The following is a 57,671-nucleotide window of genomic DNA, read 5'->3' on the forward strand; positions in this document are numbered from 1 at the left end:
GATTTTCCGTTGAGCAGAATGTCCGTTCCTTTGGTTTCGATACTTCGGAAACCGATAGGTTCTGAAACGCTTTGACCTGCATTCGAAACCGTAACTGTATAGAGTTTTGGATTCTTCGGTGACCAGAGCTCAGCTTTCTTCAATTGAAAATCAACAGCAGCTTTCCCGTTTTCGTCCGTCGTAAAGGTTTTATTGATTTTCAGTTCGGGAATGCTGACCTGAACCGTTTGGTTGGCTGCATTCGGGCCGTTTAATTGTACATAGCCAGCGACTTCGTTTTGCGAACCTTTCTCGAGCTGAATATTGTAATCGGAAATGAAGGTTTGCGGTACTTCCACCACGTCCACATTGCGGGTGATGCCGCCGTAATTCCACCAATCGGTATTCAATGTGGGAACGCCTTCTTTGTGGCGCTTATTGTCGACCTTAACCACCAGCGAATTCTTCCCGTTTTCTTTCAGCAAGTCGGTGATTTCGTAGTTAAAAGGAGTGAAACCACCAATGTGTTTGCCCAGTTTCTTCCCGTTCAGGTAAACATCGGATTCGTAATTGATTGCTCCGAAATGAATAAAAACGCGGTCATTCGGATTGCTTTTGGTGTACGTGAACAGACGTCGATACCAGATGGTGCCTTCGTAGTAAAGCAACTTCTCATCCTGCGAGTTCCAGTCGCCGGGAACCATCAGTGTCGGACTTTTGTCAAAATTGTACTCAATGAGCTGCGTTTTATCCGTTTGGTGTTGGTCAAGGAAGAAACCTCCGGTGGGATGTGGATTGGCATCGTACGGTTTGTAGCGGTAATCATAATAACCGACTTCATAAGGATCGATAATGTAATGCCATTTCCCGTTAAGGGTAAGCGTATTACGACCTGGAATATTGGTGATGACGGTTTGAGCCTGTGCCTGTGCGACCCAAATCAGGCAAAGCAGTAGTGTTAACTTTTTCATTGTATGGGTATTATTGGTTTATTTCGGTTTTTATCCGGGGCTTTCTGAAAAAAAGACGCACACCCGTTGGCGTTACCGGTAAAGCTAATCGTTTTTTCAGAAAGAACATAAAAAACGCTAGGTAGAGGGTAACGGATTTATGCTTTGGCAGGAAAGGTTTTCCTTTTATTGTTTCGTTAATATTTTATGATAGAGTAAACTGAAAGGCCCTTTAGTGGGTTTACATGTGGAAATTCTTTAGAATAATTCTATAAAAAGTATATTTGCTTTTTCGAAATTAAAACTGATTCAATATGTCATTAATAGCCCCCGGAGATCATCTGGTTTTGTTTTCCCTTATAACCGGGGCTGCAGCCTTAGGGATGTGGTCGGAACATAAAAAGTGGTTTGGTAAAGTATCCGGAATTCTGGTTACTGTTTTGCTGATGTCTCTCTTGTCGATGTTAAATATCGTTCCGCCGGCATCAAGTACGAGAGTACAGGTGCCTGTTTATGACCTGATTTTTAAGTATTTTGTTCCGATCTCCATTCCGATGATGTTGATGGGGTCGAATATTATGCGTACCATCCGCGAAGGCGGAAAATTGCTGATTGCCTACATTATTGGAGCCATTGGTGTCGTGCTGGGGAGCTTTTTAGCTTTTTCTCTGATTCACCTTGGGCCGGACTCTGGCAAAATGGCCGGTGTAATTGCCTCGACACTGATTGGGGGAAGCATGAACTTCGTTGCGACCGGAGAAGCGTTGCAAATCACTACCCATCCGCTGTTTTCGGCTACCATTGCGGTTGACAACTTTGCAGCCAGCCTGTTCATCCTGTTGCTTTTTATGCTACCGGGGATTAAGTTCCTGGCGCGCTTTTTTGCCAAGCCCAAAGCCGAAAACAAGGTAGAAGCAGTAGTACAGGAACACGAAAAATCGCAGCCCATTACCATGGAGCGCATGGGACTGACGCTGGTTATCGCAGTAGCCATTGCGGCATCAGGTGCCTGGTTAGGTGATTGGTTGCAGTCGGTTTTTCACACGCAAATGGATTTGAGCATTCTTATCATTACGCTCGTTTCGGTGCTGGTGGCCAATCTCTTTCCCAAACGTCTCAAACCGCTTGAAGACACTGCTTTTTCGGTGGGACTATGGATGATGTACATCTTTTTGGCGGCCATTGGTGCGGCAACCAACATGGCTGATATTTTGCATATCGGTCCGGCGATACTTGGATTCTACCTCGTCATTCTGTTCTTCCACCTCATCTTTTTAATCGCGTTGGCAAAGATTTTCAAACTGGATATCTACGAAGTCATGATATCATCGGCGGCCAACGTAATGGGGCCTTCGGTGGCAGCACCGATGGCGGCTTCGCTCGGGCAGAAGAAATTGATTACCCCGGGGATTCTCGTTGGAATTCTGGGTTATGTTATCGGAACCTTCATCGGAGTTTCCATCGCGTTAGCGCTGAGCTAAAGTGGAAGCACCTAAATTGTTTGTATGAAACTCAATTGAGAGAAGATTTTTCAGTATTCACCCCGCCCCTAAAGGGTGAATACTGAAAAATCAAGTTTTCCCTTTAGGGAAGACAGGGGAAAGGAACTTGATTTTTTTTGGGGGGGATAGTTTCATACAACCGGCCTTAATAGATCTCGGGTACGAAAGTCTGGTCGGTAATCGGGGGGCGTACGTAGTTATCCTTCTCGATGCGTGGCGGCAGTTCGATGGGCTCAGGCGTTAAATCCTTGTAAGGGATTTTGGATAACAAGTGATTGATACAGTTGAGCCGTGCTCTTCGTTTGTTGTCAGCCGGAACCACGTACCACGGTGCCTGTTTGATGTCGGTGTATCCAAACATTTCGTCTTTGGCGCGGGAGTATTCTACCCATTTTTCTCGTGAAGCCAAATCCATGGGGCTGAGTTTCCATCGCTTGGTCGGATCGTCGAGGCGGGCCTGGAAACGTAGTTCCTGTTCTTCGTCGGAAACGGAAAACCAGTATTTGATGAGAATGATGCCGGAGCGAACCAGCATGCGCTCGAATTCCGGACAACTCCGCATGAACTCGTCGTATTCTTCATCACTACAGAAACCCATTACACGCTCTACACCGGCACGGTTGTACCAGCTGCGGTCGAACAGCACCATCTCACCTCCGGCCGGCAATTCGGTAACATAACGCTGGAAATACCATTGCGTTCGTTGGCGCTCGGTTGGAGTGCCTAAAGCAACAACCCGACAGATACGGGGATTGAGTGGCTCCATGATGCGCTTGATGACGCCGCCTTTCCCGGCAGCATCGCGGCCTTCGAAGATGACCACGACTTTTAACTGCTCCTTTTTCACCCACTCCTGCAACTTCACCAGCTCGATTTGCATTTTACGCAGCTCCTTGTTGTATAGCTTCTTTCCTAAACGGCGTTTGTCTTTCTTTTCGGGTTCGATATGATCCGGTGATTTGTGGTGTTTCTTGGTTTTGTTTTTACTCATCGTAATGGAGTTTTAGAATTTACGGCAGGAATGGATGGTTTGAATCTCTTTAAAATTAAGTGATTCCATTTGGTTTTGCAACAAGAGAGCTTCCCGGTAACGGTTGGTCTAAGACCGAAAAAACCTGACTGCTTTGGGGATAGCAGTCAGGTAGTGTTTTATTATTGGTTGTCAATCATGTCTTCGAGTACCTTTTCCAGGTAACTGTAGCTTGGTCGGTCGATGGTATTTTGACTGACGTATTTGAATTGAACGACACCGTTTTTATCGATGATGAAGACACACGGAATGGCTTGCGGTGCGTTTCCTCCGTCCCATTTGGGATCGTATAAGCCCAATTCATCCGTGAGTTTGTGATTGGCATCGGCGATAATGGTAATAGGCGTTTTCAGGTTTTCGGGTTTGATGGTGTGGTCCTTCGGAAACATCTTGCGTGCTGTTTGCATCCACCGTTTCCGTCCTTCCGATAGCTTGGTTGTGTCGGCAGGGTATTTCCATTGTTCCACTACTTTCATTTGTTGCGGGATGGTGGCCACCCATTGGGCGACGGTATCTTTTCCGTAAGGAAGCACAAAAGCTACTTTTAAATTGTGCTTTTCTTCCAGCTGGTTGAGCTTGTCGAAATCAATCATCTCCATGTAGTTGTACTGACAGATGTTACACCAGTGGTTGGGCGCAACCAGACCGCGGTTAAAAATCAGCATCACATTTTTGCCTTTGTACTTGCTGAGGTCGAACTCGCCTCCCTGGTATACCTGGGCTTTGAATTCGGGCATTTCCTGTCCAACAGTTACCCCTTTCATTTGTCCGAAAGTCAGGAGGGTGCTGCCCAGCAGCAGGGCAATCAGTAAAACGGATGTTTTTGTTTTCATATCGTATATAGGTTTGATGTTTCGATATCAGTGTTTGCAGCTAATGGTGCCGATTAAAGTTAAGAGGTTTTTTTTAATGAATAATTAGTAATGAGAAAATAGGGAAGAGAGGTTGGGCTAAAGCCCATTGTGTGGGCGAGAATTTCAATCCCATGGCTTCAGCCATGGGCAATTTGAAACAAAAAAAGCCCCATCACTGAGGCATGTTTTATTCTATTTCTTTTCTGGTGTTAACCTAAGCATCAACACGCCATGTGCGGGGATGTCGGCGGTGAGATTTTTGCTCGTGTTGCCAATATCCTTGTGTTGCCACAGGTCGCGCAAGTCATATTTTGTGTTGTGAAATGTAACGTGGTGGTCTTTGTGGCTGATCCCGACCTTTTTCCAATCGTAATTGAGTTTCCATGGTTCATCGGCACGGTTGAGGAAACAAACGGCCAGTTCATCGTTTTCGAGGAATTTCACCCAAATCTCCTGGTCGCCATAGTCGATGAAACGGAAACCTTGTTCGCCCAGCTCATCCTGGTCAACCTGAATCACATCTTCGTTGGTCAGTATTTTTTGTGTTTCGTCGTCCATGGTGCGGAGGTCGTTACCGGCCATCAGCGGGGCGGCCATCATACACCACATGCTGAAGTGGGTTTTGTATTCGGTGTCGGTCATACCACCGTTGCCTACTTCCAGCATGTCGGGATCGTTCCAGTGTCCCGGTCCGGCATACGACCAGAGGTTGGCATTCAGGTCGATGATGTCGAGCACGCCTTTTCCGCCCCAGTTAATGGCGCCTTTGAAGGAGTCGAAAATGTCGCCGGTGGTTCGCCACAGGTTCCCAATACCTTTTCCCCATTCCCATGGTTTATTGGAACCCCATTCGCATATGCTGAACACGATGGGACGTCCGCTGGCTTTTAGTGCGTCGCTCATAGTTTTGTAGGCGGCTTTTGCATTTTGTCCTTCGTTGTAACACCAGTCATACTTCAGGTAATCGACCCCCCAGGCAGCATACTGGCGGGCATCCTGGAACTGGTATCCACGGCTTCCGGGACGTTGCTGACAGGTCATGGAGCCAGCGCAGGAGTAAATCCCGAATTTTAAGCCTTTGGAATGAATGTAATCGGCCAGCGCCTTTATTCCGGAAGGAAAACGTGTGGGGTCGGGGATGATATTACCGGCACTGTCGCGGCTTACCTGCCAACAGTCGTCAATCACAATATATTGGTAACCTGCATCAGCCATGCCACTATTAACCATGGCGTCAGCCATTTCCTTGATGAGTTTTTCGCTGACGTTGCAGCCAAACTTGTTCCAGCTGTTCCAACCCATTGGTGGCGTAGGTGCCAGTATTTCCGTTTTTTGTGCAAACAGTTGAGTGCTGAATAGTACGAGTAAAAAGAGTGTTGTTAGTTTTTTCATCACTTATGCGTGTTAGGTTGATATTGTGTTATAGACTTTCGACTGAAAGTAAGCGTTCGGGATTTTTCCAGTGGTCGGTTTTTATGTGATTTGATTTGGCTTTCCGAAAATAATGATAATGTAGTTAAATCGGTTGAGTTAGAGTGGAAATTGTCGGATTGACACTAAGCTTTTTTGACTTTCGTTAGGGCGATAATGGCGGATTTCCTGTACTTGTTCACTAAAATTAACCGTATCTTCGAGGTGTGCTTTTGTATCAATGGGGAAAAATGAACTTGAGAATTACTTGCTTTTTTTTCGCTTTTCTTTTTCTGAATCTCTTAGGCCGTACCATGGCTGACGAGCGGCAGTTTGAAATCCGGCCGTTGACCAATTCAAACGGGTTATCGAACAGCTCGGTAAATGCCATTTTTCAGGATTCGGATCATGTGCTATGGATTGGTACCTGGGACGGACTGAACCGGTATGACGGGCATGCTATTCAGATTTTCAGGCCCGAGCCGGATAATCCCAATAGCCTGAGTAACCAGGTAATCCTGAAAATAGAGGAAGGTAAAGATGGGGATCTCTGGATACTTACGATGCATGGCATTAACCGGCTGAATCCTTATACAAAACAGATTAAACGTTATTTTTTCGGCCGCGAAGAGAAGGCTCCGTTAACCGAATCGGAGTTTCACCTGGCCGTGGATCAGCAGCGCAACGTATTTTTTGAGGCAAAGGATTGGGGATTGGGGTATTATGCTAATGATTCTGTCCAGCGGTTTCCTTCCGGCGATTTGCCTTCCCTTGCGGTGAAGAAAATCAGTTTTTCTCCATTGAATACACTCCTGATCCAATATGCCAATGGCGATTTAGCGGACGTTAGTCTGCAACATGGCGCTGACGGTACAATAACCATTGTAGGATATAAAAAGATTGGGCAAAATGTCCGGGATTTCATTAATGAATCGGATGATAAACTTCTGATTCTGACGAATGACGGCCGTCTGGCTTTTTACCAGTTTAGCACCGGGAAGACGGAGACCACCCGGTTTACGGGTATCCAAAAACTCATTGGGAGAACCAGCCTCGGGGTGTTGCTTGCAGGGGAAAAAGAGCATTTTATTTTGACCCCCAACGGACAGATTGAGCGGAATTCGTGGCTCGGGCACATCAACAGCCGGAAATTATCAACCGTTTTCGAAGGCAACGAAGGGGTTGTTTGGATAGGAACTGATGGTGATGGCATTTATAAACTATTTCCAAGGCACAAGTTGTTCCATTCGGTTACCCAGACACAGATTGAAGCTCTTCGTGGTGGTAATGTCCGCGCATTTAGCCTGGCGCCCGACAGCGCTTTGTGGGTCGGGACGAAAGGACAGGGGCTGTTCCGCTTTTCACCTCATTTCTATTTGAACGGCCCGGAGGAGAATATTCCGGTAGATAACTTTTATTCGGCTAATTCGTCGCTGAATAATTCAGTCTTTTCGCTCTTTTGCGGGAAGGACAGTCTGATGTTTATCGGGACCGATGGCGAAGGACTTTCGGTTTACGATCTTCGGTATCATCGGGTGGTGGACTGGCAGAGTATTGAAGGAACAGCGAATTATGCGCCGTTTCGTTCGGTGTATGCAATATACCAGGATGCACAAGGTTTCATCTGGTTGGGAACAAACGGATACGGGATGTTCCGGTTACGGATGGAACGGGACGGGCGGAAACTGAAACTGACTAACTTTAAACAATACGAAGCCAACGAGAATCTTGCCGGAAAGCTGAGTAGTAATATCATCTTTTCCATCATCCCGGAAAACGATCATGAATTATGGATTGGTACCCGCCTGGGCGGACTGAATTTGTTTGATAAAGGGTCGGAAACGTTTCGTGTTTTTCGGAAAGAACCGGCGGACTCACTGAGTTTGAGCAGCGATGATATTCTTTGCCTGTACAAGGATACATTGAAACGTTTGTGGATTGGGACCAGCCTTGGACTGAATTACCTGGAGACCAATAAGCTTTCTGACCATCCCGCTTTTCATAGTTTTACCACAAACGATGGGTTGCCCAACAACACCATTCACGGTATGGTCTGCGATCATGCCGGAAATCTATGGGTGAGCACCAATCTGGGACTTTCTCAGTTTAACGTAGAGAACCACCGCTTCCGTAATTTTACCGAGGAGGACGGTCTGCAAAATAATGAGTTTGCCGATGGCGCTTTCTTTCGCGATAACCAGACCGGGTATATTTTTATGGGCGGTAACAGCGGGTTTAACTATTTCCGTTCGTCCGATATCGGCGAGTACACTTACATCCCGAACATTGCTGTTAGTGCCATTAAAGGACAGAACGACGATCAGCCTTATTATCCTTCATTCGTGGTAACGCCTGAGTTACGGAATCCTCCCCATGTCAAGTTGAAATATGATCAAAACTTCTTCGATATTACGCTGGCCGCGCTAAGCTTCATTAACAGCGAGAAATGCCAGTATGCATACTATTTGGAGAATTTCGATAAGCAATGGAATAATATCCAAACCCGGCGGGTGATTTCGTTTACGAACGTGCCTCCGGGAAAATATACCCTGTGGCTGAAGTGGTCGAATAGCGATGGTATCTGGAGTCCACCGGTTCATGCCATCGATTTTCAAATCAAACCGATCTTTTGGGAGTCGGCGTGGGCCATTGGTATCTATGTATTGCTGACCTTGTTTTTCCTGCTGTTTGTGCAGAATTACTGGAAGAAGCAGCAACTGCTAAAACAGAATATCGAACTTCGGAAGCGGGAAGAGGCACTGCACCAGAACAAGCTGACCTTTTTTACCAATATCGCTCATGAGTTACAAACGCCTTTGACCCTGATTGTCGGGCCATCGCAAAAGCTGGCCGACGATCCGGGTATCGATCAGGAGAGGCAGAAGTTTGTCCGGATGATACAGCGAAACACGAACCGTTTGTTGTTCCTCATTCAGCAATTGATGGAGTTTCGCAAAGCGGAATACGGGCATCTGGAAATGGAAAAGATGTATTTCAATCTGGTGAACCTGGTGGAGCAAATCGCCGAGCTATTCGACGACTGGGCTATTCAGAACCAAATTGATTACACGATCGATTCTCCTTCGGAAATTCCCGGTTGGTTCGATCAGGATAAGATTGAGAAAATCATTTTCAACTTGTTGTCGAACGCCTTTAAATATACACCTAAAGGCGGTAATATCAAGTTGAAGATGCAGGTTGACGAGGCGAAATCGCAGGTTCGCATTGAGGTGATGAATTCTGGAAAAGGGATACCAAAGGAGAAAATTCCCCGCCTGTTTGAGCGCTTTTTCATTACCGATGAAGGTAGCAATTCCGAACCGGATAAATTCCGAACAGGTATCGGTCTGGCTTACGCCCGCAGCCTGGTAACTGCCCTTGGCGGTACCATTGATGTGGAAAGCGTAGAAAACGAACTGACCACTTTTGCTGTGGTTTTACCCTGTTCCCAGGAAAACGCTGAAGCTGTTGATGCACAGGAACCAGTGGATGAAGTAATTCTTTCGCGACAATTGCAGCATATTCTGGTTGAGCCCAAGTTATCGGCTGAGGAAAATGGACAGGAAAAGATCAGGACATTGGAAGCGCTGGAGAACAAACTGAAAACGGTTTTGATTGTAGAGGATGAGCCGGATATTCATTTGTTGCTGGACGGAATACTGAAGGATAAATACCGTTTGCTCACCGCTTTCAACGGTGTGGAGGCACTTAAGGTGCTTGAGACGGAGATGCCGGATCTTATTATTAGTGATGTGATGATGCCGGAGATGGATGGGATAGCGCTGTGTAAACAATTGAAAACCGAATTAAAGACCTGTCATATCCCGATTATTCTGTTGACTGCAAAAAGCTCGGTGACCCATCGCATTGAAGGGCTTGAGAGTGGTGCCAATTCTTATATACCGAAGCCGTTTCATCGCCAACATCTTGAGATTCGCATTGAAAAATTACTGGAAGAGCGGGAACGGATTGCGCGCTATTTTCAGCAGGACAATGGCATGGAAAACCTGACTCAATTATCCATAGCAGAGGAAGACCAGCAGTTTATCGACAAGGTTATGGAATTGATTCGTCAACACATCAGCGACGAAGAACTGCAGGCAGTTTTCCTGGAAAAGGAGATGGGGATGAGTAGCTCGCAGTTTTACCGGAAGCTGAAACAGATTTCGGGCATGTCACCCGGCGATATGATCCGGTCTATGCGATTGAAGCATGCCGCTCATTTGTTAAAGACCACTTCCATGACCGTAACCGAAGTATTTTATCAGTCGGGGTTCAACAACCGCTCATATTTTTACCGCGAATTCCAAAAAATGTATCAGATCCCGCCCAAACAATTTCAGTTGAGTTTTAAGAAATAAACTCCAATCTTTACATTTTAATACATTTTATTCGTCACTATTTCAGTGAAATATGCCGTTTGTGTACACTTTTGAAGATATAGTGTACAGCTTCCGCACCCATCTCTCTCCAACTTTGAGGTACCAATAATCCAATACCTCAATCAACCTTAGTCAACTTAAAATTGAACCAATGCTACAAACGACATCCAGGCTCGGTGTGACTGTACTTTTACTGTTGTTCCTATTTATGGGTGCAGCGCCTGTCTCGGGGCAAAACCTGAGACTGAAAGTTGAAGGAACCCCGCAACAAGGTTATGGTGTTGCGTTATATGACGGGAATCAAAAACTTTTGAAAGATGCCGGTGCTTTTAGCCTGCATTTGTCCAACCTGGATTTAACTTCGGATACAACGTTTAATGAATGGCGCGGAGCTTCCTGGACCGGGAACGATAGTGTCGTTGTGCTGCAGAAGGAAACCTACATGAAGGCGCTGGACTCGAAATTGACCGCCAAAGTCACCTATCAAATTGTCAATCCACACATCGTAAAAAAAACGGTTGAGCTCCTTCAACCCAGCATGCTTTCGATGTACTATATCCTCCGGGAAAATAATGTTCCGGCGCAACAACCCAAAAAATATGTGACTTTCGAGCAGGATAATTTTCCAGGTGGATTCATTCACGAACTTTTTCCATCGGCAGGATTTGTTACCGCGGATAATACGACGGTAGGCTTCCTGACCGATGCAGGATATAAAAATCAGTTTACACGTACAACACGGCGCCGTTTTAGCGGACGTGGCGGCGGTTTTGTCGGGATGCGCAAACTCCCCGATCCAAGACTGTTTTCCACTGCTACTCCCGAAGAACGGGCTCAGGGGAAAGATTATGTACGTTTGACTTTTGGTGAGATGTTCAATCTGAATGCCGGAACCGAAACTGTCTTACCGCTTCCGCAGAAATTCATGCCGGAGGGTAAGCTTTCGGTTTCCCGGAAGGATAGTTTGATTACCATGAATTGTCAGTCGGGAGCGAAAGCCGGCATCCGCCTGATGACACCCATTTCCGGACAGAAAGTGTACACTATCTCTTTCAAGGTAAAAGGCAACTTGCCGGTAGCACTGAAACTGTACCGGGTGAAGAACGGCCAGCAAGGGCCGGAACTGGAACACGGCGTCAAGTACATTGATGCATTTCCTTCGAAACCGGATGAATGGACGGAATTTAAAGGGAGCATTCTGGTTCCTTACATCGAAGGCGACAGTGTTTCGATGTTCATCGGGAATACCTCCGGAAAAGCCGGAAAGATGCAGATTAAAAATCTCGCAATTGCCGAAAATCATGCGGCCATTCAGCCCTACAACATTTTACCGCTGGGAAAAAAGGAAACGAAAACCACCTACATTTTTGTGGAGCCGTGGAAATCACACCGCGATTTCATGATTGATTCTCAGTCGCGGTTGGCGGAAGGCAAAGGTTTTAAAGGCTCTTTGATTGAGAAGATGCTGTATGCGAATGCCAATATGTTGAACTGGATTACTTCGGTGAATGATTTTACGCCGTTCAGTGTGCCGAATATGAATTACTCGCCCGATATGTACAACCGGGATTCGTTCTGGACAACGGTGGCGACTCACAATAAAAAATTGAACCTGGCCATCTGGAACCAGTGGGCCAAAACGCAAACGCCGGAAGGTGCTATTGGAACCATCATCACGCCTTACATGGGCTCGGTGGAAGCCAAGGACAACGAGGCGACAATCGAGTGGTTGGTATGGGCTTTAGTGAACCAGCGTCGTTACGGTGTTCAGCTTCCCAAGGAAAAAATTGACAAAGCTGTTTCGTTTGTGCTGAACTCGTTTGATGAGAACCATGACGGAATATGCGAATCGCATTTCTCGATGAGCCAGATTGATGTGTGTGACTACGTGCCCAAGACCGACCGGCTGGCGGTGAATCAGGGAATGTTCGCGGTAGCACTGCACACGATTAAGGCTTTAGGGTACGATATTTCGGATGATTACCTGAACAAGGCGGAATCGGCATACCGGAAATTCTACGATCCGAAACGGAAACATCTGTTGTTCGACCGGCAATATCCCGATTTGATTTCATTGACGGATTTGGTCCCGGAGTTTCTATCGCTCTGGCTGTTCAACCAGCCCATGTTGACAGATGAGATGGTTGTGAATCAATTGAATCATATGCCTTATTTGAATAAAGTTCCCAATTCTCCGCATCCGGAGATGGGGACCACCGCACCTATTTTGGTGCGATTGACCAACGATGCAAAAGGCTATTCCTATATGACTTCCGACTATCAGCCGTTTGGCGAATTCGGAAAAACGAACTATGCAGACCACTCCCGCGACGGTTTTTATTACAACGGCGGTAGCTGGATGCGTGCTGAATACTGTGCTTACGTGGTGGGACTGAAACATGGCTGGCCCAAGGCTAAGGAAATGATGGAAAACCGGGCCTGGGCGGAAATCAATTTGAATCCGAAGTGGCCTTTCAGTAAGGAATTTATTCCAACCCATTGGAAAAGTACGGACGAATGGTGGCTTTCAACAAGGGGGCTCAGCTGGAATGTGTTCATCCTGATGGCTGATGAAGTTGCGGGATTGCGCACTCCTGATATGGACCCCGACTACAAATAATAGGATGTAATTAATGATGCTCAATCAATTAAATTTTTAAAGCTAACTTCTATGAAAATCTTTTTTGTTACAAGATTTAGAAGGGAAATACTTGGGCTTGTATTTCTTTTTATGACAGGAGCCGTTTTCGGCCAGGTCAGCGTAACCGGTACAGTTACCGATGAAGGTGGAACGACACTTCCCGGAGTAACTGTGGTGGTTTCCGGAACCACAAATGGTACCATTACCGACGTGAATGGTAAGTACGCCCTACAGGTTGAAAATACCAATGTATCCCTCGATTTTTCCTTTGTGGGATACCAGAAACAGACTGTTTCGCTGAGTGGAAGGTCTGTCCTGAATGTAACCATGAAAGAGGAGAAAAAGCAAATTGACGAAGTGGTAGTTGTCGGTTATTCTGCCCAGAAAAAGGCGACCCTTACCGGTGCTGTTTCTCCTGTGAACATTTCCGATATCGATAAACGGAAAGTGTCCGATCTTTCTCAGGCCTTGCAGGGACAAATAGCAGGTGTTCAGGTTACTTCCAGTACCGGTGCTCCCGGTGATAAGGTAAATATCCGCATCCGTGGTGAAGGAACCATTGGAAATAATAATCCGCTCTATGTGATTGACGGTGTTCCATCACGGGATATCACCTTCCTGAACCCTTCGGATATCAAATCGATGACTGTATTGAAAGATGCTTCGGCCGCAGCAATTTATGGTGCACGTGCTGCTGGTGGTGTTATCGTGATTACCACAAAAGAAGGTGTGAAAGGAAAAACCAGCCTCGATGTTAGTTATTATACCGGCATCCAGAAAGTGGCGCATCTTCCTAAAATGCTGAACGCCGATCAGTACATGAATGTGGTGGAGCAAGCCTGGAACAATGCAGGTTATACCGGAACCAACCCTTACACGGCTGATAAAGGCCGTAGTGATTTTGCCAATACCAACTGGCTGGACGCCTTGTTCGAACTGGGACATTCTCAGAATGCACAGGTGACAGCCACCGGAGGAACCGATAAACTGCAGTATCTTTTATCGGCCAATTATTACGGGCAGGATGGTGTTGTGGTGTATAATAACGACAGATACCAACGCATAACCTTCCGTTCAAACATCAATGCGAACCTGACCGAACGTTTGCGAATCGGCTCGAACCTGCAACTTTCGTATGTTACACAGGATGCATTGTCTTCTAAGGGCGATGAGCCGGGAATCATTCGCCATGCCATGTTGCGTCCGCCTATCATCCCGATTTATAAAGATCCCAGTGATCCTACCTGGTCAGCGCAAGATCCGTTTACCGATTTACCGTTCTACAAGAATAAAGATTCCTTTGAGAGCAATAAATACGAGTGGACGCAGAATCCTATTGCGTTGGCTTATTTCACCGATGATGTTCGGAGTTACTACAAAACTTTTGGTAACCTGTATGCAGAGTATGCTTTCCTTGGTGACAAATCGCTGAAATTTAAAACCAACCTGGGTGTCGACCTGACCTTCTCTCACAACAAAGCGTTTAATCAGAACTTTGGTGATGACGACGGTAGTGGCAGCTCACTGGATCAGGGATTGGGACGTGAAAACCGCCCAAGCACACTGAATGAGGACCGTGGAGAGGAAATTACTTTCACCTGGGATAACACGTTGAACTACGTTAAGGATTTGGGTAAGAGTTCTATCAACGCTTTGGTCGGTAGTGAATTTATTACCAACCACTCTTCTTCCATTAGCGGTTCACGAGCTCGTTACGACTATACCGACAAGAACTTCCGTTATCTCGATTTTGGAGGTACTCAGTATGACGTATGGAACGGAGGTTCTGCTGCTGAGTGGGCATTGTTCTCGTTGTTCGGGTCGGCGACGTATGCGTATGACAGCCGTTATATGGTAACAGCCAACTTCCGTGCAGATGCTTCTTCACGCTTTGCGCAAAATAACCGTTGGGGTTATTTCCCTTCGGTTTCAGCCGGATGGAAATTGTCGAATGAAAATTTCATGAAGGATTTAACCTGGTTATCAGATTTGAAAGTGAGAGCCAGTGTCGGACAATTGGGTAACCAGGAAATTGATAACTATGCTTATCTGACACTGTTGAGAAAAAGTGGTGACAGCTACCTGATTTCCCGTTATGGAAACCCGAACTTGAAATGGGAAACCACTACGCAGTATAACTACGGTTTGGATTTGGGACTTCTGTCTAACAAAATCTATTTCACCGCGGACTACTTCATCAAGAATACAACTGATATTTTGTTGCCGATTACATTGCCGTCGATTGCAGGTGATGTTTCTCCAACTTACGTGAATGCAGGAGCCGTTACCAATAAAGGTTTTGAGTTTGCTTTGACACTTCGCAACAGCGAACACCAGTTCAAATACAACATCAACCTGAACATGGCGACCCTTAATAATGAGGTAACGAAATTGCACCCGAACCTGCCGATGATTATCAATGCTGCCAGTAAAGGAGTAGCCCGTACAGTGGTTGGTCAGCCATTGAATTCCTACTACGGTTATGTGATGGAAGGCATCTATCAGAACACACAGGAAATTCAGACGCAACTTTACGGAACAGCTAATCCCACGGCGCAGCCTGGTGATATTCGGTTCAAGGATTTGAATGGTGACGGTATTATCAATGACAAAGACAGGACGTTCATTGGAAACTCTATTCCGAAATTGACTTATGGAATGAACCTGACCGGTGAATACAAAGGTTTTGATCTTTCACTGTTGTTCCAGGGTGTTCACGGTGTAGACCGTTACAACGATGGTAAGAAGATTGTGGATTACGATACCCGTCCGTTCAACTATACTACCCGTGTGCTGGATGCATGGCACGGTGAAGGTACCAGCAACACCATTCCGCGTGTAAGTTTCACTGATAATGGTAGTAGCAAGATTTCCAGCGTATTTGTTGAGGATGCTTCTTACTTCCGTCTGAAAAACGTGGAACTGGGCTATACATTCAAGTCGCTGATGCAGCGTTCAAATACGTTCAAGAACCTGCGCGCTTACGTCTCTGCTCAGAATGTATTCACTGTTACCAAATACACTGGTCTCGATCCGGAATCGACCGATTTGATTGATATGGGAACTTACCCACAGTCGAGAGCTTTCATTCTTGGTGTTGATGTGAAATTTTAATGTCCCAGCTAATAAAATTCAGTAAAATGAGAAAAATATATATGATACTGGTTGCATCAACTTTACTGTTGTTCACCGGTTGCGACAAATATCTCTACAAGGAACCCATCGGGTTGCTTACACCCGACCAGATAGATACCTCACCAACCGAAAGTACGGTGGAGTATTCAGTCTTTACTTCGTATCAATTGCTTTCCAGTACCCTGAATATCATTGGTCAGTGGGGCTGGGACGACGGAACCGTTCTTCGTAACGATTTTATCCTGAGTGATATCGCTTCGGATGATATGCAGAAGAAATGGAATCCTGATGGTGACCAGGCCTGGATGGACGAAATCGATAATTTCAATTTTACTTCTGACAATGGTGGTTTTAACGGACAGTGGGCTTATGATTATGACGGTATTTCCCGTTCCAATCTGGCCATCAGTTATCTGACCGATGACGCGCTGATGAGTAAACTGACTATGGACAGCAATTTGAAAAATCGTTTGTTGGGTGAGGTTTACTTCCTGAGAGCTTTCTATTACTTCGATTTGGTCAACAACTTCGGCGATGTTCCGCTCTTGCTGAAACCGCTGGAAAGCTTCTCTGAAGCTTATGATGTAGCAGTTCGTACACCGAAAGATCAGGTGATGGATCAGGTAAGAGCTGATTTGGCACAGGCCGTTACGCTATTACCTAACAGCAAATATTCTGATGATACTCAGCCATGGCGTGCTTCAAAAGGAGCTGCTATTGCCATGCAGGCAAAAGTTGAGCTGTACACCCAAAACTGGCAGAAAGTACTCGACTACGTCGGTCAGCTGGATAACCTGGGTTTCTACTCGCTCGATGCTAATTATTTCGATAATTTTCAGGTTGAGAAAGAGTTCACTGACAACGAGGTGATTTTTGCCTACGACCATGAAAGCAATACAGTTCCACGTTCAGGAAATGGCTTGTGTGCATTGCTGGGATGGGGATTCGTAGCGCCCGAACAGAACTTTATCGATGCATTTGAGCCGAACGATCCGCGTTTGCTCTATACGGTGGATGTCGACAATCAGGCCGTTTATAAAATTCTTGGTGAAACCAATACTGATAACAAAGGAAACGACGACTCGCCCAGTAACAAGATTTACATCCGCTATGCTGATGTAATGCTTTGGAAAGCGGAAGCCGACATCAACCTGGGTAACTATTCCGAAGCCATCGGTCTCATTAATCAAGTCAGGGCACGGGCACGTAATTCCGTAGCCATCGATGGAACGACACCTCCGGCAGGTACATTGCCTGACCGTGATGTGAACTCAACGGATAAAGCTCAGATTATGGGTTGGCTGCGTCACGAGCGCCGTGTGGAACTTGGTTTCGAATCACAACGCTTCAACGACCTGAAACGCTGGGGAATTGCTAAGGATGTATTGGGTGCACTGGGCAAAAATTTCCAGGATAACAATTACCTCTATCCGATTCCACAACGCGAAATTGATAAATCAGGTGGTTCAATTACCCAGAATCCCGGGTATTAATGATTAACAGATAACAGATAAAAACAGGATGCCCCACATGTAGTATAGTCGGATATACGGGGCATCCTTGTTTTCACAATCCGGAAAGAAAGACAAAAAGCTAGTTATGGATATTGCAAAGAGATTCGCCGGGAACCCGATTTTACGGCCGGGCGACCTGAAACCAAGTAAGGACGGATTGAAAATTGAATGTCTGCTCAATCCCGGAGTATTTCGGTATGACGGGAAAATCTGGATGTTGCTACGGGTGGCCGAACGCCCGGAACAAAAGGATGGGCTGACTTCCTTTCCTGTTTACAGTGAAGATGGTGAGTTACAGATTATGGAGTTTAAGAATGATGATCCGGATTTGGATTTATCCGATCCGCGGGTTATCAGCTATCAGGGACAGGATTATCTGACGACTATCTCGCATCTAAGGCTGGTTTGCAGTGAAGATGGAATTCATTTTCATGAACCGGAAGGATATCCGTTGCTTACCGGCAAAGGTATTCACGAATCTTACGGTATTGAAGATTGCCGGGTATCACAAGTCGGGGATACATATCACCTTACCTACACGGCTGTTTCCCACCTGGGAGTTGGCGTTGGTTTGCGAACGACCAAAAACTGGAAAGATTTTGAACATCACGGGATGATTTTTCCGGCACATAATAAGGATTGTGCCATTTTCGAAGAGAAGGTTGACGAACGTTTTTATGCGTTTCATCGTCCCAGTAGTCCGGAAATTGGAGGAAATTATATTTGGTTGGCCAGTTCACCGGATGGTGATCACTGGGGAAATCATCAGTGTATTGCACAAACCCGAAAAGGGAAATGGGACAATGTACGCATTGGTGCCGGTGCAGCCCCCATTCGCACGGATGAAGGCTGGCTGGAGATTTATCATGGAGCGAATGAGGATAATCAATATTGTCTGGGAGCCTTGCTGCTGGATATAAATGATCCTTCCAACGTATTGGCCCGTTCCGAAGAGCCAATCATGGTGCCAACTGAAGAATATGAAAAGACCGGATTCTTTGGCAATGTCATCTTTACCAATGGACATCTGGTGGATGGTGATGAAATTGCCATGTATTACGGTGCGGCCGATGAAGTGATTTGCGGTGCAAAATTCTCTATCAGGGAAATTTTGGAAACACTGCATTAGAAAACGAATTACATCTCAACTGAGGAATTATGCTGAAGAAACTGGTTAACGAATATCGCGTGTTCTATACCTATCCCAAGGGTATGCGGATACTGCTGATTACAAATCTGATCTATTCGCTGGTATTACCGATTATCGAAATGTTTATCGGTGCATACATTATGCGAAATTCACATGAAGCCAAGCTGGTGGTTATTTTTCAGCTGGCTCTTTATTCCGGTATTCCGTTAACTTTTGCCATAAACGGTTTTCTTCTCCGGAAAATAAAGATTGCGTGGCTTTATTCCTTTGGGATGCTGCTTAGTGGCGTTTCCATGTCGGCCATGATGATGTTACACGAGCTGGATGCTACAGGCATAGGTCTTGCCGGATTGATTATGGGACTTTCCTACGGTTTCTTCTGGGCCAACCGCGATTTCCTGGCGTTGGAAACAACCAACGATAATAACCGTAATTACTATTACGGGCTGGAATCATTCTTCTATACACTTACCGGGGTGATTGTGCCTTATGTAGTGGGTGTATTTATTGGGGCCACCGATGAACATCACTGGTTTGGAGGGAATACAAATGTTGCTTACCGAATCGTTACAGCGTCGGTCTTCCTGTTGACGATTATCTCCTCAATTGTGGTTCACAGGGGTGAGTTTGTTAACCCGAAACAGGAACGATTCATCTATTTTCGTTTTCATATTCTCTGGCGGAAAATGTTGGGACTGGCTACGCTGAAAGGACTGGCTCAGGGATACATTGTGACGGCTCCGGCCATGCTTATCATGAAGCTGGTGGGAAACGAAGATGTGTTGGGAACGGTTCAGGCGATTGGCGCAATTTTCTCGGCTATCGTTCTGTATCTTATTGGACGAATGGCGAAGCCGAAACATCGTATCTACATCTTTTCGTTCGGTTTGCTGTTGTTTGCAACCGGTAGTTTCATCAATGCCGGGCTCTATTCGTCGCTGGGCGTGATTCTTTTCATGTTGTGTCTGGTTATGGCCCGCCCGCTGCTCGATGTAGCTTACTTCCCCATTCAGCTGAAGGTAATCGACAGGGTAGCAGCCATTGAAAAACGGAACCAATTTACCTATATTTTGAATCACGAACTGGGATTGTACCTGGGACGTCTGATTGGTTGCGGACTTTTTATTTTGATGGCTAGTTACATCGGAGAGGACTTTGCGTTGAAATATGCTTTAGTCATTATTGGTCTGTTGCAATTATTGTCCATTTTCGTTGCTAAGAATATCATCAATTCAAAATACTAAACCATGAAGAGAATATTGTTGTTTGTTGCTGTCATCCTGATGCTGGCGTCCTGCACATCAAAGCCGGAGCTGCGTCATCAGGACAGAGTGCCGCAGAAAATGCTGGAGCGGATCGGTCAAATGTCCGATTTGCCGTCGCCTTATAAAATGCTTGACTGGAAAGCGAAAGCCCGGAAATTCGATCAATTGGTTTTCGATTCCACACAAACCGGCGATTACTGGCCGCTTATCTGGACGGACAATTCGCAAAAAAATTTCCCACAAAAGACATTTGGTCTGTATACCGCTATCGGCGATGTTCGCCAGGGACCAGACCATCATGACGGAATTTTCCATGAATCACTGACCACGATGGGAGCGGTTCTCGGGGCCACCCTGATGGGCATTGACAAATCAAACCAGGATGGGAAAGATTACGTGAACATGCTTCGGAATTATTTCAACAAGGATACGGGTTGGGATATCATGATGAACAATACCTGTCCTCAGGTGGCTCTGCTGGGAGGCGGTTACGGCCGCGACTGGTGGTACGATGTTTTTCCGAATGTCATCTATTACGGAATCATGAATTTCTATCCGAATGAGGAAAATGCCACTCCGCTGCTTCGGTCCATCGCAGATAAATTTTTGGCGGCTGATTCGGTATTGAATGGTAACTATCATCATTCATTCTTCAATTACGGAAAACTGGAACCGGAAGACAGCCATATCTGTCCTCAGCAGGATGCAGCGGCCGGACATGCCTATGTGTTATATGCAGCGTACAAAAAGTTCGGTGATAAGCGTTACCTCGAAGGTGCCAAATCTGCGTTGGACGCTTTATTAAGTCAAAAGGATAACACCTTCTATGAAATTTTGATGCCGTTCGGAGCGTATGTGGCTGCCCGTTTGAATGCCGAAGAAGGAACCCATTATGATTTTACCAAAATCATGAAATGGACCTTTAACGGAGATGCAAAATGCCGCAGAGGTTGGGGGGTTTTAGCTGACAATTGGAATGGTTTCGACGTTTCGGGACTGGTTGGCAGTACTTACGACAACGGTGGCTATGCTTTCCTGATGAATACTTTTGATGTGGCCTGGGCGTTGGTTCCTATGGTGCGCTACGATCCGACCTGGTCAAAAGTGGTTGGCAAATGGATGCTGAATGCGGCGAATGCGGCTCACCTGTTTTATCCGTACGAAATCCCGGACGATCATCAGACCATTCCTCAGTTGAAATCGGTAACCAAAGGTGTTATTGCTTACGAAGGTCTTACCAAGAAATCAGCTTACGAACAGTTTGCGGATATCAAAGCGCCGGTGGCGCAGGGAGATGGTCCCAACTGGGTAAAAGGAAAGAATCCATGGGTAACCCAGTTCAGCGTGTATGGAAGTGCCCAGGCGGGTGTTTTCGGTAGCATTATCGATACCACCAATGTGAAAGGCATTCTTCAGCTCAACCTGTTGGCCTGCGATTTCTATCGCGATAAAGCATATCCTACTTATCTGTATAACAACCCTTATAAGGAGGCAAAAGCCATTAAAATTGATTGTGGTTCAGCTCCCGTTGATTTATACAATGCACTAACGCATAGCTTCATTCGGAAGAATGTAACCGGAAAAACCGAGTTTACGCTGGAACCGAATGGCGTAGCCATGCTGGTATTGGTTCCGGCGAACGGAACGCCTGAATACAATGGAAACAAATTGTTGGTGAATAATGTGGTTGTTGATTATGCAATCTCGAAATAGACAATAGAATATATTTTAGTTTAGTTTGGGTCAAATTGAAACGCGCCGCAGGTACACCCTGTTTGGCGCGTTTTTGTTTTTTTATGGTCTTCGTTTAGGGTGTGGTATTCTACCCCTGAGATGGAATTTTCTACCTCAGGGGATCCAACTTTCTACCTTTAGAGTAGACTTTTCCATGTTTAACCCGGACTTTCCTGTTTTTAACCCAGGGCTTTCCGATCTCAGAAGAGAATCTTCCATTTTGGAAACGAAATCTTTCGGCCCAAAGGCACAATAATTCCCTCTTTCTCAGAAAATTTTTCGCATCGAAGAGAGAAATTTGAACCTTCTTCAGAGAAATTTCTCCCGGAAATATAGACTGTTTCGCCCCTGTAGGTGTAATCTTCTTTGTTTTTCGGAGAATTTTCAGTGTATAAAAACCGGCATCCTGAATCAGAGGTGGTGTTTTCTATTTCAAATATTCAATCGTGATTTACCGATCCAGCCAGTTGCGGAAGAAGCGGGCGCGCTCGCGGCTGACAATGATTTTTTCTTCTGACTCGGGTTTGGTTTTCACGATGAGTTTACCGTTGAACCAATTGTTCACCCGGCTTACCGCATCGATGTTGATGATAAACTGCCGGTTGGCCCGGAAAAACTGTTCCGGATCGAGTTGCTTTTCCAGTTTATCCAGCGGATGATCGACCACGTGATTCACTTGCTGAAAAGTCGTGGCGGTAGTGGTTTTTTGTGAGCTGTATAAATAGGCAATGTCGTTGACATTGATCTTCACAAAACCGTCAGCGGTGGGAACAGCCATCCGTGTACGGTATTTTTTCTGTCCGCTGAGCAATGCTTCAGCAAGATCTTTGTAATCCGAGCCCAACAGTTCGGTAGCTTTAACCTGTTTTTGCATCGCGTCAAGCTTCTCGATGCTCTTCTCCAGCATCGCTGGCTCAATGGGTTTCAGCAAATAGTCTACGCTGTTGACCCGGAACGCCTGAATGGCATATTCGTCGTACGAGGTAACAAAAATGACGAACGATTGCGGTTGAACGGCATCAAATATCTCGAAACAGATGCCGTCGGAGAGTTGAATGTCGGAGAAAATGAGATCGGGATCGGGATGTTTTTTTAACCAGGCCACCGAATCACGCACGCTGTCCAGGCAGGCAAGGATTTGCCAGTCGGGCCTGAGGCTGGTGATGAGCTCGGTCATCATTCGCTGCGTAGGTAATTCATCTTCAATTATCAGCACATTCATAACAATGCGTATTTAATCCAGAAGCGGGATTTGTACCGCGAATTCGATTTCTGTTTCAATGATTTTAATGGTTTTACCAGACAATAACCGGTATCGATCGGATAAATTATTCAACCCGGTTCCGGCACTGTAAGTTGTCTTTTTTTCCTGCCGGTTATTCCTTACCTCCAACATCATCTTTTCGGCGTCAGTCTTCAGATTGATATGAAGCGGTTCCTTTTCCGTTGCCCGGTTGTGCTTGAGCGCATTCTCAACCAGTATTTGCAAGGTGAATGGAGGAATGCGTGACTTTAACAATTCCGGCTCAATCTGGTTTTCCAAAAAGACAGCTTCACCTAGCCTGATTTTATGCAGAAAAATGAACTTTTCGGTGAATTTCAATTCTTTTTCGAGTGTAATGGTTTCGTCGTCGCGGCGTTGCAATACGTAGCGATATACATCGGCCATCTTTCGGGCAAACTCTTCCGCTTTATCGGGGTTATACCGAATCTCAGAAATGAGCACACTCAGACTGTTGAACAGGAAATGTGGGTTCATCTGGTTCTGTAGAACCCGGTATTCCGATTTCAGTTTTTCCTGTTTTAGCTTTTCGTTCTCGATGAGTGAATTGCGCCAGTTGGAGAAGAAGCTACGCAGGAACAGAATACTGTTAAAGATGAGGACGAAAATAGCACCGAAAGCATAGGTCAAAACAATTCCACGAAAGTGCAAATTGGGATGGATGGTGTCCCTTGGAAGGACAGTGAACATCGCAAAGCCCACGATAGCTGTCCATAGCAGACTTAATGAAACCTGCTTGTATACCCTTGGAACAATGCGAAAGAACCACGGCGTTTTCCGGTCGAGATACCGGTTAATGAGAATGTTTCCTTCGCTGAGCAGGTTGAAACCAATGATGGCCAGAATATACGGATATGAGTCGTTAAGCGGATTTTGCGTGGGCGTCAGAATAAAATTGACAAACTGAAGGGTCAGGAGGGCCAGTATGGACACAATGCCCAAACGTATCAATGTGAAGCGAAACTTATTCGACATGATGCCTTCCTTTTTATCTCCGAGTCCGAAATATAGCATAATTCTTTACGTTCTAAAATTAGCGGATACGAATCCCTTCAGCCTGTCAATGAATCACCACAGGTTACTTCTGATTGTTATTTGCTTGTTCATTAGCGGCCGGCACCAGCTTGCCAATGGTTTTCAGGTATTGTGTTACACTTAATTTGACATCCGATTTGGCATCGATGTTATCGCTCAATGCTTTTTGCCACTGTGCTTGTCCTTCGAGGTAATTGGCCAGTGTTTCCATGCCTACTTCGTAATTATCCTTACTCTCTTTCAGATTTTCCTTGGCTTGCTCCAGTGCTTTTTCCGTCATGGTCAATCGGGTCACTGCATCCTTGAGGTTGAACCTTGCCTGGGCAATTTCCAGCATCATCTTTTCGGTGATGTCCTGCAGATCGGTCTTTTGCATTTCCTGCTCGGCCTCTGCTGCCCTGATTTTGTTCCGTCCTTCGCCCCAGTTGAAAATGGGGATTTTAACGGAGGCCATGGCCGTGAAAGAGGTATTGGAATAGTTCGATCCATTGATTTTTGGTCCTTCCAGGTAATTATACCCGGCTGATGCCCCCAGTTGCGGAAGGAAGTCCGCACGGGTCAGATCGACCTGCTTCTGTTTCAGTTCCACTTGCTTTTTCACGATTTGCCAATCGGGGCGGTTTTGAGGATTTTCATCTTCCGGGTTGGTCGAGGGAATTACTCCGACGGTCAAACTATCGACAGCTGTTACTGAAGTATTCAGCGGCAAACCGATAATGCGGCAAAGGTTCATACGAGCCAGTTCACGGCCGTGCTCTGCTTTCTGGATCATCAAAACGGCCTCATTCTTTTTCACTTCAGCTTTCAGCAAATTGTTGCGGGAGCTCATGCCGGTTGTATAACTGTTTTGCAAAATGTTGACCAGCTCATCCAGCATCTTCTCATACTTTTTTGCAGCTTTTACCTTGTCCTTCAACGTTAGGTAGGTCCAATATGCTTTATCACTTTCGTAGATGACATTCGATTGCTGCAACCGGATGTTCGAATCAGCCATATCTTCAGCCAAACCCGCCATTTCGTTTGCCTTGCGGATTTTGCCTCCCATGTAAATGGGTTGTTCCAGTTTTAATCCGGCCAAAGCCACGCCTTTGAGCCCGATTTCCAGGTTGACGTTGGGCATGAAGGCGTACATATTAAACACCGGATTCCCGTCTGAACCTATTACAGGTTGCCCTGTGGACGGATTAACCATTACGTTGGGCTGTAACTGCCCGCTGGCATCCGGCTTGTAGGTCGGCAGATAGCCTCCATCGATCGTGTAATCAATGGTCTTGGGCGTATACAGAAACGTTCCGGTAGCCGATAATTTCGGGAAATAGTTGGCCCGGTAAGCCTTCTTGTCATAGGTGGCTTTCTCTTTCTGTGTGTTGGCCTTACTGATCTGCTTGCTGTACTCCAGCGCCATTTCGCGGCATTTGTCCCGGTTGAGGGATAGCTGGGCATGAGCAACCGTTGCAGATGCAAGGAATACGAAAATGAATGTATGAATTCGTTGTATCATGGTTGATTACTTTTTAGATGCTTCCCGTTTGGGATGATGAATGTGAAAGAAAAGGGAATAGAGCACCGGTATAAAAATCAGCGTGATGAGCGTTCCGACCAGCAAGCCGGCCATAATGGTGACCGCCAGCGAGCCGAACATATCGTCTGGCAGGAGCGGAATCATACCGAGAATGGTGGTTAAGGAGGCCATCATCACGGGGCGTAAACGCGAAGCCGATGAGTCAATGATCGCCTGATAACGGTCTTTCCCCGATTCGATTTGCAGGCCTATCTCCTCAATGAGCACTACACCGTTCTTAATCATCATACCAATCAGTCCCAGGGCACCAACGATGGCGACAAAGCCGAACTCTTTTCCCGACAAGAGCATTCCCGAAACAATCCCAATGGTAGCCAGCGGCAAACTGAGCAGGATGATAGCTGGTTTCTTGAAATCCTTGAACAAGGCAATCAGGATACCAATCATCAGGATAATCGCCATGGGCAAATGCATGAACAGATACTTCTGCGATTCGCTGCTGGCTTCATATTCGCCCTGCCATTTTAGGTGGTAACCGTCGGGCAGTTTGATCGCTTCGATTTTGTCTTTGATATTTCGACGAACTTCTTCCGGCGAATGCCCGGGCACATTGTTGCACTGTGCTTTGATAGCCCGTTCGCCATTGTACCGACGCACCACTGGTTCTTCCCATTGGGGAGAAATACCTTTGGTAGCCTGATTGAGCGGCTTACTTCCCATTGCTTTCTCCAGAAGATCGGCCTTGGTAGTCTGCCCGGTCAACAATCCCCGCAACTCTTGCGGACTAATATTGCCGATAGTGGGGGTGAGACTCCAGACCGGAATGTTATCCAGCTTTTCAACGGGTTTGCCCTCTGCATTGGCACTCTTCAGATAAATCGGGAGTGTATGTCTGCCTTCGTGGTATTGACCGACGGGCAAGCCATCGGTGGCTGCCAGCAACGCCAGGCTAACGTCGCTTCGGGATAGTCCGGCCTGACGAGCCAATGGTTGGTAATAATCCACTTTCAGGTAAGGGGTTTCGGGCTCCCAGTTGTTGGTGACAAGGGTAGCCGTTGGCTCTGCTTTCATGATGTCTTCAGCTTTGCTTGCAAGCTGTTTCAGAACCGCCGGATCGGGACCGGTGAACTGTGCTTCGATGGGATACTCCTTGTACATCAGGTTATACCGCTTCATGCGTACATAGGCCTGAGGATAATGAGCTGTCAGGTATTTCTGCAAAGCGGGCATTTTCTCTTTGAGTGCATCCGGATCGGTAAAATCGACGATCAGTTCACCATAATTGGAAGAGGGCAGTGTGATAGACCGAACCAGGTTATATCGCGCCGGTGTACCACCCACACTGGTAGTTACATGTGTCACTTCCGGTTGTTTCATCAAGTACTGCTCGATGCTGTGCAGGTCACTGTTCACTTGCTCAATACGGGTTCCGCCATGAGCCCGGTACTCGATGTAAAGCTGATTATAGCTCAAGTCGGGAAAGAATCCCTGTTTGACATATTTGAATGAGAAAGTGGTGATTATTAACAGCAAGATGGTGGCACCAATGGTGAGGATTCGGTGGTACAACAGGAAGTTCAGTATTTTCCTGAAGAAGTCATATATTTTACCTTCGTGTGCACCTTTTCCATTCCCTTTTATTTTCGATTTCTTGAAGCGCTTTTCAGCGATGATGGGGATATGCGTTAGTGCGAGAACCCAGCTTAGCAGCAGCGATACGGCCAAAACGATAAACAGGTCGCGGACATATTCGCCAGACGTATCAGGCGATAGGAAGATGGGGAGGAAGGCGATAATGGCAATCAGCGTAGCTCCCAACAACGGCAATGCTGTTTTTTTCGAAGTATTGCGTAAGGCCTTTGACTTCTTCACCCCATTTTGCAAATCAACCAGAATACCATCTACAATCACAATGGCATTGTCGACCAGCATTCCCATGGCTACAATCAGTGAAGCCAGTGAAACACGCTGCAGTGTTCCATCGAAAAAGTTAAGGAACAGGAATGATCCCAATATGGTTATGATAAGTCCGCTTCCGATAAGAATACCGCTCCGCAGTCCCATGGTGATCATCAGGATGACAACCACAATCAACACCGATTCAAGCAGGTTAATCATGAAGCCTTTGATGGCATCTTCCACTTTGTCGGGCTGAAAGAATACTTTGTGGAAGCTGATGCCGGCCGGAATTCTGGCTTTTTGCAATTCTGCCAGTTTATCATCGATTTTCTGACCTAAACTGATAACGTTACCGCCGGGTTCCATTGAGAATGCTATGCCTACCGCTTTTTGTCCGTCGTAACGCATTAGTTGGCTATAAGGTTCCTTATAACCTCGGGTCACGGTGGCCACATCCTTTAACCGGATTTGGTCCGATTCGTGTCCCTGAATCAACAGATTCCTGATATCGTCAATGCTTTTGTAGGTATCGTTCACCGCTACCCGAAGACGCTTGCTTCCGGCGTTGAACTCTCCGGCATAAACCGTTTTGTTCTGGCTGTTCAGTGTGCTCAGTATTTCGGCCGGATGAACGCCTAGATTGGCCATTTTATTTTCACGAAATTCTACGTTGACACAGGGTGTGCGTTCTCCGTAAATATGTACCCGGCTGACACCCGGTATATTCTGAACTTCACGTTTTACCAGGTCAGCATAGTCCGACATTTTTTCGTAGCTGTAACCATCGGCCGTCATGGCATAAAACATACCATATACATCGCCGAAGTCATCGACAACCATGGACTGCTTTGCTCCATCGGGCATTGAAACTTGGGCATCGTGTATCTTCCGGCGAAGGATGTCCCATTTTTCCTCCAGTTCACTTTTCTTGGTCGTACTTTTCAGCTCGACCTTTATCTCGGAATAATTATCCAGCGAGCGTGATTCGACGGTTTTGATGTCACCCATCGAACGAATGGCTTTCTCCAGTTTGTCAGTTACCTGAAGCTCGACCTCATGGGCCGAAGCCCCCGGGTAAACGGTTATTACCAGGGCCTGCTTTACTTTGATTTCCGGGTCTTCGAGCTTGCTCATCTTGAAAAAGGAATAAGCTCCGCCGGCAATCAGGACGAAAAGCAGGAAATAAACCAGTGGCTTATTTTTAAATGCGCTTTCAGTCAGATTCATTATAACAGTCCTCCCACATTCGTTTTGCTAACGGGTGCCAGCGGTTGTACTTTCTGTCCTTCTTTCAGTGAATGAACACCGGCAGTAACGATCAATTCTCCTGGCTTTAATCCGGAGGTGATTTCCATCGTTCCATTACTGCGAACGGCTTTCGTAGTTACCTGCCGGGCTTTGATTTGATGAGATTCGGGTGAGTAAACCCAAACCATGGAATTTCCATTTTTGTCGAAAACAGCAGTGACCGGAACCAGTACCAGATTCTGTTTTCCCGAAAGGTAATTGATGGTAATGTTGACACTCATGCCTGCTGCCACGTGCAGGTCCTGGGGAGGCTCTAAACGGAAACGAGCCTGGTATAGTTGGTTCATATTTGATTTGGGAACAATCTCCAGCAATTTCAGCGGAATAGGCTGATTGGGATATACATCCACCGTGCAGGAGAAGCCGGCGAATTGGTTTTGCCGGATATAATCGGTAGCCGGAATGTCGGCATTTACTTCAAAATGTGCTGTGTTGAGGAACGAGACAATCGGATAACCGGCATCCACCGTTTCGTGATTGTCGTAGAATTTCTTCTGAATATAACCGTCGAAAGGAGCAACCATCCGGGTATCTTTCAAAGCGTTTCGGTTGGCTGCGAGTTTGGCCGTAATGCGTTTCAGACCCGAAATAGCTTTGTCGTAATCGTTGGGCGTTACACTGTTGCGTTTGTATAGCTCTTTTACCCGGTCGGCCTGGGCTTTTACCTGGTCATATTCGGCCTGGGTGGCTGCCAGTTGTATCTTGTAATCGCGGGGATCGATTTCCGCTATCAGTTGTCCTTTCTTTACAAACTGACCTTCCTGCACCGGAAAATGGAGAATTGGTCCCGCAACGCGGAAAGCCAGATTCACTTCGGTGGCTGGTTTAATTTTCCCGGGATATTGAACGGATTGCATTTGACGACCCTGCATAACCGTATCGATTTTTACGGTTTGCATTGTGGTCTGTTCGGTCTTTTTCTCTTTACATGCGTTGAAAAACAGGATTATCACCGTCAATAAGCCTGTTGTCAGAAATCCTTTCACTGAGGTTCTCATCATTATTTCACCTTTTGATTTTGGGCAAAATTATGACGTAAATGGCGGTGATCGGGATGAAAAAGGAGTGAACCGTCGATATCGTGACTTGAAATGAAATATGCTTTCCTGAAACGTTATTCAGAATTGTAGTCAAATTAGGCATAAAAAATCCCTTGCCCGACTGATGGACAAGGGACTATGTGATAGCTTATTTGCTTGTTAACGTTTTTCCCAGAAGGAAATTTCGATGTTCTTCACTTCGTATTTTCGTTTGGAATAGGGCAACACGGATGGTAGATGTTCGTCTTTGTCAACCTGCTCGAAATGTTCTGAAAGCAATTGATTCAACGCTTCCCGCGTCCAAACGGGTTCGCCGTCTTCGCGGTAGCCACCTACCCAATTGCTTTTCTCCGTTCGTTCCTCATCCCAATTGTACGAAGAAGCAATGACCAGCATGCCGCCGTCATTGAGTCTTTCGTGTACCTGATTGAGGAGTTTTGACGGATTGTACATTTCATCCAGAATATCATTCAATAAAATCAGATCGTAACCGGTGTACAGGTCTTTCAGGTTGGATGCGTCGGCCTGGTAAAAGGCAACTTTTTTGGTCAAGGCTTCCATATTGAGGTCCTTCAGATTAATCTGATGATAAGAGACCAGTTCGCCCTCTTCCGGGAAAATGTATTGCATGTTTCCGTTTTCCTGAAGTTCGATAGCCAGTCGAATATTCCTTGCGGTGAAATCCAAACCGGTCACTTCGTCGAAGGCTCGGGCCAGTTCCCAGGTCGAACGCCCGGTTTTACAACCCAAATCGAGTGCACGTCCGGTTTTGCCGTGCATTCTTTCGATGCACATTTCAGCTATTGCCTGATGGTAATTAGGGACCCCATGTAAGCCAGGTCCGTATTGAGCGTGGCAATAGCGTACCACTTCCGGATCGGTTTCATATACATCGCGTTGAATGACTACCTGATTTTCAGATTCCACATACCGGAAACCGGCATGTTGATAAAAGTGCCGGCGGAACGCATAACGCGCATCGCGGGTGGCTTCGTTTCCAGTAGAAATCCATGAGCCACCTTTGATGAGATTGTGTCGCAGATCGAATGTTGGCGTTGAAAAGTCGTCGTAGAACGGATGAACTTTGAAGCCACCAAAGCCAGATATGGGCGTCTCTGTCCACTGCCAAACGTTGCCGATGATATCGTAGAAGTTGCCAAATGCGAATTCGTTCACCGGACAGGGACTCTGGTATTGCTCCATGTTGATGTTGCCGGGCGCTTTATCCCAGTATGGCTGATCGGGAATTTGTGCCAAATCGCGCATCCGATACCACTCCTCTTCTGTAGCTAACCGGATGGAACGGCCGGTTACTTCCGATTTCCAATTGGAAAAGGCTTTAGCTTCGAGGTAATTAATCTCGACGGGCCATGACCACGGCATAGCTATTTCGTTGTAAACGAGCCGGAGTTTCCAAGCGTTGCTGTCTTTTATCCAGAATAACGGATGTTCGGCTTCTTTGTAGCTTCTCCAGCTCCAGCCTTCTTCGGTCCAGTATTTTTCTTCGCGGTAGCCGCCTGCTTCCACAAATTCCAGAAATTCGCCGTTGGAGCACAGATATTTCGAAGCTTTGAACGGCTTCAACTCCACTTTGTGTTGGCCATATTCATTGTCCCAGCCATAAAGCGGATGTTCCCGGTCTTTTCCCATCTCAACCATCCCGCCGTCTACGGGAAGTAAGGTGTTGGCTGGTGCCTGACCATTTTCATCGCAAATTTTCCAACCTCCAACTGGCTTCAAATATTTCAGCGGAAGCTGACGGATTAAAACCGACGAGGTTTCGAGATGGATGCGCGCGTGCTCAATGCCCATCATTATAACCCAGAACGGACTTTTCCAGTTGACTGGAAGATTAAGCGGAGTCTCACGGATCACCTGGTCGACGCGTTCACGAACCTGCTTCCGGTAAGCACGAACTTCATCAATCGGGGGCCAGTCGTAATGGTTCATATCCAAATCATCCCACGACATTTCGTCAACACCGACGGCGAACATCGATTCGAATTTTGGATTGATGCGGTTGTCAATGATTTTAGACAGAATGAGTTTATTGATGAAGAATACCGCGGTGTGACCAAAGTAGAAAATCAGCGGGTGACGAAGCGGATCGGCCCGTTTATACATAGCCGATTCGTCGGCAAATACTTCGAATAGATGTTCGTCTATATCAAATGTCTGGTGAAAATAGGATAATATCCGTTGCCGCATTTCATCGGCTGTTCCTGCATTGAGGATGAGGGTACGGGTATCGAAAAGTTCTTTTCGGTTGGCCGTTATTGTCTTCATGATTTATGGTTCGGTGGTTACTGTGTTGATAACACGATAATAGGGGGGAATTGTTTATTTTATCCTCATAAAAAATGTGAAAAAACAGCGATTTGTCAGATTACTTGCTGATTACTACATTCTTTTAAAACAACATACGAACCTCTTTTTTTAATTCAGCCAGCGCAATGGCTACCGGCTGCTCCTCCAGCTCCATGTATTGCTTGAAAATCTGGTTGCTCAGTGAAATGGCGGGATCGTCCTTCTTTACTTCATCAGCTGCCTGGTTGATGAGCATGATTAACGATTCTTTTGCTCCTCTTAGTGCTTCCCACGCCGGAACTGATACGTATATCTGTTGCGAAAGGTTGTGTTCGTATTCCTGCCGGATTTGCTTAAGCAATTCGTAATGAAATTGGGCGGCCGAAATATCAGCCGATAAGGTGCGGTTTAAAAGCGATTGGGGTGAAATACGCTCGAGAAACATCGTTAGCCTTTCATAGGCCTGCAACCGGACGGGTGTTACTTGTCCCTGATTTTCGACCCTGAATTCAAATTCTCTTTGTCGCTGACTATTTTCGAGCATATCGCGAAACAAAAAATAAGCGGTTAAGAATACAACCAGGGCCGGTAAAGTAATTTTCAAGATTTCATAAAAACTATTGATATTGCCATCCATTTGAGAAAATTTTAAATTTTTCCAGACGAAAACTGTTAATCTGTTAAAATATGATGAACTTTTTTGTCAATTGTCCATTTAATAGAGTCGGGGTCCAATAAAAATTTCTACTTTGCCCTCGGAAACTATAACAATTATAAAGAAATTTACCGAAAATTCACCGGAACATAGTTTGGCCGGTAATTGAACAAATTTTCTGATTCAGACTATTATGGAAAAAGTTGCCGACAGGATTGCACGTCTATCCGTTTCACAAACCCTGGCCATGGCCCAAAAAAGCCGTGAATTGAAAGAACAGGGAATTGACGTAATTAGTTTGGGAGTGGGTGAGCCCGATTTCGACACACCCGAATTCATTAAGGAAGCTGCCAAGAAAGCAGTTGATGAAAATTTTTCGCACTATTCTCCGGTTCCCGGATACCCGGTGTTGCGAAATGCCATCGTCAATAAGTTGAAACGCGACAACGGTTTGGATTATACTCCTGACCAAATCGTGGTTTCCAACGGTGCCAAGCATTCACTTGCCAATGTGTTGCAGGTGGTGGTCGAAGAAGGTGACGAGGTTATTGTACCGGCTCCTTATTGGGTTACTTACGTTGAACTGGTAAAGCTTTCGGGAGGTAAAAACGTGGTGATTGAAACTTCGGTTGATTCCGATTTCAAAATTACGCCGGCTCAACTCGAAGCAGCTATTACACCTAAGACACGAGCCTTTCTGTTCAGTAGCCCCAGCAATCCTACCGGGAAATTATATACCCGCGAAGAATTGAAAGCTTTTGCTGACATTTTTGCCAAGCATCCAAATATCATTGTCATTTCCGACGAGATTTACGAGTACATCACTTATGGCGGAAAACACGAATCCATCGGTCAATTCGATGCCATCAAGGATCAGGTTATCGTAGTAAACGGTGTCTCGAAAGCATACGCTATGACTGGTTACCGGATTGGTTACATTGCTGCTCCAACCTGGATTGCTAAGGGATGTAACAAATTGCAGGGACAGTATACATCAGGACCGAACTCGGTCGCTCAGATCGCTTCGGCCGCTGCTATTAACTCCGATAATTCCGAGGTATTCAAAATGGTTGCTCAGTTCGAGAAACGCCGCGACATGGTGATGGAGCTGATGGCGGAAATCCCCGGATTGAAAACCAGCAAGCCCGATGGCGCTTTCTATGTGTTTCCGGATGTAACTCATTATTTTGGAAAGAAAGTTGGCGACACTGTGATTAACGACGCCACCGATTTAAGCATGTATTTGCTGAATGAAGCGCATGTTGGTGTGGTTACTGGTGCTGCTTTTGGTGACCCGAATTGTTTGCGGATTTCTTATGCTGCTTCGGAAGCCGAATTACGCGAAGCGATTTCCCGTATCAAGAATGCGCTGAGTAAACTTGCATAAACTCCCGTTTATTATCATATAAAAAAGAGGAGGGCCGAAAGCCTTCCTCTTTTTGTTTTATTGTTCGTCGCTATTTCTCTCAAAATCATAATCGCGTTCAATCTTTGCGATCCGGGTTTTAAAGCTTTGATACCAATCTCTTCTCCCTTTTTCTCTTGCTACTGTGTGCTCCGCATTTTCCTTCCATTTTCTGATGGAATCCAGATCACGCCAATAAGAGACGGTAATTCCTAACTCATTGCGGGCACTTTCCACGCCGATAAACCCATCTTGCTGTTTCGCCAACTCGACCATTCTATCGGACATGGCGGCATATCCATTGTCTCCCTCGGTTCTTACCGAGCTAAAAATAACGGCATAGTAGGGTGGCTTGGGTGTTTTTGCAATCATAACAACTACTAATTTCTATTTGAGCGAATCCTTCATCGGTGCTTCCTGTTTTACCGCCGGTTTTTCACCTCCATTGCGGATAAAATGATTGTACTGGAAGAATACAGCAATTGCATAGGCTACTGCTAAAATGGCCAATATAGAATACCGTTTGCTTTTTCGCTGCCGCAGAAGGATGGAGAATAACGCCAAAATTCCGGCAATTCCGGCTTGCCATCCTAACGCGAGTACCTGAAAATCGACTGGCATATTTCCGTCGGGTAACGGGTGGGGATTCAAATCGCCGAAAAGATTCACACCCAGAGCGAAAAGTCCCGTGGCTACAATGGTCAGCCATCCGGCGATAGATAGTTTTCCTTTCTTTTCCACATAGCCGAAAATCACCAGCCCAATTCCCAGGAAAATTGCCCATTGGGGAATGATGGTATAGAGGTAAAACGGATTATTACTCATTTGTTATTTCAATTGATTGTTACGGCGAAAAATAGGGAATTTTCAGCAGTTTGGTCAGTCATTTTAAGTTTTCTTAAACTAATTGCTACGTGATAGGCAGATAACGAAGGATTCGTTATTTTTACATCTATTTTTATTTCTTTATGAATTACAAGTTAGAAGTTGATCCGCGGGCTCGCGGGCTTATTTTTGATATAGACGGGACGATTTGCGATACAATGCCGGTGCATTATATTGCATGGAGGGACACTGCGAAAGAGTATGGCATTGATTTCACGATTCCTTTGTTTGAATCGGTGACAGGAATGCCAGCACTGGAGACGTGTCAGCTACTGAAGGAGAAATTCAACAAGAATTTTGCCCCGGAAGAGTTTGCCCGAATCAAGGAGTTGCGTTATGAAGAGAATATTCATAAGGTAAAACCAGTGGAGCCGGTTGTCGAATTGATTCATGAATACCACGGGAAACTGCCCATGGCATGTGGCACCGGTGGTTACAGGCGGTTGGCGTGGATGGCTTTGGAAAAAGCCGGAGTAAAAGAATGCTTTGAGCATTTGGTCGCGGCGGAGGATGTAACGCACCATAAGCCAGATCCCGAAACATTTTTGACTGCTGCCAAGCTGATTCAGGTAAATCCAGCTGATTGCCAGGTTTTTGAAGACGGAAAACTTGGATTGCAGGCTGCTGAATCTGCCGGAATGATTGCAACTGATGTTACCAAATACTATGAAGTTACCATTGGCCGTGAAGTATAATCGTTTTTTCTTAGCGATGATGTTGGCGGGAAGCCTGCTGCTCATCGATTCGTGTAGTACTCCCAGAAAGAGTGAACCAAAAGTAAAAGCTACTTCGGTGGTTTTCTACAATGTGGAAAATCTGTTCGATACCATTAATAATCAGGGCGAACGTGATTTTGAGTTCACTCCCGAATCTCCCAAAAAGTGGAATAGCGAACGCTATACGAAAAAGCTGAATGATATCTCGCATGTTTTAATGGATGTGGATACGGTTGGTGAACCGGGATTAATCGGATTGGCTGAAATTGAAAATCAGTCGGTGCTGAATGATTTAGTCCGGACCAAGCGAATGGCTCCTGAAAAATATCAGATTATTCACGAAGAGAGTCCCGATTACCGGGGCATTGATGTGGCATTACTTTATCGCCCCGACATCTTTAAAGAGATAACGCATACGGTTATCGGGATTCACTTTAAAGATGATCCGGATTATCATACGCGTGACATTCTTTACGCGAAATTATTGACAGGTAAACATGACACGCTTCATGTGTTTGTGAATCACTGGCCGTCACGTCTGGGGGGACTCGAAAAATCGCAACCCAAACGCGTCTTTGTCGCTTCTGTACTTCGGGCGCAGGTTGATTCATTGCTTGCGATTAATCCCCGGAGCAAGATCATCATCATGGGCGATATGAACGATGAACCGGAAAACAAGAGTCTGTTCGATGTGTTGAAAGCGATTCCGGGTACGGATGGCACGTTGCACAGTCTGCTTTACCAGGCTTCCATGAAGGGAAAAGGAACCTATTATTTCCGTGGTAACTGGAACATGCTCGATAACCTGGTTGTGTCGCATGATTTGTTGACAGCGAAAAATGGGTGGACTACCGTTCCGGCCTCAGGTATGGTTTTTCATGAAAAATGGATGGAATACCATAATAAAAAGGGAGAAATGGCACCTAACCGAACCTATGGCGGACCGAATTATTACGGTGGTATCAGCGATCATTTTCCGGTGTATTTTATCCTGCATCGGTAATTAAATAATAGGATTTACATAGAGTTCTCCTTCCGGCCGGAAGGAGAACTTTTTTGTATATTACTCGTTCGGTTTAAACGAATAACCGTTAGCTATGAAGTTTAAAATTGTCTCAGAATATCAACCTACCGGCGATCAACCGGAAGCAATTAATCAACTGGTTAGGGGATTGAACGATGGAGCGAAGCACCAGACATTGCTGGGTGTTACGGGCTCGGGAAAGACGTTTACTATGGCCAATGTGATTGAACGGGTTGATCGACCTACGTTGATTTTGAGCCATAACAAAACATTGGCAGCGCAGTTATACAGCGAAATGAAGCAGTTCTTCCCGGATAACGCGGTGGAGTATTTTGTTTCGTACTATGATTATTACCAGCCGGAGGCCTATCTTCCGGTTACGGATACATACATTGAAAAGGATTTATCGATCAATGATGAAATTGAAAAGTTGAGGCTGAGTACTACTTCGGCCTTGCTTTCCGGACGTCGCGATGTGATTGTCGTTTCGTCGGTTTCGTGCCTGTATGGTATCGGTAATCCTGAAGATTTTCATCAGAATGTGTCGACATTAAAAGTTGGTGAAACCGTTAGCCGGAATGCTTTTCTGCGTCAGCTTGTCGATGCGATGTATTCGCGCAACGAGGTCAGTTTTAACCGGGGAACCTTTCGTGTGAAAGGCGATACGGTGGATGTGTATCCTGCTTACGCCGATTATGCCTACCGAATTGTTTTTTGGGGCGACGAGATTGAAGAATTGATTTCGTTTGATCCAGAAACGGGACAGGGAATTGATGAGCATGACAATATTATAATTTATCCGGCGACCATTTTCGTTACCACGAAAGAGCGCACGCAATCAGCTATCCGGCAAATTCAGGACGATTTGGTTAAGCAGATTGAGTTTTTCGAAAATGATGGCAAACGACCGGAAGCGAAGCGAATTGACGACCGGGTGAACTACGATTTGGAAATGATTCGTGAGTTGGGGTATTGTCCTGGTATCGAGAATTATTCCCGCTATTTTGATGGTCGTAAAGCCGGAACCCGTCCTTTCTGTTTGCTCGATTATTTTCCGGATGATTTCCTGATGGTTGTGGACGAGAGTCACGTGACCATCTCGCAAATCAGGGCGATGTATGGTGGCGATCGCGCACGTAAAGTCAATCTCGTGGAATATGGATTCCGGCTACCTGCAGCAATGGATAACCGGCCCTTGAAGTTCGAGGAGTTCGAGGATATTATCAATCAGATTGTCTACGTTAGTGCAACACCTGCGGAATATGAACTGGAAAAAAGTGAAGGGGTTGTGGTGGAACAAATCATTCGTCCAACCGGCTTGCTCGATCCGAAAATTGAAGTTCGTCCCAGCACCAACCAGATTGACGATTTGATGGAAGAAATTCATCAGCGGGTGCAGAAGAGCGAACGCGTTTTAGTCACAACACTGACCAAGCGGATGGCAGAAGAGTTGACTACCTATTTCACCCGGATGGATATTCAAACCCGTTATATTCACTCCGATGTGGATACGCTGGAGCGCGTGCAGATCATGGAAGATCTCAGGAAAGGAGTGTTCGACGTCTTGGTCGGAATCAACCTGCTTCGCGAGGGATTGGATTTACCGGAAGTTTCGTTGGTCGCTATTCTGGATGCTGATAAGGAAGGTTTCCTCCGTTCGGAACGCTCGCTGACACAGACGGCCGGTCGTGCCGCAAGAAACCTGAATGGTTTGGTCATTATGTATGCCGATACCATCACCAAATCGATGCAGCGGACCATTGATTCAACGAATCGCCGTCGTGCCAAACAGATGGCTTACAACGAAGAGAACAACATTACCCCGCAGCAAATCATTAAAGCAACCCGTGAGATAATTGGTTACGAATACCGCAAAGAGAAAGAAGCTGCTTCTTCCGCGAAAGCGTATGGCGGACCGCCACCGGCTGATGTGGCTGCCGATCCGGTTGTGAAGTATATGACAGTGGATGCATTGGAGAAAGCCATTGCTAACACGAAAAAAGAGATGGAAAAAGCAGCGAAGGAACTGGATTTCATCGAAGCTGCCCAGCTGCGTGATGAGATGTATCGCCTTCAGGAGTTGCTGAAGCAACGCTCGGGAGAGAAAAGCAGGCGGTAGAAATATCGAATCTTCAGACTACGAAACATATAGACATAAAAAAGCCCCGCTCTTTGGCGGGGCTAATCTTATATGTATAAGATTTTTTTCTTGAATGGATGCTTCGGATCGCTTTATCCAAGGTACGTTTTTAACAACTTGCTGCGAGAGGTGTGTCTCAGGCGGCGGATCGCTTTTTCCTTGATCTGGCGAACACGTTCGCGTGTCAATCCGAAACGTTCTCCGATCTCTTCGAGGGTCATTTCCTGACAGCCAATTCCGAAGAACATACGGATAATGTCGGCTTCCCTTTCGGTGAGGGTCGCAAGAGCACGGTCAATTTCCCTTGCCAGCGATTCGTCGATAAGTGAGCGGTCGGCATTGGGTGAATCATTGTTCACCAATACGTCCAGCAGACTGTTGTCTTCACCGTCAACGAACGGAGCATCAACCGATACATGGCGACCGGAAACACGCAGGGTGTCGGCTACCTTATCAGCCGGGAGATCGAGCTCTTTTGCCAACTCCTCAGGTGAGGGTTTGCGCTGATGTTCCTGTTCAAACTTCGAGAATGCCTTGTTAATTTTGTTCAGTGAACCTACCTGGTTCAAAGGTAAACGGACAATTCTCGATTGTTCGGCCAGAGCCTGAAGAATAGATTGACGAATCCACCACACCGCATACGAGATGAACTTGAAGCCTCGTGTTTCATCGAATTTCTCTGCGGCTTTTATCAATCCCAGGTTACCTTCGTTAATCAAGTCAGGCAAACTTAAACCCTGGTTCTGATACTGTTTAGCCACGGAAACAACGAAACGAAGGTTGGCTCGTGTCAGTTTCTCGAGTGCTGCCTGGTCGCCTTTTTTGATACGTTGCGCCAATTCGACTTCTTCCTCAACGGTAATCAGTTCTTCTTTACCAATCTCCTGAAGATACTTGTCGAGCGAAGCACTCTCGCGGTTCGTAATAGATTTTGTAATCTTAAGTTGTCTCATGCTCTCCGATTAAAAGTCCGCAAATTTACGAAACAATGAATTGCCACGCAAATAATAAGTCATCAGAATTATGCGGACTTTGACAATTCAACTTATTGCACTCTAAAAACATAGTAGGCCCATTGTCCATTTGGATAAACTCCTTCAATCAGAATCGGACGGCCTTCCTCTGTTTGGTTGAGTGCACGTTTTACATCATCAACCGTAGAAACAGGTTTTTTGTTTATCTCGGTGATGATAAATCCTTCTTTTACTCCTAAATCTTTTAATTTTCCTTTGGATAACTCATCTACCTGAATTCCACTGTCCAATTGCAAGCGTTGCATATCCTGATCGGAAACGGGGCCAAATTTGGCGCCAAGTACTGAAAAGGATTCTTTGAGAATACTTGTGTCTCCTCGTGTATTACGGAGGACTACTTTGTATTGTTTCAGTTTGCCATCCCTTTTGATGGTCAATGTTACCTGGTCGCCCGGACGATGTTTGGCAAGTTGTTCCATCAGTTCCGGATTGGTGTTCACTACCGTATTGTCAATCTTCAGAATAACATCGCCTTCGCGAATTCCAGCTTCTTTTGCGGCGCCATGTTCAGTAACCTTACCGATATAAATACCTTCAATTTTTTTAAGGTCATGATCTTTTGCTACTTGCGAGGTAACTCTCTGAATCGATACGCCAAGTAATGCACGCTGAACTTCACCATATTCCTTCAGATCACTGACTACTTTCTCGGCGATGGCAGATGGAACTGCAAAAGAGTAACCGGAATAAGAACCGGTACGGGATGCGATGGCTGTATTGATACCAACCAGTTCTCCGCGCGTATTAACAAGTGCACCTCCGCTGTTACCTGGATTCACGGCTGCGTCGGTCTGAATGAATGATTCCAGTGGCATTTTTCCTGCGTTAATGCCGATGGCACGCCCTTTTGCACTGACAATACCTGCAGTAACTGTTGAAGTAAGATTAAACGGATTACCTACCGCCAGAACCCATTCACCTAATTTCAAGGCATCAGAATTTCCCCAGGTAAGGTAAGGAAGATTTTTTGCGTCAATCTTTACGAGGGCGATATCTGTATTGGGATCGCGACCGACAACTTTAGCATCGTATTTTTGATCATCGTTGAGGATAACCTCAATGTTTTCTGCGTCGTCGACTACGTGGTTGTTTGTAACAATATATCCATCAGGGCTGATAATGACACCGGAACCTGATGCTCGGGTGTATTGAGGTTGTTGTTGTTGATATTGTCCTCCACGGTTGCCGAAAAAGAAATCGAAAAAGGGATTTCCGCTACCATCACCGTACCCCTGGTTTTTAATCATGGTCTGGATATGGACTACTGCATGTACTGATTTTTCGGCAGCAAATGTTAAATCGGGAACCTGCCCCTGAGGTGCACTAGGAAGACTGGTTAATTGCACCGGTTGCGAAGGTTCCTGAACGGTGACAACTTTTGTTTTGCCAATTGTCGTTGAATAAATAGCTATTGCGATGACTGCTCCTGCAAAAGCGATGAGTAAATTAGTTGTTACTTTCTTAAATTTATTCATACTCTGTATTTTTAGAGATTAATTATATTTCTGCCAATTTTGCCGGCAATTTGTGTACCATTGCAGAACAAATTTATTGAAACAAACAATTCAGATAGCCGTTGTATCGTCCTGATTAAGATATTTTAACTAACTTTTTGAGATGTTAGAACTCATGAAAACAAAGTTTTACAAATACCAGGGAGCAGGAAACGATTTTGTTATCCTCGATAACCGTGATGAACACTTCGATGGAGACAATGTGGAGCTGGTTGCTTCCATTTGCGATAGAAGGTTTGGTGTGGGAGCAGATGGAATGATGTTGCTGCAGTCGCATCCGGAACATGATTTTGTGATGCGCTACTTCAATGCCGACGGACGTGAGGCTAGTATGTGTGGAAACGGAGGACGATGCATCGTGGCTTTTGCCCGGAAATTAGGGCTTATTCATAATAAAACCCGCTTTTTGGCCGTTGATGGTATACACGAAGCGGTCATTGATGACAATGATCTGGTTAACCTGAAAATGCAAAATGTTCCGGAGGTTGAAAATGGGGAAGATTATTTCTTTTTGGATACAGGGTCTCCGCATTACGTTCGGTTTGCAGATGATGTTGATGCGATTGATGTGGTGAAAGAAGGTAGAAAAATCAGAAATTCACAACGTTTTGCTGCAGAAGGAACCAATGTCAACTTTGTTCAACTTCGTGATAACGGTATAAAAGTTTATACCTACGAACGTGGTGTAGAGGATGAAACCCTGGCGTGTGGAACCGGAATTACTGCATCGGCTTTATGTGCGGCCATAAAAACAGGAAAAAACGAAGGTTATTTTCCGGTGGAAGCCAAAGGCGGGCAGTTGGAGGTCGCATTTAAACGTACAGAAAATCAGTTTACCGAGATTTGGTTAAAAGGTCCCGCCACTTTTGTTTTTGATGGAACAATAGCAATTGACTAATCCTTTTATCTTTAATACTCTTCGATGAAAGAAAAAATGCGGGAACACTTGAAGCTTTTTAAGTCGGTATCGATGCCCGGGTTTTTCGGTCGCGCATTTTTTATTACTTTTTTGGTTACCTTCCTTTTAGTCTTTATCGTTTACAATTTTTCGGAATGGCATAGATTTCGGGTAAACAGGGAACTTCGTATTAACCAGATTTTTAATCAGGAGAAGTCAAATCTTGAAACGAAAGTTGATGGAGAGATTGATTATATCACCTATCGTCGTGGGGAATACATCGACAACCTGAAATCATCCCTTTCGCGAAGCGTTGAATCCGCCGCTAATATGGCTACAGCCATGTGGGCTAAATACCATAATGTCTATCCGGAGCAAAAGGTCAGGGAAATGATACTTACTTCGCTGTCTGCTTATATCGGACCGGGAATGAGGGGGCAACTGTTTGTCAATACACTTGATGGTAAGAGCGTCATCTTACCGGGGCAGGGAATTGATAAGGGAAAGAACCTAACGAGTTTTCAGGATTCGCTGGGAAATTACGTCGTTAGAAAAGAATTAAAACTACTTCGGGAGAAGGATAGCGGATTTCTGGAGTATTACAATACGAACAATCAACATCTGGATAAAATAGCTTTCGTTAAGCGTGTTGATGCTTTGGGATGGTATATCGGACATCGGGTTTATCCTGAGGATTTTGTGGACGAAATTCAGAAAAGTATCGTTCATAAGTTGACTGAACAATGGAAGAACTCGGGTGATGTCATCTTTATCAACAGATTCGATGGAACCCCCGTTATTATGGATGGTTTACCTTACAAGGGGAAAGAGAATTTGTTAACCAATGCTCCTGAAAACAAAATTTCAGTATTTCAGCAAGAACTGAATTTGGTAAAGCAAAATAAGAATAGTGGTTTTTTCCAGTGCAGTTGGTACAACCGGGTGCGAAAGACTTCTGATAGTATCCTGGTTTTTGTGCATTCAGTTCCTGAATGGCACTGGATTGTCGGCGGTGTAGCCTATATGTCGGATGCCCGGAAACTCGCGGAAGTGGAAGATCAGCAACTAAAGAGTAAGTACTTTAAAACGGTTGTGACCACATTGGTGGTATTGAGTGTCTTTTCACTCATATTTTTCTTCTTCCTGAATTTCTACTACAAGCGGTTTTATGACGATATCAACTGGTTTATCAGTTATTTCCGACACCCGAAAGGACGTTATATTCAGACCGACAAAATTCATTTTAAGGAAATTCGTGCTTTGGGCGACTCGGCTAATACGATGATGACTGCCCGATTAAGAATTGAAGATGAACTGATTTTTAATCAGCGGGCACTCAAACATCTGTTTAATGTCGCTCCGGTAGCAATGGTCGTGGTTGTCGACGAAGACCAAATCGAAATGGCTAATCATGCCTTTGAAAAACTTTTTGAGTTTTCTCAGCAAGAGGTGATTGGTAAATCACTGAGTTCGTTGGTTTGTGAAGATGCATCTGATTGGATTTCGCTGAAGGACATTGGAAAGGATGGCAATCGAGCCGGCTTGGAACGTGAACTTATCCGTTATACAAGAACAGGCAAAAAGTTACTTGTTTCGGCCATCTTTACATTGCTTAGCAGCGATGAGGGAAAGAATCAAATGCTTCATATTTACCGGAATATTACGGATGAACGCAAGCGGGAAAAACAGCTGAAAAGCGCATTGCACAAAGCGGAAGAAGCTGATAAACTGAAATCGGCCTTTTTGGCGAACATGTCGCACGAGATACGCACCCCAATGAATGCGATCTTCGGTTTCACTGAATTGTTGGGGGATTCTGATATCACATCTGATGAACAGCAATTGTATATTACATATATACAGAAGAGCGGTGATACCTTATTGCATCTGATCGATGATATCATTGATTTTTCGAAAATTGAAGCCGGACAGTTGTCACTGACCAAAGCACCTTTTGAAGTGAATGAAGCACTAATTGATTTGATTCGGCTTTATCAGAAAATGATAGCTGATGAAAAAGGAGGGAAAGTAGAGATGCGTTTTCATCCGGGTCTTCCTGATTCGTTGAAGCTGAATTCTGATGTGGTACGTGTTCGACAGATTCTGAGTAACTTACTGTCTAATGCATTCAAATTTACTTCAGAAGGGCATATTGTTGTGACGTATGAGGTGAAGGGTAATTACGTGGTATTTAAGGTGGAAGATACTGGTATTGGCATTGCCAAAAAGAATCAACAACTCATATTCGAACGTTTCCGCCAGGCGGAACCTGCCTACAACCGAAGTTTTGGCGGTGCCGGACTGGGCTTATCGATTTGCAAAGGTTTAGTGGAATTACTTGGCGGTGAAATCGGCGTAGAATCTGAATTTGGCAAGGGGGCCGTCTTTTATTTTACCATCCCGCTGGACTAATATTTACTATATTATTTCTTCCCCGGAACATCAAACCATTTGGCTTTGAGTTCTTCGGGTTGATAATTCTCTACATAATTCATTGCATCTTTTGCATCAGCTGCCACATAGTACATTTTCTTGTACTCTTCTCGGGCAAATGTTTCATCGTACGAGCGTTGAAATTGCTGTAACAATGCATCATAAAATCCATCCGTATTGATGAATACAATGGGCTTATTGTGATAATGAAGCTGTTTTAAGGTGATTACTTCCAGTATTTCCTCCAGCGTTCCAAATCCGCCCGGAAGGGCAATAAAGGCATCTGATCGTTTCCGCATCAGGTATTTGCGCTCGCGCATATTAGGCGTTACAATCAGTTCGTCGTCGTGCTCCGAAGCCAGGTTGCGGTCGTGAATGGATTGCGGAATAATGCCCAGCGAAACGGCTCCTGCCTGGCGTGCGGCATCGGCACAGGCGTGCATCAATCCTACATTCGAACCACCGTATACAATGTTATGGTGGTTGTCACCGATGAAGGTTCCCAGCAACCGGGCTTCCTCAAAATAAACATCAGCAATGGCATTGCTCGAAGAGCAGAAAACACAGATATTCACGACTCAACAATTTAAAAATGAAACATTAAAAAAGGCTGGCTTTAGCCAGCCTTTAAGCTTTATATATCGATATTCGCGTATGTTGCGTTGTCCTCTATAAACTTCTTTCGGGGCGGTACATCGTCTCCCATAAGCATGGAGAAAATGTGGTCGGCTTCGGCGGCATTTTCAATGGTTACCTGCCGCAATGTCCGTTGTTCTGGATTCATCGTGGTTTCCCACAGCTGTTCCGCATTCATTTCACCCAAACCTTTGTATCGCTGAATGTGCAGGGCACTTTCATTTCCACCTCCCCATTCTTCAATTAGGGCAATGCGTTGCTGCTCATTCCAGCAGTAGGTTTCTTTCTTGCCTTTGCGAACCAGGTAAAGTGGTGGCGTGGCAATGTAGATATAGCCGTTTCGAATCAAATCCTGCATATAGCGGAAAAAGAAGGTCATGATAAGCGTCGCGATGTGAGAACCGTCGACGTCGGCATCGGTCATGATCACAATCTTGTGGTACCGCAATTTTTCAATATTCAGCGCTTTCTGATCTTCTTCGGTTCCTACCGTGACACCTAAGGCTGTATAGATGTTGCGAATTTCCTCACTTTCGAAAACCTTGTGCGACATGGCTTTTTCCACGTTCAGAATTTTTCCCCTTAAAGGAAGAATTGCCTGAAAACGACGATCACGTCCTTGTTTAGCCGTTCCGCCTGCCGAATCACCCTCGACGAGGAAAACCTCGCATTGTGCGGGGTCTTTTTCCGAGCAATCGGCCAGTTTTCCCGGTAGGCCACCTCCGGATAAAACGGTTTTACGCTGAACCAGTTCCCTTGCCTTGCGGGCAGCATGTCGTGCCTGAGCAGCCAGGATGACTTTATTTACAATGGTTTTGGCATCTTTCGGATGCTCTTCCAGGTAGTACGAAAGCATTTCGCTTACCGCCTGATCAACTGAAGCACTGATTTCCGAGTTTCCCAGTTTGGTTTTCGTCTGTCCCTCAAACTGCGGCTCAGCTACTTTTACCGAAACAACAGCGGTCAATCCTTCGCGGAAGTCGTCACCACTGATGTCAAATTTCAGCTTGGCCAGCATTCCGCTGGTTTCCGCATAATTTTTCAGGGTACGGGTTAATCCGCGACGGAAACCGGTCAGGTGCGTACCACCTTCGATGGTGTTAATATTGTTAACGTATGCGTGAATGTTCTCGGTGAACGAGGAATTATACGTCATCGCAATTTCTACCGGAACATTGTTTTTTTCTGTTGTAATGTGAATGGTCTCGTCAATCAACCGCTCCCGGGTACCATCCAGATAATCAACAAATTCGGACAAGCCAGCTTCAGAGTAAAATTCTTCTCTTTTGAATTCGCCGTTTTCATCCTGCTCACGCTTGTCGATAATAACCAGTCGGATACCGCTGTTAAGGAAGGCCAATTCCCTCAGACGAGCCGAAAGAATGTCGTATTTGTATATCGTTGAAGTGAAGATGGATTCATCGGGGCGAAAGGTAATAATGGTGCCGCTTTTATCTGTTTCACCAATAATTTTCGTTTCATTGATGGGGACGCCTTGCTGGTACTCTTGTTCCCAAATTCTTCCATCACGGTGAATTTCCGCACGAAGGTGCGAAGAGAGCGCGTTTACACACGATACACCAACACCGTGCAATCCACCGGAAACTTTGTACGAGTCTTTGTTGAATTTACCACCGGCGTGGAGAACGGTCATGACCACTTCCAATGCCGATTTATTTTCCTTGGTGTGGCGTTCCGTCGGGATACCACGTCCGTCGTCTTTTACTGAGACGGAGTTATCTTCGTTAATGATAACCTCGATGTTTTTACAGTAGCCGGCCAGCGCCTCATCGATGGAGTTGTCAACTACCTCGTACACCAAATGGTGCAATCCTTTGACGTTAACATCACCGATATACATTGCGGGGCGCTTGCGTACAGCCTCGAGACCTTCCAGTACCTGGATACTGTCGGCCGAATAATCGGAGTTGTTATTCAATCCGTTATTTTCAAATTCACTCATTCTATGAATTATTTAAATTCTCAATCTCGCCGGAATTTTTTCGATTCCAAGCCCAACCTGATTACCAAAAAAACAAAATTGGTTTGCGGAGAGGGCCTTAGAAACTGCCTGTATATCGACAGGTTAAGCACCGCATTTTCAGGTTTTTTTTCATGGTAGGCAAATATAGCAAAATAATCCCGGTTAACCTGATGTTTTTGGCCCTCAAAATCGGGTTTTTATTAACAAGTCCTTGTGGGTTAAGTGTCAGATTATCAGGTAAAAATAAACCCCGAAAATGCTTCGGGGTAAAACAGGACTGAAATGTCTTAATATGCTTAAAATGACCAGCTTGCACCAACCATAAATCGCATTCCCTGTGAGGTGTATCCTAACCATCTGTCATAGTGTTGGTTGAATACATTGTCGAGGCGGCTGAAAAGCTTCAAACGATAAGGTAATTCATACTCTGCTCCGATATTCATATTTACAATCGGATCAAGTGAAACGGTTTCCCGTAAGGGAGAAGCCATAGCTGAACTGAGTGGATTGTTCTGATATAGAATTACGGCCTTCCGGTTTCCGGTAATCTGCATGTCAACAAATCCGGTTAAACGGGGTGTAAGCCGTACTCCGGACGAAACTGTTGCGTCGAAATTGGGTTTGTAAGAAGCGACATTCAGGCTGTCGAGCGTATAGTTGTAATAATTCGCCTTGACTTGAAGGTAGTAATCGCTCCCGCTGAAATAGGAAACCTCGGCATTCAGATTGAGGATACCGGCATCATCGTATTCCACATCGAAATCGTTCCGGTACAGCCATTCGTTGGTGGCAATGGGATAAGTTGGACTCAGCGCGGTCGGGTAGGCATTCGTGACAAAGAAATGCATATTATGAGCCTTGCTGTATTTCACGCCGGCTTTGTAACTGATTTGCGGGCTGATTTTTCCCTTGAAACCACCAAAGACGATGTATTTGTAGTCGGTGTTGCGGATATCGTGCCGTGGGTTGGCCCATGGGTTTTCTTTTGCTATCGCGGAATAGTTGTTATTCTGCAAGTAGCCGTCGGCTCCGACATACAACGTCATGATATTTTCCACCGGCGTCAATTCGATGTCGAGTTTGGGATACACCTTGAAAATGGCGTTCCGGTCGTCGTCTGAAACCGACCAGGTATTTAGTCCGGCACGAATTTTCCATGCATCGCCGCTCAGCAACACGGAGGGATTCAGTTTGAACCAAATGCTGTTGCGCTTCACGGATGCCGGATTATCGAAATTGTTGATGCTGTCTGTCGAATAATAATCGAGCGACGATTCCAAAAGACCATGCAGGTTGCCGAAATCGTTGTCAAACTCGGCAATCATCCCGGCATTGTTTTCGGTTTGTCTTGTCTTCGTGTTGAAGTTGGAATAATGCAAACCGGCTTTGTATTGCAACTCACTCCGGGAGTTTTCACTGCTTTTCAATCCAACATTGAACCTCCAGTTTTGCATTCGCTGCTTGTCATTGAAATAAGCATAACCGTTATTCTTAATGTAAGCTGGAATGGAATCCGGGTAACCGTAAAACTTCACTACGTTCCGGTCGTAATTCAGGTTAACCGAAAACACCGATTTCCTGAAAAAGTATTTCCCGAAAATCTCCAGGTTGTTGTGACTGTAAGGTGCATCGACCTTCTCTCCACCTCCATTCAGCTTCACACTACCGGTTGAAGAAAGGTGGCGGTAATGGACTCCGAAAATGGAGTTCTTGCCTTTGGGCTGATTGAAGAAGAATTCTCCGTAAGGAGTATTGTAAGTTCCCATCCCAAGTTTCAGATACCCATAACCATTTTCAGTTGACTCGTGCAGATTGATGGTTGCCGCAGAAACAGGTACGGTTTTAAAGCCGGTTGTTACAGGCTCGCTGTCGATGTGGTAGTCGAACTGTGGCCTGAAATGGGTTGTGTCGTCAATTTCCGGCATCGGGCTGATTTTGTAAGCATCCGACACGCTCGGGCGATAGGCTTTCACCACTTCCACCTGTTTGTTGATGGTTGTATCTTGTTTCTGGGCAAAAGTGATTGCTGTACTTCCCAGCCCAATCGCCGCAGTTAAAAATATGCTGAGTGAAATATTTTGATGTTTCATAATGCTTTCGGATTATTGGTTGGAACGAATGGAATCGGTTGAGGAAGTTGTAACAGAGTCTTGCTGGCTTTGTGCAGCCGATTGTGCTTTCTGTTTTGCTTCCAAATCTTTCAGATAAAGTTCCGACTCCTTAATGATTCCATCGTCGGGCTCTCCGTAATTTTCGATGATACTCTGGAGGGTATGTGTCGCCTGAAACAGGTCTCCTTCCTTTTCATACACGTGGGCCAGCAGGATGAAACTTTTGGCCAGCCAATATTGGTGCGGCGTATTTTTATCGATGAAATTCATGACCTCATTCTCCGCGGCCTTCAATTGGTTGTGATCGTAATAGTATTGACACACCTGATATTTAGCTTCGGCACCCTCGGCCGTTTTGGTGTCCTTCGATAGCTTGCGGAACAACGTGTAAGCCTTGGTTGGTTCATTGAGTGATTGGTAAGCTTTGGCCGCTTTATATTCCGCTTCACGCGAAATTTCTTCCGGCACTTTCTCCGTATTCCGGATTTGCCATCCGGCTTCGGTTACCGCCTGATAATTTTTCAATTCGTAGTTACAACGCAGTATTCCGGTTAAAGCAATCAAATTGTTTTTGGAATTATTGGATTGCTTTTCGAGACGAGTGTACAAGGCAAGCGCTTTGCTATAGTCTTTTTCCCGGTAGGCAATTTCGGATGCTTTGACCAGTGCCGGCTCAGAGAAGATATTTTCACCACGACTTAACACGTAGTCGTAATCGGTGGCAGCCTGTTCAAGGTTTTGTTGATTGTAAAACAGTTCGCCGCGGTAGAAATGTGCATTGATGGCAAATGCTCCATCCGGGAAGCGGCTGAGATAACTTGTCAACGCATCCATTGCTTTGGGGCTTTGCTTCATGTAGAGGTTTTCAGCCGAAGTGTACAGCAGTGAATCTTGTTCTGATTGCGAAGGCGTGGCGGTTTTTCCTAAGCTTTGGGCATAAGTGAAATAATCCTCGACCTGGTTCAGCTCCACATAATTGTTCCGGATACCGGTCAATGCAGCTTTTGCTTCCGGTGTATTTGGATATTTCTCGACTACCTGTTTGTAATACGACAGTGAGTTGTTGTAATCGTTTTCGTTAAAACTGATGAGTCCCAATTGCAAAAGCGCTTTCGACTGATATAGACTGTTCGGATAATTGACGATCAGATTTTTGAAGCTCTTCTTCGCATTGTCATCATTGTTTGCCCGTTCCCAGGCACGACCGGTTTCGAAAATTGCATCATCGCGATAGCGTGAATCGGGGAATTGAATCTGCAACTTATTCAGGTCGTTAATTTTTTGCTGTTGTTTATGCAGGAGGCCATAACAGAACGCTGTCTGAAATAGTGCGTAGTCCGCATCGTAGGTGTTCATTTCGTAAGCTTTCTGGTATTGTGCAATGGCATCCTGGAAGTTGCGTTGTACGTAAGCACAGTCGCCAAGCCGGTTGTAAGCATCGGCGACCTGCTTGGGGTCTTTGGAATGCGGAAAGGTCAGGAATTTTCGGAACCAATTTTCGGCTTGCCCGAATTTATCCTGATCGAAATAGGCATATCCGATGTTGTAGTTCGACAAGGCATATTCCTGCTTCATCCGGTAGGACCCGGCTGTACTCTGGAAACGCCGGTAATCGAGGATAGCGGCTTCTTTATCCTTGAGGCGGTATTCCGCTTCTCCTTTCCAGTAATAAGCCAGCGCTTTCAGCTCATCGTTGTATTGACTGTATTGCAGCGATTTGTTGAATAACTCGATGGCCTGGTTCAGGTTCATGTCGCGGAAGAATTCCAGTGCCCGGTAGTACGCTACCCGCTGATAAGCTTTTTTGATGGCCGGACTTTTCACCTTGATTTTGTCCAGCGAAGCCAGTGCATCTTTGTAGTTGCGTGTCGTCATGAACACCTTTACCAGGTAGTCATAGGCCACATCATTCCGTTCCGAATTAGGATACAATGTGATGTATTTATCGAACGCTTTGATGGCTTCGTTGAAGGGCGAATAGTCGAGTTCGTATGTGATTTTTGCATACTGGAACAATGCATCTTCCTTAATTTTCGGATCGAAATTCATTTCCGACGCATTGGAAAAAGCCATCATCGCTTTTTGCTTTTGATCCTGTTTTAGGTAAGCTCCAGCCAAATGGTAATAGGCGTTCTGTGCTACCGCATCTTTGTCACGAGTGGCCCGTTCCAAATCGGATACGGCCTGTTTGTAGTCGCCGGTTTCGTATTCACAAATCCCGATAACATAGTAATCGTCAGCTGTTGGTTTATCCGTATTCTTCATGTAATCGCTCAGATACGGAAGCGCCTTGCTATATTGTTCAGTTTGAAAATATGAGTTCCCGATGATTTTGGAGATATCGATTTTGCGCTCCGGTGAAGCCGCTTGCAGCAACGGCGGAGCCATCTTGATTACCTCATCGTATTTTTTCTGCATGAAATAGATCTGCGCCGTGTAAAACGGGACAATTCCCGAATACTGCCGATCGTCTTTCAGCTTTTGAAATTCCAGCAGTGCCGTTTCGTAATTTCCTTCGAGGTAATTGATGTGAGCCCAGTAATAGGTTGCCGCACGGGAAAATTTACCTCGTTTGCTCTTCAAATCGTAGAAATAGGTTTTGGCTTTTTCGTTCTCTCCGTTGTCCAGATAGCAATAACCCAGCTTGAATTTATACTCGTCGCTTTCGGCCTTGGGCAGAAGGTAAGCATCTACTTTCTCGTAATCCTTCATTGCCTGCCGATAGCGTTTGTTGGCAAATTCCACATTTGCCAGACGGAAATGAGCCATGGAAATCTGTGGAGAGTTGGGATATTTATCGATGAAGTTTTCCAACTCCTGTTTCCCGTTTCTGTTTCCCATTTCCAGTGCACAAACAGCTTTGTAGTAAACAGCTTCGGCATACATCCCCGATGAGGACTCGCTTTGTTTGATAATTTTATCAAACTCCTGGTAAGCAGAGCTGAATTTTCGAGTCTGGAAAAGCTCCAGAGCTGTCCGGTAAGTTTCGTCAATGCCAGTAGGACTGGTTACCGGCTGCGCATAAGCTGCCAGGGTAACGAACAATACCAACCAAAGCGTAATAAACGATTTCGAAATGTATTTCATGAGATTTTTTTTCAGTTCTGATTTTTTTCAGGGCGTAATCAGGTTAAACACTGTTTGTTCCGGTTTAAAGAAGAGAATCCACACAATTGTTCCGCAAAAAAACTTAGTTTTGTCTGAAGCGGCCTCATACAAAAATATAATTTTCACTTAAACTTTCGATTACTAGTGGAAGCAATCATTGAACTGAAAGGTGCAGATATTTATCAACGTGAGAATCTAATCCTGAAAGATGTTAATCTTCAGGTAGAAAAGGGAGAATTCCTGTATATTATTGGGAAAGTGGGAAGTGGAAAATCCAGTCTTCTGAAAACTTTTTATGTTGAATTGCCTCTGATTGAAGGGGAGGGAGAAGTTGTTGGATACCAACTGCAGTCCATTAAACGGAAAAATGTTCCGTTTCTTCGCAGGAAGCTGGGAATTGTTTTTCAGGATTTTCAGTTGTTGATTGATCGGAGCGTTTATAAGAATTTGGAATTTGCTCTCAAGGCTACCGGCTGGAAACAGGAGCGGGCTATTAAGGATCGTATTCGGGAAGTGCTCGAGATAGTTGATATGCCGCATTCCGGTTCGAAAATGCCGCATCAATTGTCGGGTGGAGAACAGCAACGCATTGTCATTGCCCGGGCTTTACTCAATAATCCGGAGGTGATTCTGGCCGACGAGCCTACCGGGAATCTGGACCCGGAAACATCAGAAGCGCTTCTGAATGTTTTGAAAGGAATTAATCAAGAAGGAAAAACCGTCATCATCGCAACACACGACTATCCGTTGATCAGGAAATTCCCGGCAAGGAAATTAGCCTGCGAAGATGGGACCGTTCGGGAAGTAGGCGAGGAGGAAGAAACGATAGATTTCGAATCGTTACTCAACGACGGGCTGTCCTGATTCTTCCAGGAATGGGGCATAAATGGCCGCCAGTTTTTTCTCTTCGTTTTCCCAACACAATTCCCGTGCTGCCAGCGATGCATTCTCTTCCCATATTTTCCGGTGTTCTTTTGCCGAAAATAATTCGTTGATTTGTTGGGCAACTGCTTCGGGTGTCCGCTCTTTCAGTATTTCACCCACTTTGTAATTCTCGACCAGGCGGCGCATTTCCGGTAAATCGGAAACAAGTACCGGAATGCCGGCGTGGATGTAATCGAACAATTTATTGGGTAGCGCAAAGTGATAACTTAATCCCAAATCTTCTTCAAGCGAAATGCCCAAATCGGCCTGTGGTGTCAGGAAATGGAGTTCCGAAAGCGATAATCTTCCGAGAAAGACCACTTTGCCTCCCAGATTTTCCCTGATAACCAGTTCCTGAAGTTCTTCTTTTTTGTCACCGTCGCCGGCGAGCAGTAAAATACTTTTGGGAATATACTTCATGGCTTGAATCATCATCTCCAAACCACGTCCCATATTCAATGCTCCCTGATAGAGAATGATTTGCTGATCACCAAAATCCATCTGTCGGTCGCCCGGAATGAAAGTTACGGGCGAAAAGCGCGGCATATTCCGGATAACGGTAAATTCTTTCCGGTAAACGGACGAAAGGCATTCCGAAATGGATTGACTGACTGTATAGGCAGAATGTACATGTGAAAGCGAAAGCTTCTCCAGTCGTTTCCACATCCGTTGTACCCAGGGACGTTTGATAACTTCCGGAACTTCGGTGAAGAGTTCGTGACTATCGTATACGATTGGCAACTTGCGCAGACTGGCTGCGGCAGTTATTCCCGGAAGGGTATCCAAATCGTTGGCAACCAATACATCGTATTTTCCGAAAAGGACATGAAAAAAGAGTCGTATATTAAAGGTTGCATAAAAGAGCGGGCCTTTATTGAAAAGCAAACGGTATCGCCGGGTTTGGTACGGTCGTGACAGGGAGCCACTTTTTCGGAAGCGTCTTCCCAGAAGTGTTACTTCGAAGCCCATTTTTTGCAGCGATGAGGCTACTTTATGTACACGGTGATCGGTAACGAGATCGTTTGTTACTGCCAGGAGTATTTTTCGCACAGTTGTCTAATTCTAGTTGTAAAGATACGCAGTTATAAAAGGAAACGTAAATATCCCTGCTTCTATTATCTTTGCCATCAAAAATTTAAGGTATGTTTCTCCTCTACCACGATTATTCCCTGTTAGAACGGAACACATTTGGCATCGATGTCAAAGCTAAATCGTTTCTGTCGTTTTCTGATCCCCAGGGACTGATTCAGTTTTACCAATCAAATCCTGAGTATCGGGACATGGAGCATCTGATCGTTGGTGGAGGAAGCAATTTGCTTTTCCTGCATGATGTGGATGAGCTGGTTTTGTCTTCGGACGTTTCCGGAATTGAGATTCTGAAAGAGGACAAGGAATCGGTTTGGGTAGAGGCTGGTGCCGGCATCGACTGGGATGAGTTCGTTGCATTCTGTGTAGGAAACGGTTGGGGAGGCGTTGAAAATCTTTCTTTGATTCCCGGTAAGGCAGGAGCAGCTCCTGTTCAGAATATTGGTGCATATGGCGTGGAAGTGAGCTCCGTTATCCGGGAAGTTCATGGTGTTGATCTGCAAACGTTGCAGGAAAAAACGTTTACCCGTGAGATGTGTCAGTTTTCCTACCGTAACAGTATTTTCAAACAGGAGTGGAAATGCCGCTTTGTTGTTACTTCAGTGGTGTTTGAATTAACCAAGAAGCCCGAATTCAAGCTCGATTATGGTGATGTGGCCGCCGAAGTTGAACGTTTGGGAAAAGTTTCTCATTCTAACATTCGAAGAGCGGTAATTGCCATCCGCGAAAGAAAGCTGCCTGATCCTGATATCATTGGAAATGCCGGTAGCTTTTTCAAAAATCCGGTGGTGGAGGATGAAAAAGCCCATACATTAAAAGCAAAATATCCGGATGTTCCGCTTTATCCTGCAGGTGCAGGAAAAGTGAAAATTGCGGCAGCCTGGTTGATTGAGCATGCCGGCTGGAAAGGAAAGCGTATCGGTCAGGCCGGAGTGCACGATGGTCAGGCATTAGTGCTGGTCAATCACGGCGGCGCTACCGGACAGGAGATCTTTGATCTGTCCGAACAAATCCGTACTGATGTGGAAAATAAATTTGCGATTCAGCTCGAACGTGAGGTGAATGTAATCGGCTAAGCTTACTTTTCTTATTTAAAAATGCGATTTTTATTCAACGCTCGCTGGTAGCGCGCTGCATTCCGGTTGTGCTCTCTCAATGTGCGAGAGAAATTGTGGTAGCCTGAAAAATCTTCCTTTGCACAGAAATACAAGTATTTACTTTTCTCATAATTCAGTACGGCATCAATACTTTTCGGATTCGGAAAATTAATGGGGCCGGGAGGTAAGCCTTTGTATTTGTATGTGTTGTAAGGCGATTCAATTTCGAGGTGTTGATTGAGAATGCGCTTGATACTAAAATCTCCAACGGCAAATTTCACGGTCGGGTCGGCTTGTAACCGCCATCCACGCTTTAACCGGTTGATGTAAACGCCCGCAATTTTGTGCATTTCATCCGGTTTAACCGTTTCTTCCTGAACAATAGAAGCCAGGGTTGTTGCCTGAACGGGTGTCATACCTGCTGCTTCCGCTTTCTTTTTCCGTTCATCATTCCAGAAACGGTCGAACTCTTGTTTCATCCGGTCGACAAATTCTACCGGTGTCGTTGTCCAGTATAACTCGTAGGTGTTGGGAATAAACATTGCCGGAAATGAGGCATACGTGAAGCCATATTTTTGGGCCACAACGGTATCAGTTAGCTCTTTCAGAAAAGCGGCTGAATCTGCTTCGAGATAATGTGATAAACGAGCTGCCAAATCTTTCCTGAATCGAATGTTATTGAAGGTCACTTTAATGGGAGTCTGGGCGCCGGAACGCAACACATCAATCAGTTTGTTGTTGCTCCAGTTCTTTTCAAGTTTGTACGCCCCCGGTTTTATCAAATCCGGATACTTTTTTTTATTCGCTACCCATTTGATGGACTTGTAGTTGGCCAAAAAATCACCAGCCTTCAGTGAGTCAATTACCTGATCATAAGTCGCACCATCGGGAATGTAAACAAAGCCTGTATGTTTTACATTATTCTCGAAAATGTACCCATACAGCTGAAAAGCACGAATGCCTGCCACAATAAATCCGATGCTAACCAATATAATGGCCCATTTTCCCATGCGGGGGAAAACCATTAGTCTATTTCTGCGCTCAATTCCCATACTTAGTCTTTTACGGTGGGTAAAAATAGTAATTTCAGTCGAACTCCCCATTTCATGCTCAGAGGTTGTTTATTTATGTTTTGTTGACAATTATTCAACGGTTTACAGCCAAATATTTTATATTTTCGTGCCTGAATCTGAAAACCAAAAAATCGTTAACTGTTTGGAGGACAATTTTATGCATCAGGTAAAGCTTGCAGATGAAATTTATTATGTAGGAGTAAACGACCGGAAAACACACCTTTTTGAAAATTATTGGCCGCTTCCACACGGAATGGCGTACAATTCGTATCTCATTGTTGATGAGAAGGTCGCTTTGATGGACACCGTTGAGCGTACGTTTATCGACGAATATCTTTCGAATATTAAAAATATACTGGGTGACAGGAAGGTTGATTACCTTGTTATTAACCACATGGAACCTGATCATTCCGGAGCAATCCGCAGCATCGTTGCCGAATATCCTGATATCACCCTCGTCGGGAACAAGAAAACTTTTCCGATGCTGGAAAACTTTTACCAGATTAAGGAAAATACACTGGAAATTGGTGATGGTGATGAACTTCCGTTAGGAAAAAATACCTTAGAGTTTTACACCATCCCGATGGTCCACTGGCCCGAAACGATGGTTAGTTTCGAAAAGACGAACGGCATCCTATTCTCAGCCGATGCTTTTGGAGCCTTTGGCACGCTCGATGGTGGAATTTTCGATGATGAGCTGAATCTCAGTTTCTACGAAGAGGAAATGATGCGCTACTTTACCAATATCGTTGGAAAGTACAGTCCGCATACGCAACGTGCCATGAAAAAGCTGAGTGGTTTGGACATTAAAATGATTGCTGCACTTCATGGTCCAATCTGGCGTTCGCATACCGATTTTGTGCTTTCGCGGTACGATAAATGGAGCAGTTACCAAACGGAAGAAGGTGTCGTGATTGTGTATGGTAGCATGTACGGTAATACCGAAAAAATGGCCGATGTAATTGCCCGTCAGCTGGCAGTTCGTGGCGTGAAAAATATTCGCGTTTAC

38 protein-coding genes (2 of these 38 only partly in view) are annotated in these 57,671 nt (G+C 45.4%); 17 read left to right on the forward strand and 21 right to left on the reverse strand.

All coding sequences use genetic code 11. The annotated features are described in order from the left end of the window. On the reverse strand, positions 1-950 hold the 5' portion of the coding sequence (locus tag T426_RS0115820) for a glycoside hydrolase family 2 protein (protein ID WP_025864399.1). The gene continues 877 nt to the left of window position 1, outside the view; only the first 950 of its 1,827 coding nucleotides appear in the window; it begins with the start codon at positions 948-950; its stop codon lies off the left edge, out of view. Positions 951-1,243: 293 nt separating this feature from the next. On the opposite strand from T426_RS0115820, the gene T426_RS0115825 reads away from it, so the two are divergent. Beyond that, complete coding sequence (locus T426_RS0115825) at positions 1,244-2,410, forward strand: DUF819 family protein (RefSeq protein ID WP_025864400.1); 1,167 nt, start codon at positions 1,244-1,246, stop codon at positions 2,408-2,410. A gap of 166 nt (positions 2,411-2,576) precedes the next feature. Here the strand turns inward: T426_RS0115825 and ppk2 are convergent, their stop codons facing one another. The 3 genes from ppk2 to T426_RS0115840 all read right to left on the reverse strand — a co-directional run bounded on the left by ppk2 (position 2,577) and on the right by T426_RS0115840 (position 5,707). Then, positions 2,577-3,422 carry a polyphosphate kinase 2 gene (gene ppk2, locus T426_RS0115830; RefSeq protein ID WP_025864401.1) on the reverse strand — a complete coding sequence of 282 codons (846 nt, stop codon included), beginning with the start codon at positions 3,420-3,422 and terminating at the stop codon, positions 2,577-2,579. Positions 3,423-3,583: 161 nt separating this feature from the next. After that, positions 3,584-4,294, reverse strand: a complete 711-nt coding sequence (locus T426_RS0115835) for a redoxin domain-containing protein (protein ID WP_025864402.1) — start codon at positions 4,292-4,294, stop codon at positions 3,584-3,586. A 213-nt stretch (positions 4,295-4,507) separates the two neighbouring features. Next, positions 4,508-5,707: a glycoside hydrolase family 27 protein gene (locus tag T426_RS0115840; RefSeq protein ID WP_025864403.1), complete on the reverse strand. Its 1,200-nt coding sequence runs from the start codon at positions 5,705-5,707 to the stop codon at positions 4,508-4,510. A 269-nt stretch (positions 5,708-5,976) separates the two neighbouring features. Between T426_RS0115840 and T426_RS23965 the strand changes: the two genes are divergently transcribed. The 7 genes from T426_RS23965 (at position 5,977) to T426_RS23970 (ending at position 21,525) form a co-directional block, all read left to right on the forward strand. Further along, a complete protein-coding gene (locus T426_RS23965) occupies positions 5,977-10,086 on the forward strand; it encodes a hybrid sensor histidine kinase/response regulator transcription factor (RefSeq protein WP_051538810.1) in 4,110 nt (1,369 codons plus the stop codon). A gap of 172 nt (positions 10,087-10,258) precedes the next feature. Further along, positions 10,259-12,727, forward strand: coding sequence for a hypothetical protein (locus tag T426_RS0115850; protein ID WP_051538813.1), 2,469 nt, complete (start codon positions 10,259-10,261; stop codon positions 12,725-12,727). A gap of 111 nt (positions 12,728-12,838) precedes the next feature. Next, positions 12,839-15,862 (forward strand): SusC/RagA family TonB-linked outer membrane protein, encoded by a 3,024-nt coding sequence (locus T426_RS0115855; RefSeq protein WP_036984475.1) that lies wholly within the window; start codon positions 12,839-12,841, stop codon positions 15,860-15,862. A 26-nt stretch (positions 15,863-15,888) separates the two neighbouring features. Continuing rightward, positions 15,889-17,376, forward strand: a complete 1,488-nt coding sequence (locus T426_RS0115860; RefSeq protein ID WP_025864405.1) for a RagB/SusD family nutrient uptake outer membrane protein — start codon at positions 15,889-15,891, stop codon at positions 17,374-17,376. Between the two features lie 106 nt (positions 17,377-17,482). After that, complete coding sequence (locus tag T426_RS0115865; protein ID WP_025864406.1) at positions 17,483-18,526, forward strand: glycoside hydrolase family 130 protein; 1,044 nt, start codon at positions 17,483-17,485, stop codon at positions 18,524-18,526. Between the two features lie 29 nt (positions 18,527-18,555). Further along, complete coding sequence (locus tag T426_RS0115870; RefSeq protein ID WP_025864407.1) at positions 18,556-19,791, forward strand: MFS transporter; 1,236 nt, start codon at positions 18,556-18,558, stop codon at positions 19,789-19,791. 3 nt (positions 19,792-19,794) lie between these two features. After that, complete coding sequence (locus T426_RS23970) at positions 19,795-21,525, forward strand: hypothetical protein (RefSeq protein ID WP_211253568.1); 1,731 nt, start codon at positions 19,795-19,797, stop codon at positions 21,523-21,525. 472 nt (positions 21,526-21,997) lie between these two features. Here the strand turns inward: T426_RS23970 and T426_RS0115880 are convergent, their stop codons facing one another. The 7 genes from T426_RS0115880 to T426_RS0115910 form a co-directional block, all read right to left on the reverse strand. Continuing rightward, positions 21,998-22,768: a LytR/AlgR family response regulator transcription factor gene (locus T426_RS0115880; RefSeq protein WP_025864408.1), complete on the reverse strand. Its 771-nt coding sequence runs from the start codon at positions 22,766-22,768 to the stop codon at positions 21,998-22,000. Between the two features lie 12 nt (positions 22,769-22,780). After that, positions 22,781-23,803, reverse strand: coding sequence for a sensor histidine kinase (locus tag T426_RS23975; RefSeq protein ID WP_159103316.1), 1,023 nt, complete (start codon positions 23,801-23,803; stop codon positions 22,781-22,783). 103 nt (positions 23,804-23,906) lie between these two features. Beyond that, a complete protein-coding gene (locus tag T426_RS23980) occupies positions 23,907-25,364 on the reverse strand; it encodes a TolC family protein (protein ID WP_051569007.1) in 1,458 nt (485 codons plus the stop codon). 6 nt (positions 25,365-25,370) lie between these two features. Continuing rightward, the gene (locus T426_RS0115895) at positions 25,371-28,511 is read right to left on the reverse strand and encodes an efflux RND transporter permease subunit (protein WP_036985467.1); all 3,141 of its coding nucleotides are present in this window, start codon (positions 28,509-28,511) and stop codon (positions 25,371-25,373) included. Further along, entirely contained in the window at positions 28,511-29,593 is a 1,083-nt protein-coding gene (locus T426_RS0115900; RefSeq protein WP_199898563.1) for an efflux RND transporter periplasmic adaptor subunit, read from the reverse strand. Before T426_RS0115900 ends, T426_RS0115895 begins: the two co-directional genes overlap by 1 nt. A 198-nt stretch (positions 29,594-29,791) precedes the next feature. Further along, a complete protein-coding gene (ovoA, locus tag T426_RS0115905; RefSeq protein WP_025864412.1) occupies positions 29,792-31,918 on the reverse strand; it encodes a 5-histidylcysteine sulfoxide synthase in 2,127 nt (708 codons plus the stop codon). A 124-nt stretch (positions 31,919-32,042) separates the two neighbouring features. Then, on the reverse strand, positions 32,043-32,576 hold the full coding sequence (locus T426_RS0115910; RefSeq protein WP_025864413.1) for a DUF7935 family protein: 534 nt from the start codon (positions 32,574-32,576) through the stop codon (positions 32,043-32,045). Between the two features lie 211 nt (positions 32,577-32,787). Between T426_RS0115910 and T426_RS0115915 the strand changes: the two genes are divergently transcribed. After that, positions 32,788-33,981 carry a pyridoxal phosphate-dependent aminotransferase gene (locus T426_RS0115915; protein WP_025864414.1) on the forward strand — a complete coding sequence of 398 codons (1,194 nt, stop codon included), beginning with the start codon at positions 32,788-32,790 and terminating at the stop codon, positions 33,979-33,981. 57 nt (positions 33,982-34,038) lie between these two features. Here the strand turns inward: T426_RS0115915 and T426_RS0115920 are convergent, their stop codons facing one another. Both T426_RS0115920 and T426_RS0115925 read right to left on the reverse strand, forming a co-directional pair. After that, complete coding sequence (locus T426_RS0115920) at positions 34,039-34,371, reverse strand: antibiotic biosynthesis monooxygenase family protein (RefSeq protein ID WP_025864415.1); 333 nt, start codon at positions 34,369-34,371, stop codon at positions 34,039-34,041. A gap of 15 nt (positions 34,372-34,386) precedes the next feature. After that, on the reverse strand, positions 34,387-34,824 hold the full coding sequence (locus T426_RS0115925; RefSeq protein ID WP_025864416.1) for a hypothetical protein: 438 nt from the start codon (positions 34,822-34,824) through the stop codon (positions 34,387-34,389). Between the two features lie 143 nt (positions 34,825-34,967). Between T426_RS0115925 and T426_RS0115930 the strand changes: the two genes are divergently transcribed. The 3 genes from T426_RS0115930 (at position 34,968) to uvrB (ending at position 38,743) form a co-directional block, all read left to right on the forward strand. Then, positions 34,968-35,579, forward strand: a complete 612-nt coding sequence (locus tag T426_RS0115930) for an HAD family hydrolase (RefSeq protein WP_025864417.1) — start codon at positions 34,968-34,970, stop codon at positions 35,577-35,579. Further along, complete coding sequence (locus tag T426_RS23985) at positions 35,551-36,603, forward strand: endonuclease/exonuclease/phosphatase family protein (RefSeq protein ID WP_081782425.1); 1,053 nt, start codon at positions 35,551-35,553, stop codon at positions 36,601-36,603. Before T426_RS0115930 ends, T426_RS23985 begins: the two co-directional genes overlap by 29 nt. A 94-nt stretch (positions 36,604-36,697) precedes the next feature. Next, positions 36,698-38,743, forward strand: coding sequence for an excinuclease ABC subunit UvrB (uvrB, locus tag T426_RS0115940; protein WP_025864419.1), 2,046 nt, complete (start codon positions 36,698-36,700; stop codon positions 38,741-38,743). Between the two features lie 113 nt (positions 38,744-38,856). Here uvrB and T426_RS0115945 read toward each other — a convergent pair whose 3' ends face one another. Both T426_RS0115945 and T426_RS0115950 read right to left on the reverse strand, forming a co-directional pair. Then, complete coding sequence (locus tag T426_RS0115945) at positions 38,857-39,717, reverse strand: sigma-70 family RNA polymerase sigma factor (protein ID WP_025864420.1); 861 nt, start codon at positions 39,715-39,717, stop codon at positions 38,857-38,859. Between the two features lie 92 nt (positions 39,718-39,809). Continuing rightward, positions 39,810-41,273, reverse strand: coding sequence for a Do family serine endopeptidase (locus T426_RS0115950; protein ID WP_025864421.1), 1,464 nt, complete (start codon positions 41,271-41,273; stop codon positions 39,810-39,812). A gap of 154 nt (positions 41,274-41,427) precedes the next feature. Here T426_RS0115950 and dapF point away from each other — a divergent pair, with 154 nt between their 5' ends. Together dapF and T426_RS25240 are read left to right on the forward strand one after the other, a co-directional pair. Beyond that, on the forward strand, positions 41,428-42,210 hold the full coding sequence (gene dapF / locus T426_RS0115955) for a diaminopimelate epimerase (protein ID WP_025864422.1): 783 nt from the start codon (positions 41,428-41,430) through the stop codon (positions 42,208-42,210). Between the two features lie 24 nt (positions 42,211-42,234). Further along, on the forward strand, positions 42,235-44,622 hold the full coding sequence (locus tag T426_RS25240; protein ID WP_051569008.1) for a cache domain-containing protein: 2,388 nt from the start codon (positions 42,235-42,237) through the stop codon (positions 44,620-44,622). 11 nt (positions 44,623-44,633) lie between these two features. Here T426_RS25240 and T426_RS0115965 read toward each other — a convergent pair whose 3' ends face one another. The 4 genes from T426_RS0115965 to T426_RS23995 form a co-directional block, all read right to left on the reverse strand. Then, positions 44,634-45,218, reverse strand: coding sequence for an LOG family protein (locus tag T426_RS0115965; protein WP_025864425.1), 585 nt, complete (start codon positions 45,216-45,218; stop codon positions 44,634-44,636). Positions 45,219-45,277: 59 nt separating this feature from the next. Then, entirely contained in the window at positions 45,278-47,242 is a 1,965-nt protein-coding gene (gene gyrB, locus T426_RS0115970) for a DNA topoisomerase (ATP-hydrolyzing) subunit B (RefSeq protein ID WP_025864426.1), read from the reverse strand. 317 nt (positions 47,243-47,559) lie between these two features. Further along, the gene (locus T426_RS0115975; RefSeq protein ID WP_025864427.1) at positions 47,560-49,353 is read right to left on the reverse strand and encodes a TonB-dependent receptor; all 1,794 of its coding nucleotides are present in this window, start codon (positions 49,351-49,353) and stop codon (positions 47,560-47,562) included. A 12-nt stretch (positions 49,354-49,365) separates the two neighbouring features. Next, entirely contained in the window at positions 49,366-52,461 is a 3,096-nt protein-coding gene (locus T426_RS23995) for a tetratricopeptide repeat protein (protein ID WP_025864428.1), read from the reverse strand. 165 nt (positions 52,462-52,626) lie between these two features. On the opposite strand from T426_RS23995, the gene T426_RS24000 reads away from it, so the two are divergent. Continuing rightward, positions 52,627-53,346, forward strand: coding sequence for a cell division ATP-binding protein FtsE (locus T426_RS24000; protein ID WP_025864429.1), 720 nt, complete (start codon positions 52,627-52,629; stop codon positions 53,344-53,346). On the opposite strand, the gene T426_RS24005 is transcribed toward T426_RS24000, so the two are convergent. Then, positions 53,323-54,456 carry a glycosyltransferase family 4 protein gene (locus T426_RS24005; RefSeq protein ID WP_051569009.1) on the reverse strand — a complete coding sequence of 378 codons (1,134 nt, stop codon included), beginning with the start codon at positions 54,454-54,456 and terminating at the stop codon, positions 53,323-53,325. The genes T426_RS24000 and T426_RS24005 overlap by 24 nt on opposite strands. A 92-nt stretch (positions 54,457-54,548) precedes the next feature. Between T426_RS24005 and murB the strand changes: the two genes are divergently transcribed. Then, positions 54,549-55,568, forward strand: coding sequence for a UDP-N-acetylmuramate dehydrogenase (gene murB, locus T426_RS0115995; protein ID WP_025864432.1), 1,020 nt, complete (start codon positions 54,549-54,551; stop codon positions 55,566-55,568). 11 nt (positions 55,569-55,579) lie between these two features. Here murB and mltG read toward each other — a convergent pair whose 3' ends face one another. Further along, positions 55,580-56,641: an endolytic transglycosylase MltG gene (gene mltG / locus T426_RS0116000; protein ID WP_025864433.1), complete on the reverse strand. Its 1,062-nt coding sequence runs from the start codon at positions 56,639-56,641 to the stop codon at positions 55,580-55,582. A 163-nt stretch (positions 56,642-56,804) separates the two neighbouring features. Between mltG and T426_RS0116005 the strand changes: the two genes are divergently transcribed. Next, positions 56,805-57,671, forward strand: partial view of an FprA family A-type flavoprotein gene (locus T426_RS0116005; RefSeq protein ID WP_234406675.1) — the 5' portion only. Its footprint extends 339 nt past the window's final position; 867 of the gene's 1,206 nt are visible here — the first part of the coding sequence; the start codon lies at positions 56,805-56,807; the stop codon falls past the right edge of the window.

This window comes from Prolixibacter bellariivorans ATCC BAA-1284, assembly GCF_000621705.1.
Taxonomy (GTDB): Bacteria; Bacteroidota; Bacteroidia; order Bacteroidales; family Prolixibacteraceae; genus Prolixibacter; species Prolixibacter bellariivorans.

Bases quoted from the DNA above. Each gene is read 5' to 3' on its own strand.
- T426_RS0115825 (WP_025864400.1), top strand. From the start codon at position 1,244: ATGTCATTAATAGCCCCCGGAGATCATCTGGTTTTGTTTTCCCTTATA.
- ppk2 (WP_025864401.1), bottom strand. From the start codon at position 3,422: ATGAGTAAAAACAAAACCAAGAAACACCACAAATCACCGGATCATATC.
- T426_RS0115835 (WP_025864402.1), bottom strand. From the start codon at position 4,294: ATGAAAACAAAAACATCCGTTTTACTGATTGCCCTGCTGCTGGGCAGC.
- T426_RS0115840 (WP_025864403.1), bottom strand. From the start codon at position 5,707: ATGAAAAAACTAACAACACTCTTTTTACTCGTACTATTCAGCACTCAA.
- T426_RS23965 (WP_051538810.1), top strand. From the start codon at position 5,977: ATGAACTTGAGAATTACTTGCTTTTTTTTCGCTTTTCTTTTTCTGAAT.
- T426_RS0115850 (WP_051538813.1), top strand. From the start codon at position 10,259: ATGCTACAAACGACATCCAGGCTCGGTGTGACTGTACTTTTACTGTTG.
- T426_RS0115855 (WP_036984475.1), top strand. From the start codon at position 12,839: ATGACAGGAGCCGTTTTCGGCCAGGTCAGCGTAACCGGTACAGTTACC.
- T426_RS0115860 (WP_025864405.1), top strand. From the start codon at position 15,889: ATGAGAAAAATATATATGATACTGGTTGCATCAACTTTACTGTTGTTC.
- T426_RS0115865 (WP_025864406.1), top strand. From the start codon at position 17,483: ATGGATATTGCAAAGAGATTCGCCGGGAACCCGATTTTACGGCCGGGC.
- T426_RS0115870 (WP_025864407.1), top strand. From the start codon at position 18,556: ATGCTGAAGAAACTGGTTAACGAATATCGCGTGTTCTATACCTATCCC.
- T426_RS23970 (WP_211253568.1), top strand. From the start codon at position 19,795: ATGAAGAGAATATTGTTGTTTGTTGCTGTCATCCTGATGCTGGCGTCC.
- T426_RS0115880 (WP_025864408.1), bottom strand. From the start codon at position 22,768: ATGAATGTGCTGATAATTGAAGATGAATTACCTACGCAGCGAATGATG.
- T426_RS23975 (WP_159103316.1), bottom strand. From the start codon at position 23,803: ATGTCGAATAAGTTTCGCTTCACATTGATACGTTTGGGCATTGTGTCC.
- T426_RS23980 (WP_051569007.1), bottom strand. From the start codon at position 25,364: ATGATACAACGAATTCATACATTCATTTTCGTATTCCTTGCATCTGCA.
- T426_RS0115895 (WP_036985467.1), bottom strand. From the start codon at position 28,511: ATGAATCTGACTGAAAGCGCATTTAAAAATAAGCCACTGGTTTATTTC.
- T426_RS0115900 (WP_199898563.1), bottom strand. From the start codon at position 29,593: ATGATGAGAACCTCAGTGAAAGGATTTCTGACAACAGGCTTATTGACG.
- ovoA (WP_025864412.1), bottom strand. From the start codon at position 31,918: ATGAAGACAATAACGGCCAACCGAAAAGAACTTTTCGATACCCGTACC.
- T426_RS0115910 (WP_025864413.1), bottom strand. From the start codon at position 32,576: ATGGATGGCAATATCAATAGTTTTTATGAAATCTTGAAAATTACTTTA.
- T426_RS0115915 (WP_025864414.1), top strand. From the start codon at position 32,788: ATGGAAAAAGTTGCCGACAGGATTGCACGTCTATCCGTTTCACAAACC.
- T426_RS0115920 (WP_025864415.1), bottom strand. From the start codon at position 34,371: ATGATTGCAAAAACACCCAAGCCACCCTACTATGCCGTTATTTTTAGC.
- T426_RS0115925 (WP_025864416.1), bottom strand. From the start codon at position 34,824: ATGAGTAATAATCCGTTTTACCTCTATACCATCATTCCCCAATGGGCA.
- T426_RS0115930 (WP_025864417.1), top strand. From the start codon at position 34,968: ATGAATTACAAGTTAGAAGTTGATCCGCGGGCTCGCGGGCTTATTTTT.
- T426_RS23985 (WP_081782425.1), top strand. From the start codon at position 35,551: ATGAAGTTACCATTGGCCGTGAAGTATAATCGTTTTTTCTTAGCGATG.
- uvrB (WP_025864419.1), top strand. From the start codon at position 36,698: ATGAAGTTTAAAATTGTCTCAGAATATCAACCTACCGGCGATCAACCG.
- T426_RS0115945 (WP_025864420.1), bottom strand. From the start codon at position 39,717: ATGAGACAACTTAAGATTACAAAATCTATTACGAACCGCGAGAGTGCT.
- T426_RS0115950 (WP_025864421.1), bottom strand. From the start codon at position 41,273: ATGAATAAATTTAAGAAAGTAACAACTAATTTACTCATCGCTTTTGCA.
- dapF (WP_025864422.1), top strand. From the start codon at position 41,428: ATGAAAACAAAGTTTTACAAATACCAGGGAGCAGGAAACGATTTTGTT.
- T426_RS25240 (WP_051569008.1), top strand. From the start codon at position 42,235: ATGAAAGAAAAAATGCGGGAACACTTGAAGCTTTTTAAGTCGGTATCG.
- gyrB (WP_025864426.1), bottom strand. From the start codon at position 47,242: ATGAGTGAATTTGAAAATAACGGATTGAATAACAACTCCGATTATTCG.
- T426_RS0115975 (WP_025864427.1), bottom strand. From the start codon at position 49,353: ATGAAACATCAAAATATTTCACTCAGCATATTTTTAACTGCGGCGATT.
- T426_RS23995 (WP_025864428.1), bottom strand. From the start codon at position 52,461: ATGAAATACATTTCGAAATCGTTTATTACGCTTTGGTTGGTATTGTTC.
- murB (WP_025864432.1), top strand. From the start codon at position 54,549: ATGTTTCTCCTCTACCACGATTATTCCCTGTTAGAACGGAACACATTT.
- mltG (WP_025864433.1), bottom strand. From the start codon at position 56,641: ATGGGAATTGAGCGCAGAAATAGACTAATGGTTTTCCCCCGCATGGGA.